At 60.5% G+C, this 57,671-nt stretch carries 12 protein-coding genes and 1 pseudogene (2 of these 13 cut by a window edge); 10 read left to right on the forward strand and 3 right to left on the reverse strand.

Annotation, left to right across the window (positions count from 1 at the left end; translation table 11 throughout):
• The 3 genes from KQP88_RS12090 to KQP88_RS12100 all read left to right on the forward strand — a co-directional run.
• Positions 1-116, forward strand: partial view of an ABC transporter permease gene (locus KQP88_RS12090; RefSeq protein WP_216705820.1) — the end only. 910 nt of this gene lie to the left of the window's left edge; 116 of the gene's 1,026 nt are visible here — the last part of the coding sequence; its start codon lies beyond the left edge, outside the window; its stop codon occupies positions 114-116.
• A gap of 27 nt (positions 117-143) precedes the next feature.
• A complete protein-coding gene (locus KQP88_RS12095) occupies positions 144-1,199 on the forward strand; it encodes a substrate-binding domain-containing protein (protein ID WP_200992282.1) in 1,056 nt (351 codons plus the stop codon).
• A gap of 321 nt (positions 1,200-1,520) precedes the next feature.
• Complete coding sequence (locus KQP88_RS12100; protein ID WP_216705821.1) at positions 1,521-3,908, forward strand: TonB-dependent receptor plug domain-containing protein; 2,388 nt, start codon at positions 1,521-1,523, stop codon at positions 3,906-3,908.
• Positions 3,909-3,953: 45 nt separating this feature from the next.
• Here the strand turns inward: KQP88_RS12100 and KQP88_RS12105 are convergent, their stop codons facing one another.
• Together KQP88_RS12105 and KQP88_RS12110 are read right to left on the reverse strand one after the other, a co-directional pair.
• Positions 3,954-4,415, reverse strand: coding sequence for a DUF3574 domain-containing protein (locus tag KQP88_RS12105; protein WP_216705822.1), 462 nt, complete (start codon positions 4,413-4,415; stop codon positions 3,954-3,956).
• A gap of 198 nt (positions 4,416-4,613) precedes the next feature.
• Positions 4,614-5,930 (reverse strand): diaminobutyrate--2-oxoglutarate transaminase family protein, encoded by a 1,317-nt coding sequence (locus KQP88_RS12110; protein ID WP_216705823.1) that lies wholly within the window; start codon positions 5,928-5,930, stop codon positions 4,614-4,616.
• A 219-nt stretch (positions 5,931-6,149) separates the two neighbouring features.
• Between KQP88_RS12110 and KQP88_RS12115 the strand changes: the two genes are divergently transcribed.
• The 4 genes from KQP88_RS12115 to KQP88_RS12130 all read left to right on the forward strand — a co-directional run bounded on the left by KQP88_RS12115 (position 6,150) and on the right by KQP88_RS12130 (position 12,398).
• Positions 6,150-7,583 carry an efflux transporter outer membrane subunit gene (locus KQP88_RS12115; RefSeq protein WP_216705824.1) on the forward strand — a complete coding sequence of 478 codons (1,434 nt, stop codon included), beginning with the start codon at positions 6,150-6,152 and terminating at the stop codon, positions 7,581-7,583.
• A gap of 68 nt (positions 7,584-7,651) precedes the next feature.
• Positions 7,652-8,692: an efflux RND transporter periplasmic adaptor subunit gene (locus tag KQP88_RS12120; RefSeq protein WP_216705942.1), complete on the forward strand. Its 1,041-nt coding sequence runs from the start codon at positions 7,652-7,654 to the stop codon at positions 8,690-8,692.
• The gene (locus KQP88_RS12125; RefSeq protein ID WP_216705825.1) at positions 8,689-11,739 is read left to right on the forward strand and encodes an efflux RND transporter permease subunit; all 3,051 of its coding nucleotides are present in this window, start codon (positions 8,689-8,691) and stop codon (positions 11,737-11,739) included. Before KQP88_RS12120 ends, KQP88_RS12125 begins: the two co-directional genes overlap by 4 nt.
• Positions 11,740-11,792: 53 nt before the next feature.
• Positions 11,793-12,398 (forward strand): LysE family translocator, encoded by a 606-nt coding sequence (locus KQP88_RS12130; protein ID WP_216705826.1) that lies wholly within the window; start codon positions 11,793-11,795, stop codon positions 12,396-12,398.
• Between the two features lie 173 nt (positions 12,399-12,571).
• Here the strand turns inward: KQP88_RS12130 and KQP88_RS12135 are convergent, their stop codons facing one another.
• Positions 12,572-12,778, reverse strand: coding sequence for a hypothetical protein (locus KQP88_RS12135; protein ID WP_200992276.1), 207 nt, complete (start codon positions 12,776-12,778; stop codon positions 12,572-12,574).
• A 314-nt stretch (positions 12,779-13,092) separates the two neighbouring features.
• Here KQP88_RS12135 and KQP88_RS12140 point away from each other — a divergent pair.
• From KQP88_RS12140 to KQP88_RS12150, 3 genes and pseudogenes are all read left to right on the forward strand, one after another.
• Positions 13,093-42,063: pseudogene (locus KQP88_RS12140) on the forward strand (non-ribosomal peptide synthase/polyketide synthase); the annotation flags it as partial.
• 23 nt (positions 42,064-42,086) lie between these two features.
• Positions 42,087-55,145 carry a non-ribosomal peptide synthetase gene (locus tag KQP88_RS12145; RefSeq protein ID WP_216705828.1) on the forward strand — a complete coding sequence of 4,353 codons (13,059 nt, stop codon included), beginning with the start codon at positions 42,087-42,089 and terminating at the stop codon, positions 55,143-55,145.
• A 223-nt stretch (positions 55,146-55,368) separates the two neighbouring features.
• A protein-coding gene (locus KQP88_RS12150) for a non-ribosomal peptide synthase/polyketide synthase (RefSeq protein WP_216705829.1) crosses the window boundary here: on the forward strand, positions 55,369-57,671 show its start. Its footprint extends 28,552 nt past the window's final position; only the first 2,303 of its 30,855 coding nucleotides appear in the window; its start codon is at positions 55,369-55,371; the stop codon falls past the right edge of the window.

The raw sequence follows: 57,671 nt of genomic DNA on the forward strand, positions 1-57,671 counted from the left end.
TGCTCAACGGCCTGACCATGCTCAATGCACCTTATTACACCCAGGATTTCGTCAAGGGCGCGGTACTGGTCCTGGCGCTGATGTTTACCTTCGGCCTCGCGCAACGGGCGCGCTGAGCCTCACTGTCAGAGAAGGAATACTCGATGCATCGACTCATCACTCGCGGGCTGCGACGCCTGCTTGCGGCCACGCTGGTCGCTTCCCTGGCCACAGGTGCCAGTGCTGCCGGGATTGCCGGTGCGCCTGCGCCGTTCGACAAGGGCGGCGTGAACATCGCGCTGGTGGGTTATCTGTTCTCGGGCGACTTCCCCGAGGCTTACCTGCGCGGTGTGGAAAAACAGTCCGAGGCATTGGGGATCAACCTGCGTCTGTTCGATGCGCGGCAACAGGCGGCGTCGCAGCGGGAGATGCTGGAACAGGCCATCGACCTGGGCGTGGACGGCATCATCGTGCAACTTGGCCTGGCTGAAACCCTCAAGGACACCGTGGCCAAAGCCGTCGCCAAAGGCATCAAGGTGGTCGCCTTCGATATCGATCTGGGCAATCCGCAGGTCACCCAGATCGAACAGGATCACCACCAACTGGCACGTCTGGCTCTGGATCAGGCGCTCAAGGACAACGGCAACGCATTCCAGGCGGGTTATGTGTTCATCGGTGGCTTCACGCCAATGGAGCGCCGCGATGAAATCTGGCGTCAGGTCAAGGCGGACAACCCCGGCATCGTCGAGAAAGCGCGTTTCGGCACGCTCAATCCGCCCATTGCCAACTCGGTGGCGGATCAGGCCAGTGCCGTACTGCGGGCCAACCCTGGTTTGCAGGTGATTTTCGCGCCCTTCGACGAGTTCGCCAAAGGCGCAAAGATTGCGGTCGATGAGGCAGGCCTTGGCAAGCAGATCAAGATCTACAGTGCCGACATTTCCACCGCCGATATCCAGATCATGAAAGAGCCCGGCAGTGCCTGGGCTGCGACGGCTGCGGTAAACCCGGAAGTGGCAGGCGCCATCAGCGTGCGCAGTCTGGCCATGCGTATTGCCGGTGAAGATCCGGGAGCCCGCGTGCTGGTGCCGCCAACCCTGATCACCCGCCAGCAGTTGCTGGACCTGGATGTGAAGAATGTCCGTGATCTGGCGAAGAAAGTGCCAGCGTTCGGTGAAGCGGCAGGTGTTGCGCGTTCGGCCTGGATTCCGTTGGCCAAATAGAATGGATGTTTTTCGCGAATGAATTCGCTCCCACAAGTGTGGGAGCTGGATTTATCCGCGAAAGCCCCATGTAACTGTTGCCTGTCCAACAACTAATGTTGCAAGGGAAACAGTGTTTAAAGCCGATATAACCTAAGTGTTATTGGTTCTTTGGCATTGAATGCCGCCTCGTCTAATGTCCTGTCTTCAAAGGGTTTTATTGGCTCTTTGTGTCTTGTTTGCATTGATCTTGCTACTTGCCCGAATTTAAGAATTACAGCAGAAAGCCGCTGCAACGCTTGCTTGTCGGCAGGTATTTCTGCGCCCCAAAGGAGCCGTTCCATGTATTACCGCTCACGGTCACTGCTGGCTGCCGCTGTGGTGGCGGCAATGACACAACTTCCTGCGCAAGCCGAAGAAACTTCCCCGAGTGCTGATGACGAAACGCGTCTTGGTGCGGTACTGGTGACCGGTACGCGAGGCAAGGCCCGTACCGTACTGGATTCACCCGTGCCGGTGGACGTACTGACCGCCGATGATCTCAAGTCCGCAGGGGCGGGCGGCGGTGAATTGGGGCAGGCATTGCAGACGCTATTGCCGTCATTCAGTTTTCCCCGCCAGTCCAACTCCGGCGGTGCGGACCATGTCAGGGCCGCGCAGTTGCGGGGCATGAGTCCCGATCAGGTGCTGGTTCTGGTGAACGGCAAACGTCGCCATACCTCGGCGCTGGTCAACGACTCCTCCAAGATCGGCCGCGGCACCGCGCCGGTGGACTTCAACTCGATCCCCATCAGTGCCATCAAACGCATCGAAGTGCTGCGTGACGGAGCCGGTGCGCAATATGGCTCTGACGCCATTGCCGGGGTGATCAACATCATCCTCGACGATGCACCCGAGGGGGGCGAGGTTTCGACCACTTATGGCGCCTATCACACGCACCAGGACGCCATCGGCAAGACCACCACGGATGGCCGCAACTCGCTGACGACGGCCAAGATCGGTACACGGCTGGGGGAAGAGGGTGGCTTCATCCGTGGCGGTACCGAATACAAGGATCGTGACCCGACCAACCGGGCCGGTTTCGACGGTTTTGCCGATACACCGGGTCAGCGCAACTATGTGATGGGCGACGGCGTGGCACGGGATATCAATGCCTGGTTCAACAGCGAACTGCCGCTGGGCAACGGCAAGGCCTATTCATTTGGTACTTACAACGAACGGCACACCACGGGGGCGGAGTTTTATCGCTATCCGAGCGAGCAGCCGCAGTTCTATCCCGACGGCTATCTGCCGCAGTCATTGGGTGACAACAAGGATCTTTCGGCCACTGTCGGTTTCAAAGGCCTGATCGGCGAGCAGTGGGACTTCGACAGCAGCCTGACTCACGGCCGCAACCATTTTGAATCCGCGACCCAACGCACCCTCAACGTGGCCCTTGGAGCCGACTCGCCGACCCGCTTCGATACCGGAACCTACGAACTGCGCCAGACCACCGCCAACCTGGATTTCACTCGAGAGCTGCGCCTGGCAGGTCGTCCTTTCGTGCTCGCACTGGGCAGCGAATATCGCTACGAAAATTACCTGACCTATGCAGGTGACGAAGCTTCGTATTTCGGCACCGGAGCCGATGGCGCCAACGGCCTGCGCCCGAGCGAAGAAGTGGACCTGGACCGCAATGTATTCGGCACCTACGCCGAATTGTCCGGCGACCTGACCGACCGGCTGTTTGTCGATGCCGCCACTCGCTGGGAGCGTTATGACGATGCGGGCAGCAAGCTCACTGGCAAACTGAGCGGCCGCTACCGCCTGACCGAACAACTGGCCTTGCGCGGCGCTGTCTCCAACAACTTCCGGGCGCCTTCACTGGCGCAGGTGGGCTTCCAGAACACCACCAGCAATTTCGGCACCGGCGGTACGCTGACCGATATCCGGGTGCTGTCAGTCAACGATCCGATTGCCCGCGCCCTGGGTGCCGAAGATCTGAAACCGGAAACCTCGAAGAACTTCAGCCTCGGCCTGACGGCGCAGTTGAGTGAGCGTTTCGATGCGTCCTTCGATGTGTTCCGCATTGACGTCAAAGACCGTATTACCTTGTCTCAGCGCATCGGCAGTGATGCGCTGGAGCAGTACATCAACGATAACCTCGGTGTCGCCGGGGTTCATGATGTGAACTTCTTTACCAATGCCGCCGACACCCGCACCGACGGCGCCGAACTGGTACTCAACTACCGCCAGCCATGGCTGGACGGGCAACTGGCCCTGACCACGGCTTACACCTGGAACGACACCAAAGTCACCAAGACCAAAGGCACGCCTTCGCAGCTCAGCAACCTGGGCATTGGAAGCGATGCGCTGGTGGGCGTCGAAGAACGCAATACCCTGACCGATGCGGCTCCCAAGGATCGCTTCGTACTTTCCGCCAACTGGGCCAGTCAACACTGGGGCCTGCTCGGTCGCCTGACGCGCCAGGGCAAGACCACCCGGGTATTCGATTTCGGAGATTCCCAACCTGAGCAGACCTATGACGCGGTCTGGCAACTGGATGCCGAGGTGCAATACAAGTTCACGCCAACATTCGATATTGCCCTGGGTGGCAACAACCTGACTGACCAATATCCGGAGCGCTCCAGCTCCGAGATCAACTATGGCGGCAACCTGCCGTATGACGTGTTGTCACCGGTTGGAACCAATGGCGCGTATTACTACGCCAGGGTGACTTACGGATTCTGAAGAGTTGTGACTGGAAACGCCGCCTTCTACGGGCGGCGTTTTTGTTTAAAAGGAAATCTCTGCCGGTTGCGACAAGCGTAAAACCGAAAGATCGCCGGTCACGCGCTTCCAGGCCAGGCGAATGGCCTCGATGTTCTCGCGATTTTTTGCAGTATTTTCGTGGAGAATCACGATCACCCGGGTATTCAGCCGCTCCGGTTGTGTAGCGCCTTTATCCCGCCATTGGCCGTAGGCATCCAGAGTCGTAAAGCCATCGGGGAAACGTGGCGTGACTTCCTTGTCGAGAAACGCCCGCCAGCGCGCCACATTGTCCTGATCCTTCTCGCTGCCCAGCAAACCCAGCGAAAAATACAATTCCGTGCGCAACCATATCGCCTGCGGCGGACGACCGCTATCGCCCTGCAAGGTGGAAGTGCCTGGATCAGTCGTATGAACGGGAAGAGCGGGAGACGCGGAACAACCGACCAGCAGCATAAACAGGCCGGGTAGTAACAGGCGTGGCAACATCAGGTATTCCTGCAGTGGCATCGATAAAGAGGCTCACTATAAGAAGCCGGGCTAATGGTTAGAAATAATAAAAAACCTGTTTCCTGAAGCAAAAAGAATAAGCAGATCCACCCCCCGGTAGGAGCGAATTCATTCGCGAGACGTCATTGAAGGCGATACTTCTTCAACAACAGTTCGCGAATGAATTCGCTCCTACTCTCAATGGGCCTTGATGGCCGACGCAACCGAATCTTCAAAACGCTCCAGAACCATGCCCACTTCCTCTTCGCTGATGGTCAGTGCCGGCAGGAAGCGCAACACGGAGCTGTGGCGTCCTCCGGTTTCGATCATCAGGCCATTCTCGAAGCAATTGAGCTTGATGGCCCTTGCCAGTTGCGAGTGGCCTGGCCCGGTGCGTCCCTTTTCCTTGGGGTGAGTGACTTCGACACCGAGCATCAGACCGCGACCACGCACCTCGGCCAGTGCCGGGTAGCGTTGGGCAATGTCCTTGAGGCCGCTGGCAAGTCTTTCGCCTCGCGCTGCCGCCTGGGCTGCCAGGTTTTGTGATTGCACATGGCGGATAGTTGCAGCACCCGCCACCATTGCAATCTGATTGCCACGGAAAGTACCCGCATGCATGCCGGCGCCCCAGGTATCCAGGTGCTCGGCAAAGACGATCACTGACATCGGATAACCGCCACCAATGGCCTTGGACAGCACCAAAATGTCCGGGACGATTCCGGAGTGTTCAATGGCAAAGGTGCTGCCGGTACGGCCCAGACCAGTCTGTACTTCATCGATGATCAGCAGGATTTCCTGCTCGCGGGTGATCTCGCGCAACTCGCGCAGCCAGTTTGCCGACGCCGCAATGCAGCCGCCTTCGCCCTGAATTACTTCGACGATCACCGCCGCCGGTTTCTGCACGCCACCTTCGGGATCGCTGAGCACCGTGCGGATGTATTCGATAGACAGTTGGTCGGTCTGAGAGCCATCGGTACCGAAGGGGCAGCGCAGTGCATAAGGGAAGGGCAGGAAGTGAGTGCCGGGGTTGACCGCACCCGCGTTGATCTTGGGCTTGAGATTACCCATGGCCGACAGGGCACCTGCGGTCATGCCGTGATAGCCGCCATGAAACGCCATCAGCGGAGTGCGCTGGGTGTAATGACGGGCCAGCTTGATGGCGGCTTCCACAGCGTCCGAGCCGCTGGGGCCGCAGAACAGGATCTTGCTGTTATTGCGCATGGCCGCGGGCAATGTAGAGAACAGCGCCTGCACGAATTCATGCTTGGCCGGTGTGGCCAGGTCCAGGCCCTGTTGCAGTTGATCGGTATCCAGGAATTTCAATACGGCTTCGCGGACAACGGCAGGATTGTGACCCAGTGCAAGAGTGCCGGCATTGGCCAGGCAGTCAAGGTACTCACGTCCCTGGTCATCCTTGAGGCGTGAACCTTTACCGCTGACGAACAGGCGTTGGAATGTGGCCGCGTAAGTCCTTGCGTTGGATTCGACTTTTTTCAGATAGCTCAACTCTTGCATAGTCGGTCACTCGTTTGCCTTGAGAAATGGGATCTCCTGCGAGTCGTCTGGACGCCCGCGTGATGTAGTTGGATTCTGCTGCACAGGTCATGGACCGACAATTTCCCACGGGGCAATGTCCCCGCTTTCCGCGCCAGACAGTCATTGCGTCAAACGCTTCAATAGCGCCGTCAATGCAGCCGAGCGCCTGACCCAACGTCCAGGCATCAAGAGGACGTCATGGATATCTTCAAAACGGCAGCGAAACATTCACTGCCGATACTCATTGCCCTGATCACCAGCGGCTGTGTGATGGGCCCCGATTACCAGCCTCCGGCGGTCAGCATGCCCGCTCAATGGCATGCACCTTTGCCCCATGGTGCCAGCGTCAAGGCGCTGTCCGGCTGGTGGCAGCAATTCAACGACCCGCAACTCGAACGCCTGCTGCAATGGGCCGAGGCCGACAGCCCCACGCTGGATCAGGCCCGGGCGAGCATTCTGCAGGCCCGGGCGACCCTGGCAGTGAGCGATGCCGATGCGTCACCTACGTTGCAAGGCAGCCTGTCGCGCAACCGTACCGGCGAGCGTGAAGGCAGTACGCGACAGTCTTATTCCAGTTCATCGGCGGGTCTTGATGCCGCCTGGGAACTCGACCTCTTCGGCAAATTCCGGCGCAATCGCGAAGCAGCGGCCAATCGTATCCAGGCTCGTGTCGATGACTGGCATGACGCACGGGTATCCCTGGCTGCCGAAGTGGCCGATGACTACGTTCAATATCGAGGTTGTCAGCGCCTGGTCCTGGCCTATCAGGAGCAGCTCGACTCGCAACGCCAGACCGCCGAGCTCACCGGGCTGTCCCTCAGGGCCGGCTTCACTGCACCGGCCGATCTGGTTCTGACCCAGGCGTCGGCAGCCAGCAGCCAGTCGACCCTGATCAATCAGCGCAGCGAATGCGAATTGCTGCTCAAGCAACTGACTCAACTGACCGGCAGTGATGAAAACCGGGTGCGGGAATTGCTGGGCCAGGCCCCGGCAATGTTGCCGTCGCCAGCCCGCCTGGATGTCCATTCCATTCCTGCCGACCTGATCCGCCAACGACCCGACCTGGCTTCGCGAGAGCGCGAACTGGCCGCTGCCAGCGCAGATATCGGCGTTGCCGAAGCACAGCGCTGGCCAAGTCTGAGCCTTTCCGGTTCGTTCGCCGTCGGTACCAGCAATGGTCAATTGCTGCGCAACTGGACGGTCGGACCTTTATTGTCGCTACCGCTGCTCGATGGTGGCCTTGGTCGCGCCACGGTCAAGAGTGCCGAGGCGGCCTATGACTCGGCGCTGGCGGCTTATCGGCAAACCTTGCGCACTTCCGTGGGTGAAGTGGAGCAGGCACTTGTAAGGCTCGATGCCGCACGACGTCGCGAGGCCGATGTGGAGCGGGCGACTCAGGGCTATAGCGAATACTTTCAGGCCGTGGACAAATCCTGGCAGGCCGGTGGCGTGAGCATTCTGGACCGGGAAGTGGCCCGGCGTTCTGCGTTGGATGCCCAGATCGAATTGATCACCTTGCAGCAGGAGCAGGTGCGCTACTGGATTGCACTCTATAAAGCACTGGGTGGCGGATGGCAGGACAGCCCTGAAAACCGGTCAGTTGCGCAGGCTTCGGCAGGAGAGCGATCTTGAGTTCCGGTCGTCGCAAGCTTGTCTGGATAGTGCTGGTACTGGGCATTGTTCTGGCGCTGGTGTGGGTGATGCGCAGTCGCCCGCAAGCCCCGGTCGTCGAGCCGGTGAACAACCTCAGCAGCCTCAGCGTCGAAGTCACCCGTGCGCAGTGGCGTCCCTGGCCTGATGAACTGACGGCAAGCGGCCGTCTCTTGCCGTGGCAGGAGGCGTTGATCAGTGCCGAAACCGGCAGCCTTCGAATCGCGAGTATCAATGCCGATATCGGCGACCGGGTACGCAAGGGGCAGGTGCTGGCCACTCTGGCTCAGGACAGCCTGCTGGCCGAGCAGAGCAGGCAGCAGGCAACCGTCGAGCAGGCCAAGGCCAATCTGCAAAAGGCACAATCCGATGTGCGCCGCGCCGAGGTGGTAGGTGTGACCGGTGTGTTGTCCGCCCAGCAAAGTGAGCAATACCGGATTGCTCTGGCCACTGCCAAGGCCGAGCTTGGCGTTGCGACAGCCGATATGCAGAGCATTCGTATCCGTCTTGGCCAGACCCGGATCGTGGCGGTCGATGATGGCATCATCTCATCGCGTACCGCGTTGCTGGGTAACGTGGTGAATGCCGGGACCGAACTGTTCCGGCTGGTGCGTGAAGGTCGCATCGAGTGGCAGGCCGAGCTGGATGCCCGGCAACTGCTTCAGGTCAAACCTGGGCAGCATGCACAATTGACGCTGCCCGACGGCCAGTCGGTGGCGGGTCAGGTTCGTCTGCTGTCGCCCATTCTCGATAACAACACCGGTCGGGCGTTGGTGTACGTGGCGCTTGAGTCAGGCAGTGCGGCGCGCTCCGGCATGTATGCCAGTGGCCGCATCGAGTTGCCTGCCCGACCTGCGCTGACAGTGCCGGATACTGCCGTGTTTCTGCGCGATGGCCGTTCATGGGTATTCACTGTCGGTGCGGATGAGCGCGTTGCGCAGCGTCAGGTACAGGTCGGGCGTCGCCGGGACAATGCCGTGGAAATCGTCTCCGGGCTGGACGAGCGACAGACTATCGTGCGTTCTGGCGGCGCCTTCCTCAGTGATGGCGTCCATGTAACGCCGGTGACCGCGGGGTCTGTGCAGCCATGACGCTGTCGTCCTTGTCCATCCGCTTTCCGGTCCCGGCACTCATGCTGTTCATTCTGCTGGGTGTGCTGGGGTTCATCGGTCTGCAGAGGCTGGGTATCCAGGATTTTCCTGACCTGGATCTGCCCACGGTCACCATCAGCGCGTCCCTCGAAGGGGCGGCCCCCGAGCAACTGGAAACCGAGGTGGCCCGCAAGCTTGAGGACCGGCTTTCATCGCTGCGCCTGCTCAAGCATGTCACCACGACCATCACTTCCGGCAATGTGCAGATCAATGTCAGCTTCGCCATCGAGAAGGATGGCAACGAAGCCCTCAACGAAGTCCGCAATGTGGTGGACAGCGCCATGGCGGAATTGCCCGCCAGCCTGGAAACTCCCAGCGTCTCGCGGATGACGATTCATGACACGCCGGTTCTGACGTATGTCATCGATGCGCCTGGCATGGACGAAGAGGCGCTGTCCTGGTTTGTCGACAATGAACTGAGCAAGCACCTGCAAGAGGTCAAGGGCGTTGCTCAGGTGTTGCGGGTCGGTGGTGTCGAGCGCGAGGTTCAGGTGGACCTCGATCCGACCATGATGGCCGGGCTGGGGCTGGGTGTCGCCGATGTGGAGACGCAGCTCAAGGCCATGGAGATCGATAACTCCGGCGGGATGGCGGAGCTGGGCGGCGCACGCATGGCGGTGCGCACTCTGGGCGGTATCGAGGACCCGCAGGCACTGGGCGCCGTTGATGTGCCGACGGGCAATGGTCGCTCTTTTGCGCTGCGCCAGTTGGCGACGATTCGCGACCACCATGCCGAGCGCCACTCCCTTGCATTCCTCGACGGCAAGCCGGTGATCGGTGTTCAGGTCATCCGCTCTCTGGGGTTTTCCGATGTCAGCATGGCCAGCGGGATTCGCGAGGCAGTGGCGGACTTCGTGGCCCGACAGCCGGGTATCAGCCTGACTGAAATCAGCGACAGCTCGGCCTCGGTACTGGAGAACTATCACGACTCCATGAATCTGCTGTACGAGGGGATTCTGCTGGCGGTGCTGGTGGTGTGGTGGTTCCTGCGCGATCCACGGGCCATGCTGATCGTTGCAACGGCATTGCCGCTGTCGATCATCCCCACGTTTGGCCTGATGTACTTCGCCGGTTTTACCCTCAATACCGTTTCCTTGCTGGCCCTGGCGTTGATCATCGGGATTCTGGTGGACGATGCGATTGTCGAGGTAGAAAACATCGCCCGGCATCTGCGCATGGGCAAAAGCCCCCGTGAAGCGGCCATGGAGGCGGCGGATGAAATCGGCCTGGCGGTGATCGCCACCACCGTGACTCTGGTGGCGGTGTTTCTGCCGACTGCCTTCATGGGCGGTGTTGCGGGCAAGCTGTTCGTGCAGTTCGGTGTCACGGCTTCGGCGGCGCTGCTGTTTTCGCTGATGGTGGCGCGCCTGCTGACGCCGATGATGGCTGCGGCCTTTCTCAAGCCTGTGGAGCATGTCGAAGAGGATGGCTGGCTGATGCGCCGCTATCTGGTGTGGATTCACCGCAGCCTGGAGTGGCGCAAGACCACCATGGCGCTGGCCGGGTTGTTCTTTGCCGGTTCACTGGCGCTGATCGGCTTCCTGCCCACCAGCTTTCTACCGGCTCAGGACATTGCCCGGTCCACCATTACCCTGGAGCTGCCACCGGGTGCCACTCTTGAACAGACCGCCAGCCTGGCCCGGGATGCCAGCGCCCGACTGAAACCGATCCAGGGTATCCGGCATATCTTTGCCATGGCGGGGACGGCGGGCAGCGATGCGGGAGATGGCGCCACCGTCAACCGGGCGACGCTGACGGTTGAACTGGCTCGACGTCAGGATCGCGAACTCAGCCAGACCGAACTGGAAGCCCGCATGCGCGAGGCCTTGCGTCCGCTGCCGGGGGCTCGTATCAGTGTGGGCGGCGATGGCAATGGCGAAAAACTCGATATCGTCCTGGCCAGTGAAGACGGGGATCTGCTGGAACGGACTGCGCTGGCTCTTGAACCCCAACTGCGTCAACTGAGCGGTGTGGGCAATATTGCTTCCAGTGCCTCGCTGCAGGCTCCGGAAGTCCAGTTCCGGCCCGATTACACAAGGGCTGCGCAACTGGGGGTCACCAGTCAGCAGATTGCCGACACCTTGCGCCTGGCCACCTATGGCAGCTATTCCTCGGCACTGGGCAAGATCAACCTTTCCCAGCGTCAGGTGAATCTCAGGGTGCGTATGAGCCCTGATTTGCGGGGTGATCTCGCACGCATCGGCCAGTTGCGCGTCAATGGCCGGGATGGTCAGGTGGCGCTGGCTTCCCTGGGGGAGCTGAGCACTGGCAGCGGACCGGCACAGATCGATCGGCTGGACCGCCAGCGCTACGTCACGCTGTCGGTCGAACTCAATGGCCGCAGCCTGGGCGAAGTGATGAACCAGGCCCGTCAGTTGCCGGGTCTTGCGCATCTGCCTGCTGGCGTCCGGCTGGTGGAGCAGGGCGAAGTGCAGTTGATGAGCGAGCTGTTTGGCAGCTTCGGCCTGACCATGGCCATCGGTGTGTTCTGCATCTATGCGGTGTTGGTACTGCTGTTTCACGACTTCTTGCAGCCAGCCACCATTCTTTCTGCGCTGCCTCTTTCACTCGGTGGTGCATTGCTGGGGTTGCTGGCGTGCGACCTGAGCTTTTCCCTGTCTTCGGTCATCGGCCTGCTGATGCTCATGGGCATCGTCACCAAGAATTCGATCCTGCTGGTGGACTACGCCATTCTCGCGCGCCGGGATTTCGGCATGAGCCGTTATGACGCGCTGCTCGATGCCTGCCACAAGCGTGCGCGGCCGATTCTGATGACCACCATCGCCATGGGCGCCGGCATGTTGCCGACCGCCATCGGCGTGGGTGCCGATCCGGGATTCAGGCAGCCCATGGCGGTCGTGGTGATCGGCGGACTGCTGACCTCCACCGTGCTCAGCCTGTTGGTGATTCCGGTGATCTTTACCTACGTGGACGACCTGCTGCAGCTCTTCAAGCGGGCAACGAAGGCTTTTCATCATGGCCACTGACCTATCCAGATCCGCTGTTCCAATCAACGCTAAAACCGAATGAGGACCTCAACATGAGTGGTTCAATCTTTCTGACGCTGCTTGCCGTGCTCGCGGTTCCCGGCCCGACCAATTCGCTGTTGTTCCAGACCGGCATGAACCGGGGTTTCAATGCGAAGTCATTGTTGTGGGTGGGGGCGGAGTGGCTGGCCTATATGATCCAGATCACGGCCTGGGGCCTGACCCTGGACCGGGTCGCCCGCGACTATCCCTGGGTGGCGACACTCAGCAAGGCCTTTGCAGTGTGCTTCCTGTTCTATATCGCGATGAAACTCTGGTCCATGGCACGTTCCGGCCAGCACGCCGATGATGCTCCGGGCCTTTCACCGACAGGCCTGTTCGTTGCCACACTGACCAATCCCAAGGGCCTGTTCTTCGCCTCGTTCGTGGCACCTGCCGGTACGTTCCTGAGCAGTGCGGACTACCTGGCATTCATGAGCACCTTTACCGCTGTCGTCCTGCCGGTCGGTTCGTCCTGGGTCATCTTCGGTGCCTGCTTCGGCAGCCGGTTGAGTTCACCGCGTTCGTCGCAACTGTTGAACAAGGGCGTTTCCATGGTGATCGGCCTGTTTGCGACCGGTCTGCTTTACAACCTGGCTTCGCATTCATTTACTGTCTGATTAGTTTTCGCGAACGAATTCGCTCCACGGAATTTCTGTGGGAGCGAATTCATTCGCGAAAAGTGGCCGATATAGTATTCAGGCGTGCAAATAAAAACGATCCTGCAGAAAGAGGATCGGGAAGGTAATAGGAAGTAGGAGTTATTAACTGATTAACGCCAGTAGTGCATTTGTTATTGAATGATATCGCTAGAAGACTGCGGTGTGCGAATCAGTGAGTGGGCGGCGTAGAAACCCAATACTCTTCGGCTTTTGGCGCGGTACTCACAAGCCACCAGGGACGAGGCGGGCAGGGAGTCCGCCGCTCCGGCATTGATTACCTGCATCTTCCTGCCTCCCGAGCGCAGACGTACGTATTCACCGGGTTCGAAGCTGTTCATGTCATCGTCCTTTTTTGCGTGAAACTGCTCAAACATTACTATCACGCTTGTATTCGAGCACCGCCGGGCAAGGTTGTCTGTGGTGAGAAACAGGGACAAGTCCTGCATACTTCTTATTTGTACCTTACGTCCTGTTTCTTGTCCGGGTATCCGGTGACATACATGTACCTGAGCGGCTGATTAAAGTTCCCTCATATCTACCGAAGTCACTGACTATTCGAGACAGAACATATGACGATTTTTGCTGGAAACAAGGCGGTCAAGTGGGTGTTGGATCGGGTGTCCAGTTATTGCGTTATTCAAGGAGTAGCTGCATGAACCAGTCCCTGTCCGTACCCAATACTTACCCACTGACTGCCGCCCAGCGTGATATCTGGCTCGATCAGGCTGTAAACAGTGATATTCCTCTCTACAACCTGGTCGGATATGCCCCGATCAAGGGCAATATCGATGGCGAGCGTCTCCAGCGGGCTGCCACGAAACTGATTCGTCGTCACGATGCGTTGCGAATGGTGCTGTTGCATGGGACAGGTGACGATGGTCTGCCTGTGCAGGCCTTTGTCGATCATCCGTCCTTGCAGATGACGCTGCATGATTTCTCCGGTCATGAAGACCCGGACACTGCGATACGCGAATTCGTGAAAGCACGCGCCCAGGTACCGTTCAAGATGGACGGCTCGCCACTGATACGCATGCAACTGCTGCGGGTCAGCGAGAACTTGAGCTGTTTCTGCCTTGAAGCCCACCACCTGATCATCGATGGCTGGGGTATTTCGCTCCTGCTCACGGATCTGGCCGAACTCTATGAGGCAGACGACGCTTCTGACGACTCGCAGGCGCCGTCCTACGTGCAATTCATTCAGGACGATATCGCCTACCGGGACTCGAAGCGTTATGCCCGTGATCAGGATTACTGGCTGAACAAGTACCAGGATGTACCCGAGCCGCTGCTGGAGCCGCGCCATCGGTCAGGCACCGGCCTGGCACCTTCAGGGCAGGTGTCGCGCAGTTACCCGCCTGCGTTGCTGGAGCGCATCGACCAGGTCGCACAGCCTCTGCAGTGCTCGCGTTTTCAGGTTTTGATGGCTGCGCTTTATGTGTACTTCATCCGTACATCCCGACGCGAAGAAGTGGTCCTCGGCCTGCCGATCCTCAACCGTTCCAATGCGAATTTCCGCAAGACCATGGGGCTGTTTACCCAGGTCAGTGCCGTGCGTCTGCGGTTCGATGCCGAACTGAGTTTTGCTGAGCTGGCGGCTGAAATCGCCGGTGTTCTCAAACAGGATTACCGAAACCAGCGTTTCCCGCTGAGTGAAATGAACCGGTCCCTGGGCCTGTTGCGCGATGGCCGGGGCCAGGTCTTCGATGTGTCGGTTTCCTATGAGTTGACCGATCAGCGCCTGACTTTCGATGGGGCACCTTCATACATCGTCAAATGCAACAGCGGTTATGAGCAGACGCCGCTGGCCATTTATATCCGCTCCAATGCCCATACCGATGAGTTCTTCATGGACTTCATCTACAACGAAGCGTTTTTCCAGGCTGATGAGGTCGAGAGCCTCGCCGAGCGCTTCATGCACATACTGGAGCAGGGGCTGCAAGACCCGAATCTTCAGGTGCGTGCCTTCAACCTGCCAACGCCTGCCGAGGCCCGGTTGCTTGAAGCCTGGAACCAGAACCATGAGCAGCTTGCTGCGCAGGATTATCAGACTATTCATGGCCAGTTCGAGGCGCAGGCACAGGCCCGTCCCGATGCGATGGCGCTGCTGCATGAAGGCCAGCGTGTCACCTACGGCCAGCTCAACGCCCAGGCCAACCAGGTCGCCCATCGCCTGCGCCAGCTGGGTGCAGGCCCCGACAATCGCGTGGGGATCTGTGTCGACCGTGGCCCGCTGATGATCATCGGCCTGCTGGGTATCCTCAAGGCTGGTGCCGGTTATGTACCGCTGGATCCGGCCTATCCTCAGGAGCGTCTGGCATTCATGCTCGACGACAGCATGCCGCTGGCGTTGTTGACCGAGTCCGCACACCTTGAGCATTTGCCAGCCCAGGACATTCCACTGCTGCTTCTGGATCAGCCCGAGGCCGCCGGTATTGCCGGGCAGCCTCAGGAAAATCCGCAGGTCGCCGGGCTTGAAACAGACCATCTGGCCTATGTGATCTATACCTCCGGTTCTACCGGACTGCCCAAGGGCGTCATGGTCGAGCACCGCAACGTCCTGCGCCTGTTCTCGGCAACCCGTGAATGGTTCGACTTTGGGACCGATGATGTCTGGGCGCTGTTTCATTCGTTCGCCTTCGACTTCTCCGTCTGGGAAATCTGGGGTGCGCTGTTGCATGGCGGCAGCCTGCTGCTGGTACCGCAACTTACGACGCGCTCACCCGAAGCCTGTTATGACCTTTTGTGCGAAGCCGGTGTCACGGTCCTCAACCAGACGCCGAGCGCCTTCCGGCAGATCATTGCTGCCCAGGGCGAAAACCCTCGTCCGCATGCATTGCGACAGGTGATTTTCGGTGGCGAGGCGCTGGATACCAGCATTCTCAAGCCCTGGTATGCGCGTCATGCGAATGCTGCTACACAACTGTTCAACATGTACGGCATTACTGAAACCACCGTACACGTCACCTGTTATCCATTGAGCAAGGACGATGTCGAAGGCGGTGTCAGCCCCATCGGCAAGCGTATTCCGGACTTGCGCCTGTACCTGCTCGATGACAACGGCCAGCCGGTTCCACCGGGCGTCGTGGCCGAGCTGTATGTAGGCGGTGCCGGGGTTGCCAGGGGCTACCTGAACCGTCCCGAACTGAACACCGAGCGTTTTCTGGCTGATCCCTTCGATGCCACTCCTCATGCACGGATGTACCGCTCGGGTGACCTGGCACGCTGGACAAGAGACGGCAATCTCGACTACCTCGGTCGTAACGATGATCAGGTGAAAGTCCGCGGATTCCGTATCGAGCTGGGTGAAATCGAAAGCCGCCTGGCAGCTTGCGCCGGTGTTCGCGAAGCGGTGGTGATTGCACGTCAGGACGAGCCGGGCGACAAGCGTCTGGTGGGCTATGTGATACCTGAAGCCGGTCAGTCACCGACAGCGGCCGATCTTCGCTCCGAACTGCTGGAAAACCTGGCTGATTACATGGTGCCCACGGCCTTTGTACTCTTGTCCGAATTCCCCCTGACCACCAACGGCAAGCTGGACCGCAAGGCTTTGCCTGTACCGGACGCCGCAGCCTTCGCACGGCGTGAATACGAAGCGCCGCAAGGCCCGGTCGAAACGCTGCTGGCCGGCCTGTGGAGCGAACTGCTGGGTGTCGAGCGCATCAGCCGTCATGACCAGTTCTTCGAGTTGGGAGGCGACTCGCTGCGGGCGGTCAAGTTGATCGAGCGCATGCGTGAAGTCGGGTTGCACGTCGATGTGCGTGTCCTGTTCGGTCAGCCCACGCTGCGAGTGCTGGCTGCAACGGCAGGTTCGGGGCGTGAAGTGGCGGTACCAGCCAATCTTGTCGAGCCGGGCGTACAGCGTATTACCCCGCAGATGTTGCCGCTGGCTTGCCTGAGCCAGGAACAGATCGATGCGGTCGTGGCCGGAGTGCCAGGCGGTGTCGCCAATGTCCAGGATATCTACGCGCTGGTGCCATTGCAGGAAGGCATTCTCTATCACTACCTGTCGACTCCCGAAGGCGATCCCTATCTGCTCCAGGGCACGCTGCGCATGGACAGCCGTGCTCATGTCGATTCATTCGTTCAGGCGTTGCAAGCCGTGGTTGCGCGACACGATATCCTGCGCACCTCGATTGCCTGGGAAGGGCTGGACGAGCCGGTCCAGGTGGTCTGGCGCGAAGCGCCGCTGCGGGTTCACGAGCATGCACTGCACGTGACCGACGGCGATATTGCCGCTCAGTTGCAGGATCGCCTCGATCCGCGTCACATGCGTTTCGACCTGCGTCAGGCGCCGCTGCTGGAGCTTCACCTGGCCGAAGATGCCGCACGCGGCGGCTGGGTTGCAGTGATTCTCCTGCATCACCTCATCGACGATGCCACCTCGCTGCGCATTCTGGGCATGGAAATCCAGGCTCATATCGATGGACGAAGCGCCGAGCTGGCGGCTTCCGTTCCATATCGCAACTATGTGGCTCAATCCCGTCTCGGCATCAGCCGTGAGGAGCACGAGGCGTTCTTCAGCTCGGCTCTGGGCGATGTGAACGAGCCGACGCTGCCGTTCGGTTTGCAGGACGTGCAGGGTGACGGCATTGCCATCGAGCAGGCCGTCGTAGCGCTGGACGATCAACTCGCTCAGCGCCTGCGTGCCCATGCCCGTGAGCTGGGCGTCAGCAATGCCAGCATTCATCACTTGGCCTGGGGTCAGGTGGTCGGTCGCTTGTCGGGCCGTGATGACGTGGTTTTCGGTACTGTCCTCATGGGCCGCATGCAAGGCGGCCAGGACGCCGATCGCGCCTTGGGTATGTTCATCAATACGCTGCCGCTGCGCGTACCGGCCCAGGGGCCGAGCGTCAGGGCGGCGATTCGCACCACCCATGAGCGTCTGGCGGCCTTGCTCGGCCATGAGCATGCGCCACTGGCCCTGGCGCAACGTTGCAGTGGTGTGGCAGCGCCGACGCCGCTGTTCAGTGCCTTGCTCAACTATCGTCATGCAGCTGTGGGTGCTTCTGCCGGTGAGGCCACAACCGTTCTGAAATGGGCCGGTTTCGAGCTGTCGGGCGGTGAAGAACGTACCAACTTCCCGTTGTCGCTTTCGGTCGACGACCTGGGCGAGGCTTTCAGCCTGACGGTGCAGGTCGTGCCGGGGATCGGTGCCCGCCGCATCGCCGATTACATGCATGCGGTGCTGGGCGACCTGGCCGATGCACTGGATCGCGACAGCGAGGTTGAGCTGCAGAGTCTGGCCTATATGCCAGATGCCGAGCGTCAGCAACTGTTGCATGGCTTCAATGCCTGTGATGAGGCATACGCCCGGGATCTGCTGGTGCATCAATTGTTCGAGGCCCGTGCCGAGCAGCAGCCGGACGCACTGGCGGTGACGTTCGAGTCGCAGCGTGTGAGTTACGGCGAGTTGAATCGCCAGGCCAACCGTATCGCCCATCGTCTGATGGAACTGGGCGTCGGCTTCGATGACCGGGTCGCAATCTGCTGCCGTCGCAGTCCGGAAATGATTGCCGGCCTGCTGGGCATTCTCAAGGCCGGGGCAGGGTATGTGCCGCTGGACCCGGATTACCCGGCAGAACGCCTGGAATACATGCTCAGCGATTCGGCTCCCAAGGCCGTGCTGAGCCAGGCCAGCGTTGCCGAACTGTTCAAGGACTCCGCCGTGCCCGGCGTGCTGCTCGACGGCCTGGCCGAAGGTGCGGAAGAATTCAGCCGCCAGCCTGACCACAACCCGGAACTGGCTGCCCGTGGGCTTGCTCCGCAGCACCTTGCCTACGTCATTTACACCTCAGGTTCCACCGGCCAGCCCAAGGGCGTGGCCATGCCCCATGTGCCACTGGTCAACCTGATGCAGTGGCAGCTCGCTGAAGGCATCAGAAGCGGCAACCCGGCCCCGGCCACCGTGCAATTCGCGGCCCTGGGCTTTGACGTGGCATTCCAGGAAATCTTCAGCACCCTGTGTGCCGGTGCGCCGCTGTCACTGATTCATGCCGACACCCGACTGGACCTGCGCAAGCTGTACCTGCACCTGTGCGAGGCGCGCATCGAGCGTCTGTATCTGCCATGCATCGCCTTGCAGGCTCTGGCCGAAGCGTTGACCGACTATCCGGCCCTGCGCGAGCAAACCTGCGCGTTGCGCGAGGTCGTCACTGCCGGTGAACAGTTGCGTATTACGGCGCCCATCCGCGCTTTGTTCGAGCATTTGTCAGAATGCCGTCTGCATAACCATTACGGCCCGACCGAGTCCCATGTCACCACTTCGCACACCCTGCCGGTGAATGTTGCGGACTGGCCAACCTTGCCAGCCATCGGCGTACCGGTGGCCAATACCCGCATCTATCTGCTCGATGCACAGTTCCAGCCTGTACCGGTGGGCGTTGCGGGTGAGATCTATATTGGCGGCACCTGTGTCGCACGCGGTTACCTGAACCGTGACGACCTGACGGCCGAGCGTTTCCTGGCCGATCCTTTTGTTGAAGCCGGTTCTGGCCGCCTTTACAAGACCGGCGACCTGGGTTGCCGGAACGCCGATGGCGTCATCGAATACCTGGGTCGTAACGATGACCAGATCAAGATTCGTGGTTTCCGGGTCGAGCTGGGGGAAATCGAATCCCGCCTGACCGATCACCTCTCTGTGCGCGATGCTGCGGTTGTCGCCCGTGAAGACACTCCCGGCGACAAGCGCCTGGTTGCCTATTTCACCCAGCAACCTGGCCAGGAGCCGGCGTCGGTCGATGTGCTGCGGGCTCACTTGCAGGCGTGCCTGCCGGACTACATGATCCCGGCCGCCTATGTCGAACTGGAAAAAATGCCGGTATCGGCCAACGGCAAGCTGGATCGCCGTTCCTTGCCCGCGCCGGATGCCTCGGCCTTTGTCAGTCAGGCTTATGAAGCGCCGCGAGGCACTATCGAAACGACTCTGGCCGGCCTCTGGTCGCAGATACTGGGCGTCGCTCAGGTGGGTCGTCACGACCACTTCTTCGAACTGGGCGGCCATTCGCTGCTGGCGGTCAAGCTGATCGAACGCATGCGTCAGCTGGATATGGATGCCGATGTTCGTGTGCTGTTCAGCCAGCCGACCCTGTCGGCACTGGCGGCAGCGGTGGGCGGTGTGGAAGAGGCCCTGCAGATTCCCGATAACGGTATTCCCGAAGGCTGCGAGCACATCACCGCGTCGATGCTGACCTTGCTGGATCTGGAGCAGAACGAGGTTGATCGTATCGTCGCCGCCATGCCGGGCGGTGCGGCCAATATTCAGGACATCTACCCGCTGGCGCCGTTGCAGGAAGGGATTCTCTACCACCACATTTCTGCGGAACAGGGTGATCCCTACCTGCTGCAGGCTGCCTTTGCCATGGACAGCCGGGAGCAGCTCGACAGCTTTATCGCTGCGTTGCAGACCGTTATCGACCGTCACGACATTCTGCGCACCGCGTTGATCTGGGATGGCCTTGAGCAACCGCTGCAAGTGGTGCTGCGCCAGGCTCGCCTGATCGTTGAAACCCTGGAGCTGGATGCATCGGCAGGCGATATCGCCAGCCAGGTGCAGGCGTTGTTCGACCCGCGTGACCTGCGACTCAACCTGGGGCAGGCGCCGCTGATGCGTATGGCCTGCGCCCATGACGAAACAAACCAGCGCTGGGTCGCGATTCTGCTGTTCCACCACATTGCTCTGGACCATACCGCGCTGGAAGTGATGCAGCATGAAATGCAGCTCATCCTGAGTGGCGAAGCGACCGGCCTCGATACGCCAATGCCTTACCGTCGCTATGTGGCACAGGCCCGGATGGCTGTCAGCCAGGCGGCCCACGAAGACTTCTTCCGCGAAATGCTGGGCGACGTCGAAGAGCCGACATTGCCGCTGGGGCTGCAAGAGGTACAAGGTGACGGTAGCGGTGTCGAGGAAAGCCGTTTCAGGCTGGATGCGGCCTTGAGTACGCGCCTGCGTGGCCTGTCCCGCAAACTGGGTGTGAGCCCTGCAAGCCTGCACCATCTGGCCTGGGCTCAGGTGGTCGGTAATCTGTCGGGACGCAGCGATGTGGTCTTCGGCACGGTATTGCTGGGCCGTATGCAAGCGGGCAGCGGTGCCGAGCGCGCCCTGGGTATGTTTATCAATACGCTGCCGGTGCGGGTTGCTCTGGGCGCTGTCAGCGTCAGCCAGGGTGTGCGCCAGACCCATACGCGCCTGACCGCGCTGCTGGGTCACGAACATGCATCCCTGGCCTTGGCCCAGCGTTGCAGCGGCGTGCCGGCATCCATGCCGTTGTTCAGTGCTTTGCTCAACTATCGCCATAGCCCGATCCTGTCTGACGAAGAGGTCGAGCGCTGGGGTGGCGCTGAAGTGCTGGAAGTGATGGAACGGACCAACTATCCGTTCATGCTGTCGGTGGATGATCTGGGCGAAGGTTTCCTGCTCACCGTGCAGACTGTGGCAGCCATTGCTTCACAGCGTGTTGCGGGCTATATGAGCACCGCACTGGAAAGCCTGGCCGATGCCCTGGAATCCGCGCCTGATCTGCCGTTGCATGCGCTGAAAATCCTGCCTGCGCAAGAACGCGATGAAGTGATTTCCGGCTTCAATGCCACTCAGGCCTCGTATCCACTCGATCAGACCGTTCATGGTTTGTTCGAGGCTCAGGTCGAACGCACGCCGGATGCCGTGGCGCTGGTGTTTGGCGGTGAGCAACTGAGCTATTCCGAACTGAATCAGCGGGCCAACCGACTGGCGCATCACTTGCGTAGCCAAGGTGTGGTGTCTGATTCGCGTGTGGCAATTTGTGTCGAGCGCGGTGTCGAGATGGTGGTCGGTTTGCTGGCCATCTTGAAGGCGGGTGGTGGTTATGTGCCGCTTGATCCGGCGTATCCGGCTGAACGTATTGCCTACATGCTGGAAGACAGTGCGCCTGCGGCGGTGCTGGCGCAATCGGTCACGCTTGAGCTGGTATCGGCGGCAGGTGTGCCGGTTATCAATCTCGATCAGCCCGACTGGCAGGACAAATCCGTCTCCAATCCGGTGATCGAGGGGCTGACGCCGGCTCATCTGGCCTATGTCATCTACACTTCGGGTTCGACCGGTCTGCCCAAGGGCGTGATGATCGAACACCGCAACACGGTCAACTTCCTGACCTGGGCACAGCAGGCGTTTGCGCCTGAGGTTCTGGCCAAGACACTGTTCTCGACCTCGTTGAACTTCGACCTGGCGGTTTATGAGTGCTTTGCGCCGTTGATCTCGGGCGGTCGTATCGACGTGGTCAAGAACGTGCTGGCCCTGCAAGAAGGTCAGCATGATGTGACGCTGATCAACACCGTCCCATCGGCGCTGAAAGCGCTGCTGGAATCGGGCGGCCTTCAAGAGGGCGTGCATACCGTCAACGTGGCGGGTGAGGCTCTTAAAGGTTCGCTGGTGGAAAGTCTGTTTGAACAGACCAGCGTCCAGCGTCTGTGCAACCTGTATGGCCCATCGGAAACCACCACGTACTCAAGCTGGGTGGCGATGGATCGTGAAGACGGTTTTGCCGCGCATATCGGCAAGCCAGTCGCCAATACCCAGTTCTACCTGCTGGACGAACACCGTCAGCCAGTGCCGTTTGGCGTGCCGGGTGAAATCTATATCGGTGGTGCGGGTGTGGCGCGGGGTTATCTGAATCGCGATGACCTGACCGCAGAACGCTTCCTGGAAGACCCGTTCAATGCCGGAGCGCGGATGTATCGCACCGGTGACCTGGGTCGCTGGTTGTCAGACGGCAATATCGAATACCTGGGTCGTAACGACGATCAGGTCAAGATCCGTGGTTTCCGTATCGAGCTGGGTGAGATCGAGGCCAAGCTGGCGCGTCATGAAAGCGTTAAAGAAGCCGTGGTCATGGCTCGTGAGGACGTGCCGGGTGATAAACGCTTGGTGGCGTACTTCACCTCAAATGTTACCGAAGTCGATCTGGAAACCCTGAAAGCCCATCTACAAGGCCAGTTGCCTGAATATATGGTCCCTGCGGCCTATGTGCATCTTGAAAAACTGCCGCTGACACCAAACGGCAAGCTGGACCGTAAGGCCTTGCCGGTCCCGGACCTGCAAGCCCTGATCAGCCGTGGCTACGAAGCGCCACAAGGCAACGTAGAAAAAGCTCTCGCACAAATCTGGGCCGAAGTGCTGCAAGTCGAGCGCGTAGGCCGTCACGATCACTTCTTTGAACTGGGCGGCCACTCGCTGCTGGCAGTCAAGCTGATCGAGAAGATGCGTCAGCAAGGCCTGAGTGCCGATGTACGTGTGCTGTTCAGCCAGCCAACTCTGATGGCTCTGGCGGCTGCGGTGGGCAATGGCACGGAAATCCGTGTCCCTGCCAACCTGATCGAGCCGGGCTGCACCCGCATTACGCCGGACATGCTGCCGCTGGTAACCCTCAGCGAAGAGCAGCTGGAACAGGTCATCGCTTCCATCCCCGGCGGCACTGCCAATATCCAGGATATCTACCCGCTGGCGCCGTTGCAGGAAGGGATTCTCTATCATCACCTGGCGGCGAAACAGGGTGATCCTTACGTGTTGCAGGCTGCTTTCGAGTTTGCCGACAAAGACCGGCTGGATGCGTTCGTCAGTGCGCTGCAATCGGTGATCGACCGCCACGATATCCTGCGCACTTCGCTGTACTGGGAAGGGCTGGATGAGCCGGTTCAAGTGGTCTGGCGTCAGGCCACCCTGGGCATGGAGCACCTTGAGCTGGATCTCGAACAAGGCGATATCGCCAGCCAGCTGCAGGCACGTTTCGATACGCGTCAGCACCGCATGGACATTCGTCAGGCACCGCTGATGCAGATCGCCTATGCCCAGGATTCTGCAACCCAACGTTGGGTGGCTTTGCTGCTTTTCCATCACATGGCGCTGGACCATACCGCGCTGGAAGTGGTCCAGCACGAGATGGAAGCCTGGCTGCTGGGCGATACCGGGCATCTGAGCGAGCCGGTGCCGTATCGCAATTATGTGGCACAGGTACGCCTGAGCAATGACAGCGAAGCGCAGGAAGCCTTCTTCCGCGACATGCTGGGTGATATCGACGAGCCCACGCTGCCATTCGGCCTGCATGAAGTGCAGGGTGAGGGGCGTGGTATCGAGGAGCATCGCCTGACGCTGGATCTGCCACTGAGCAAGCGCCTGCGAGCCCTGGCCCGTCAGCTTGGAGTCAGTGTGGCGTCCCTGCATCACCTGGCCTGGGGTCAGGTATTGAGCGCGGCCAGTGGTCGTGACGATGTGGTCTTCGGCACGGTATTGGTGGGCCGCCTCAATGGTGGTGAAGGTGCGGATCGTGCACTGGGCATGTTCATCAATACCTTGCCGCTGCGCCTGCAATTGGGTGCAGGTGAAGTAAAAGCCGGTGTGCGTGAAACTCATGCTCGTCTGAGTGCCTTGCTGGCCCACGAACATGCGCCGTTGGCGCTGGCTCAGCGTTGCAGCGGCGTACCGGCTTCAACGCCTTTGTTCAGCGCCTTGCTCAACTATCGCTACAGCGCGGCACCGGGCGAGTACAGCCTGTCGCCGGCCTGGCAAGGTATCGAACCGCTGAAAAGCGAAGAGCGCACCAACTACCCATTGACCCTGTCTGTGGATGACCAGGGCGAAGGTTTCGAACTGACGGTTCTAGTGCAGGAAGGTATCGGCGCTGCGCGTGTGGCGGCCTATATGAATACGGCACTGACTGAACTGGCGGATGCGCTGGAGAACACGCCGACTGCACCGCTTTATTCGGTTTCGGTATTGCCTGCCGAAGAGCTCACGCAATTGCTCCATGGCTATAACGATACCGTCGCCGAGTATCCGCTTGATCAGACCGTTCATGGTTTGTTCGAGGCCCAGGTGGAGCGCACGCCGGATGCCGTGGCGCTTGTGTCTGGCGATGAGCAACTGAGCTATGCCGAACTGAATAAGCGAGCCAACCGTCTGGCGCATCACTTGCGCAGTCAGGGCGTGGTGCCGGATGCTCGCGTGGCGATCTGTGTCGAGCGCGGTATCGATATGGTGGTTGGCCTGCTGGCCATTCTGAAGGCGGGCGGTGGTTATGTGCCGCTGGATCCGGCGTATCCGGCTGAACGTATTGCCTACATGCTGGAAGACAGCGCGCCGGCAGCGGTACTGGCGCAATCGGCGACGCTGGATCTGGTATCGGCAGCGGGTGTGCCGGTGATCAATCTGGATCAGCCTGACTGGCAGGACAAATCTGTCTCCAATCCGGTGATCGAAGGCCTGACGCCAGCTCATCTGGCTTATGTGATCTACACCTCGGGTTCAACCGGTCTGCCGAAAGGCGTGATGATCGAGCACCGCAATACAGTCAACTTCCTGACCTGGGCGCAGCAGGCGTTTGAGCCTGAAGTTCTGGCCAAAACGCTGTTCTCCACCTCGCTGAACTTCGACCTGGCAGTCTACGAGTGCTTTGCGCCGCTGATCTCGGGCGGCAGCATTGAGGTGGTCAAGAACGTGCTGGCGCTGCAAGAAGGCGAGCATGATGTGACCCTGATCAACACCGTACCTTCGGCGCTGAAAGCGCTGCTGGAATCGGGCGGCCTTCAAGAGGGTGTGCATACCGTCAACGTGGCGGGTGAAGCACTCAAGGGCTCGCTGGTAGAAAGCCTGTTTGAGCAAACCAGCGTCCAGCGTCTGTGCAACCTGTATGGCCCATCGGAAACCACCACCTACTCAAGCTGGGTTTCGATGGATCGTAAGGACGGTTTTGCCGCGCATATCGGCAAGCCGGTGGCCAATACCCAGTTCTACCTGCTGGATGAGCACCGTCAACCTGTACCGTTTGGCGTTCCAGGCGAAATCTATATCGGTGGTGCCGGTGTAGCTCGTGGCTACCTGAACCGCGATGACCTGACGGCTGAACGTTTCCTGGAAGACCCGTTCAACGCCGGAGCACGCATGTACCGCACCGGCGACCTGGGCCGTTGGTTGGCGGACGGCAATATCGAATACCTGGGTCGTAACGACGATCAGGTGAAAATCCGTGGTTTCCGTATCGAACTGGGCGAAATCGAAGCCAAGCTGGCGCGTCATGAGAGCGTGAAAGAAGCGGTGATCATGGCTCGTGAGGACGTGCCGGGCGACAAGCGTCTTGTGGCGTATTTCACCTCGGCCGGTGTTGAAGTTGATCCGGAAACCCTCAAAGCCCATCTGCAAGGTCAATTGCCGGAATACATGGTCCCGGCGGCCTACGTGCATCTGGACAAACTGCCCCTGACCCCGAACGGCAAGCTGGATCGCAAGGCGCTACCAGCCCCGGATCTGCAAGCCCTGATCAGCCGTGGCTATGAAGCGCCGGTTGGCGAAACCGAAATCACGTTGGCGCAGATCTGGGCCGACGTGCTGCAAGTCGAGCGCGTCGGTCGTCATGACCATTTCTTCGAACTGGGTGGCCACTCGCTGTTGGCAGTCAAGCTGATCGAGAAAATGCGTCAGCAAGGCTTGAGTGCCGATGTGCGTGTACTGTTCAGCCAGCCAACCCTGATGGCTCTGGCCGCTGCGGTGGGCAATGGCACGGAAATCCGTGTCCCGGCCAACCTGATCGAGCCGGGCTGTACGCATATCACCCCTGACATGCTGCCATTGCTGGAGATCAGTGCAGGGCAACTGGAGCAGGTCATTGCCTCCATTCCGGGCGGCTCAGCCAATATCCAGGATATCTACCCGCTGGCACCGTTGCAGGAGGGGATTCTCTATCACCACCTGGCAGCCGAGCAGGGCGACCCCTATGTGTTGCAGGCGGTCTTCGGTTTTGCCAATGAAGAACGGCTGAATGCCTTCACCGGCGCGCTGCAATCGGTGATCGACCGCCACGATATCCTGCGCACCTCGCTGTGCTGGGAAGGGCTGGACGAGCCGGTGCAGGTGGTCTGGCGTCAGGCGCAACTGAAAGTGGAACAGGTCGAGGTGGATGCTTCTCTGGATGTCGTCAGCCAGTTGCAGCACCGTTTCGATGCCCGTCAGCACCGGATGGACATTCGTCAGGCACCGCTGATGTGGATTGCCTATGCCCATGATCCGGCCAGTCAGCGCTGGGTCGCCTTCCTGCTGTTCCATCACCTGGCGCTGGACCATACCGCGCTGGAAGTGGTCCAGCACGAGATGGAAGCCTGGCTGCTGGACAATTCGCAGCCTTTGAGCGAGCCGGTGCCGTATCGCAACTATGTGGCTCAGGCGCGCCTTGGGACCGATCGCGAAGCTCAGGAAGTCTTCTTCCGCGACATGCTGGGGGATCTCGACGAGCCGACGCTGCCGTTCGGCCTGCATGAAGTGCAGGGTGAAGGCCGTGATATCGAGGAACACCGTCTGCCTCTGGACCTGGACCTTAGCAAGCGCCTGCGAGCCCAGGCCCGCCAGCTTGGAGTCAGTGTGGCATCTCTGCATCATCTGGCCTGGGCGCAGGTGGTCAGTGCAGCCAGTGGTCGTGATGATGTGGTGTTCGGCACTGTCCTGATGGGTCGTCTCAGTGGTGGCGAAGGGGCCGATCGTGCGCTGGGCATGTTTATCAACACCTTGCCGCTGCGTCTGCAACTCAATGCTCTTGAAGCACGTACCGGCGTGCGTGAAACCCACGCTCGCCTGAGCGCCTTGCTGGCTCACGAACATGCACCGCTGGCTCTGGCACAGCGGTGCAGTGGCGTGCCGGCTTCGACGCCACTGTTCAGCGCCTTGCTCAACTATCGCTACAGCGCGGCTCCGGGCGATTACAGCCTGTCGCCGGCCTGGGCCGGTATCGAAGCGCTCAAAGGTGATGAGCGCACCAACTACCCACTGACCCTGTCCGTGGACGATCATGGCGAAGGTTTCGAGCTGATCGCGCAGGTACAGAGCAGTATCGGTGCCGCGCGCGTATCGGCTTATATGCATACGGCGCTGATCGGTCTGGTGGAGGCACTGGAGCAGCATCCACAGGCTGCGCTCAGCAATGTGTCGGTACTGCCGAAGGATGAACGCGAGCAACTGCTCAAAGGGTTTAACGCTACCGAGGCTGAATACCCGCTTGATCAGACCGTGCATGGTTTGTTCGAGGCTCAGGTCGAACGAACGCCGGGTGCCGTGGCGCTGGTGTCTGGCTCTGAGCATTTGATCTATGCCGAACTGAATCAGCGGGCCAACCGACTGGCGCATCACCTGCGCAGTCAGGGCGTGGTGCCCGATTCCCGTGTGGCAATTTGTGTCGAGCGCGGTGTCGAGATGGTGGTCGGCCTGCTTGCAATTCTGAAGGCAGGCGGTGGTTATGTGCCGCTGGATCCGGCGTATCCAGCCGAGCGTATTGCCTACATGCTGGAAGACAGCGCTCCGGCGGCGGTGTTAGCACAATCGACCACGCTGGACCTGGTATCGGCGGCAGGTGTCACCGTTATCAATCTTGATCAGCCCGACTGGCAGGACAAATCCGTCTCCAATCCGGTGATCGAGGGGCTGACGTCGGCTCATCTGGCTTACGTCATCTACACCTCGGGCTCCACTGGCTTGCCCAAAGGCGTGATGATCGAGCATCGCAATACGGTCAACTTCCTGACCTGGGCGCAGCAGGCGTTTGCGCCTGAGGTGCTGGCCAAGACGCTGTTCTCAACCTCGTTGAACTTCGACCTGGCAGTCTACGAGTGCTTTGCGCCGTTGATCTCGGGAGGTCGTATCGATGTGGTCAAGAACGTACTGGCCCTGCAAGAAGGTCAGCATGATGTGACGCTGATCAACACTGTGCCTTCGGCGCTCAAGGCGCTTCTGGAATCGGGTGGTCTGCAAGAAGGTGTGCATACCGTCAACGTGGCCGGTGAAGCTCTTAAAGGTTCGCTGGTGGAAAGCCTGTTCGCTGAAACCAGCGTCCAGCGCCTGTGCAACCTGTATGGCCCATCGGAAACCACCACGTACTCCAGCTGGGTTTCGATGGATCGTGCAAACGGTTTTGCCGCGCATATCGGCAAGCCGGTAGCCAATACCCAGTTCTACCTGCTGGACGAGCACTGCCAACCAGTCCCACTGGGCGTTCCGGGCGAAATCTATATCGGTGGTGCCGGTGTAGCCCGTGGCTACCTGAACCGCGATGACCTGACTGCCGAACGCTTCCTTGAAGACCCGTTCAACGCCGGAGCCCGCATGTACCGCACCGGCGACCTGGGTCGCTGGTTGGCGGATGGAAATATCGAGTACCTGGGTCGTAACGACGATCAGGTGAAAATCCGTGGTTTCCGGATCGAACTGGGTGAAATCGAAGCCAAGCTGGCCCGTCATGAAAGCGTGAAAGAAGCAGTGGTCATGGCTCGTGAGGACGTGCCGGGCGACAAACGCTTGGTGGCTTACTTCACTTCAAGCGTTGCCGAAATCAACCTGGAAACCCTGAAAGCGCACCTGCAAGGCCAGTTACCTGAATACATGGTGCCTGCAGCTTATGTGTATCTTGAAAAACTGCCCCTGACCCCGAATGGCAAGCTGGACCGCAAGGCCTTGCCGGCCCCGGATCTGCAAGCCCTGATTAGCCGCGGCTACGAAGCGCCAAAAGGCGAAATCGAAACCACTCTGGCGCAGATCTGGGCCGAGGTGCTGCAGGTCGAGCGGGTGGGTCGTCACGATCACTTCTTCGAACTGGGCGGTCACTCGCTGTTGGCAGTCAAGCTGATCGAGAAGATGCGTCAGCAAGGCCTGAGTGCCGATGTGCGCGTGCTGTTCAGTCAGCCAACCCTGATGGCTCTGGCGGCTGCGGTGGGCAATGGCACGGAAATCCATGTTCCGGCCAATCTGATCGAGCCGGGCTGCACACATATCACCCCTGACATGCTGCCGCTGGCAACCACCAGCGCTGAGCAACTTGAACAGGTCATCGCCTCTATCCCCGGCGGCGCAGCCAATATCCAGGATATCTACCCGCTGGCGCCGTTGCAGGAAGGGATTCTTTATCACTATCTGGTTACCGAGGACGATGATCCCTATGCCGTGCAGACGCTTTTCGGCTTTGCCAGCGAAGAGCGACTGAAGGCGTTCTCCGGAGCGCTGCAATCGGTGATCGAGCGTCATGACATCCTGCGCACGTCGTTCTTCTGGGAGGGACTGGATGAGCCGGTGCAGGTGGTCTGGCGTCAGGCCCGTCTGGAAGTCGAAGCCCTTGAACTGGACCCGGCGCAAGGCGATATCGGCGCGCAACTGGAAGCACGCTTCGATGCCCGCCAGTACCGCATGGATATCCGTCAGGCACCGCTGCTGCGGATTGTCTATGCCCATGACCCGGTCAATCAGCGTTGGGTAGGGTTGCTGCTTTCCCATCACCTGATCCTGGACAACACTGCATTGGCCGTTGTGACCCAGGAGATGGAAGCCTGTCTGCTGAATACGACACAGCACCTCAATGAATCGGTGCCGTACCGCAACTATGTGGCTCAGTCGCGCCTCGGCGTCGATCAGGCAGCCCATGAAGCGTTCTTCCGTAGCGTGCTGGGGGATCTCGACGAGCCGACCCTGCCGTTCGGTCTGCATGAAGTACAGGGCGACGGTTACAGTGTCGAAGAGCATCACCTGGCGCTGGACCGTGACCTGAGCCTGCGCCTGCGAGCGCAGGCCCGTCAGCTCGGAGTCAGCGTGGCGTCTCTGCATCACCTGGCCTGGGCGCAGGTACTCAGCGCAGCCAGCGGTCGCGATGACGTGGTATTCGGCACCGTCCTGATGGGGCGCCTCAGTGGTGGCGAAGGGGCCGATCGTGCCCTGGGCATGTTTATCAACACCTTGCCGCTGCGTCTGCAACTCAATGCTCTTGAAGCACGTTCCGGTGTGCGTGAAACCCATGCTCGCCTGAGTGCCTTGCTGGCCCATGAACATGCGCCGCTGGCACTGGCTCAACGCTGCAGCGCAGTGCCAGCCTCGACGTCACTGTTCAGTGCCTTGCTCAACTATCGCTACAGCGCTGCAACGGATGAGCACAACCCTTCGCTTGCGTGGGAAGGTATTGAACCGCTGAAAGGCAGCGAGCGTACTAACTACCCGCTCACGCTGTCGGTGAATGATCAGGGCGAAGGCTTTGAACTGACTGTGCTGGTGCAGGAAGGTATCGGCGCTGCGCGTGTGGCGGCTTATATGAGTGCCGCTCTGGCAGGGCTGGTGACTGCGCTGGAGCACACACCTTCCGCGCCGCTTCATGAAATCAGCGTGTTGCCTGCCGAAGAACTCGCGCAATTGCTCCATGGCTACAACGATACCGTCGCGGAGTATCCGCTCGATCAGACCGTTCATGGCTTGTTCGAGGCTCAGGTCGAACGCACGCCGGATGCGATTGCGCTGGTATTTGGTGATGAGCGTCTGAGCTATGGCGAGCTGAATCAGCGTGCCAACCGACTGGCGCATCACTTGCGCAGTCAGGGCGTAGTGCCCGATTCCCGTGTGGCGATCTGTGTCGAGCGCGGGATCGAGATGGTGGTCGGGTTGCTGGCCATTCTGAAGGCCGGCGGCGGTTATGTGCCGCTGGATCCGGCGTATCCGGCTGAACGTATTGCCTACATGCTGGAAGACAGCGCTCCTGCGGCGGTGCTTGCACAATCGGCCACGCTGGACCTGGTATCGGCGGCAGGTGTCACCGTTATCAATCTTGATCAGCCCGACTGGCAGGACAAATCCGTCTCCAATCCGGTGATCGAGGGGCTGACGTCGGCTCATCTGGCTTACGTCATCTACACCTCGGGCTCCACTGGCTTGCCCAAAGGCGTGATGATCGAGCATCGCAATACGGTCAACTTCCTGACCTGGGCGCAGCAGGCGTTTGCGCCGGAAGTTCTTTCTAAAACCCTGTTCTCGACCTCGCTGAACTTCGACCTGGCAGTTTATGAGTGCTTTGCACCGCTGATCTCGGGTGGCCGTATCGATGTGGTCAAGAACGTGCTGGCCCTGCAAGAAGGTCCGCATGATGTGACGTTGATCAACACCGTTCCTTCGGCGCTCAAGGCGCTTCTGGAATCGGGTGGTCTGCAAGAGGGCGTCCACACCGTCAACGTGGCGGGTGAAGCTCTTAAAGGTTCGCTGGTCGAAAGCCTGTTTGAACAAACCAGCGTCCAGCGCCTGTGCAACCTGTATGGCCCATCTGAAACCACCACGTACTCCAGCTGGGTTTCGATGGATCGTGAGGATGGTTTTGCTGCGCATATCGGTAAACCCGTCGCCAATACCCAGTTCTACCTGCTGGACGAGCACCGTCAGCCAGTACCGCTGGGTGTGCCGGGCGAAATCTATATCGGTGGTGCGGGCGTTGCCCGTGGCTACCTGAACCGTGATGACCTGACTGCCGAACGCTTCCTGGACGATCCATTCAACGCAGGTGCCCGCATGTATCGCACCGGCGACCTGGGTCGCTGGTTGGCGGATGGCAATATCGAATACCTGGGTCGTAACGACGATCAGGTGAAGATCCGCGGTTTCCGTATCGAGCTGGGCGAAATCGAAGCCAAGCTGGCCCGTCATGAAAGCGTGAAAGAAGCGGTGGTCATGGCTCGTGAGGACGTGCCGGGTGACAAGCGTCTGGTGGCGTATTTAACTTCGGTTGGTCAACCCGCTGATCTGGAAACCCTGAAAGCCCATCTGCAAGGCCAGTTGCCGGAATATATGGTCCCGGCGGCCTATGTCCATCTGGACAAGCTGCCACTGACCCCGAACGGCAAGCTGGATCGCAAGGCACTCCCGGCCCCGGATCTGCAAGCCCTGATCAGCCGTGGCTACGAAGCGCCAAAAGGCGAAACCGAAACAACTCTGGCGCAGATCTGGGCCGAAGTGCTGCAAGTCGAGCGCGTAGGCCGTCACGATCACTTCTTCGAACTGGGCGGTCACTCGCTGCTGGCCGTCAAGATGATCGAGAAAATGCGTCAACAAGGCCTGAGTGCCGATGTTCGCGTGCTCTTCAGTCAGCCAACCCTGATGGCACTGGCCGCTGCGGTGGGCAATGGCACGGAAATCCGTGTTCCGGCCAACCTGATCGAACCGGGCTGCACCCGCATTACGCCGGACATGCTGCCACTGGTAACCATCAGCGAAGAGCAGCTTGAGCAGGTTATTGCCTCCATTCCCGGCGGCGCAGCCAATATTCAGGATATCTACCCGCTGGCACCGCTGCAGGAAGGGATTCTCTATCACCACCTGTCAGCCGAACAGGGCGACCCCTATGTGCTGCAAGCGGTTTTCGGTTTTGCCAATCAAGAGCGGTTGAATGCCTTCACCGGTGCATTGCAGAACGTCATCGACCGCCACGATATCCTGCGCACGTCGCTGTACTGGGAAGGTCTGGACGAGCCGGTGCAGGTGGTCTGGCGCGAGGTACAACTGGGCGTTGAAGAGATCGAGGTGGATGCTTCTCTGGATGTCGTCACCCAGTTGCAGCACCGCTTCGATACTCGTTATCACCGGATGGACATTGGCCAGGCACCGCTGATGCAGATTGCCTATGCCCGTGATCCGGCCAATCAGCGCTGGGTCGCCTTCCTGCTGTTCCATCACCTGGTCATGGACCACACCGCGCTGGAAGTGGTCAGCCATGAGATGGAGTCCTGGCTGCTGGGCGATACGCAGCCTCTGAGCGAGCCAGTGCCGTATCGCAATTACGTGGCTCAGGCGCGTCTGGGTGCCGATCGCGACGCTCAGGAAGTCTTCTTCCGTGACATGCTCGGTGATCTGGACGAACCGACCTTGCCGTTTGGTTTGCATGAAGTGCAGGGCGACGGTTATGCCGTCGAGGAACATCGTGAAGCGCTGGGCCGCGATCTGAGTCTGAGACTGCGGGCACAGGCCCGGCAGCTCGGCGTCAGCGTGGCCTCTCTGCATCACCTGGCCTGGGCGCAGGTGCTCAGTGCAGCCAGCGGTCGCGATGACGTGGTGTTCGGCACGGTACTGATGGGCCGTCTGAACGGTGGTGAAGGTGCGGATCGTGCCCTGGGCATGTTTATCAATACCTTGCCGCTGCGCCTGCAACCGGGTGCCCATAAGCCTCAAACAGTCATTCGTGAAACCCACGCTCGCCTGAGCGCCTTGCTGGCCCATGAACATGCACCACTGGCCCTGGCTCAGCGTTGCAGCGGCGTGCCGGCTTCGACGCCTCTGTTCAGCGCCTTGCTCAACTATCGCTACAGCGCAGCGCCGGGTGAGCACAGCCTGTCGCCAGCCTGGGAGGGCATCGAAGCCCTGCAAGGCGAAGAACGCACCAACTACCCACTGACCCTGTCTGTGGATGATCAGGGCGAAGGCTTTGAACTGACCGTGCTGGTGCAGGAAGGTGTCGGGGCTGCGCGGGTAGTGGCTTACATGAGCAATGCACTGGCTCGTCTGGTGGAAGCGCTTGAGCAGTCTTCACAAGCTGCGCTCAACAGTGTGTCGGTACTGCCGGAAGATGAGCGGGAGCAATTGCTGCACCGCTTCAACGACAGTGCCACGGACTATCCACGCGACAGCTCCGTCCATGACCTGTTTGAACAGCAAGTCGCCCAGCGACCTGACGCTCTGGCTGCCGTTCATGGCGAATATTCGCTGACCTATGCCGAACTCAACAGCCGAGCCAACCGTCTGGCCCATTACCTGGCAGGCCAAGGTGTCAATCCAGGCGATGCCGTGGCGATTCTGCTGCCGCGTTCGCTGGACCTGCTGGTGGCGCAACTGGCCGTCAGCAAGTGCGCCGGCATTTATGTGCCGCTGGATATCAATGCACCACAGGAACGTCAGGCGTTTATGGTGCAGGACAGCGGGGCGCGTCAGGTACTGACCCGGAGCGATCTGGAGGTGCCACAAGGCGCTGCCCGGATCGATCTGGATCGTCTGGATCTGGCTCAGCAATCTGCTGCCAACCCTGATCGGGCCTGCACCGGAGAAAGCGCGACCTACATCATGTACACCTCCGGTTCTACCGGGACGCCAAAAGGCGTGCTGGTGCCGCATCGCGCCATTGCCCGTCTGGTGATCAATAACGGCTATGCCGAATTCACTGCGCAAGACCGCGTGGCCTTTGCCTCCAACCCGGCGTTTGACGCCAGTACCCTGGATGTCTGGGCGCCGTTGCTCAATGGCGGTTGCGTGGTGGTTGTGGATCAGGATGTCCTGCTGTCGCTGCCGGAGTTCAAGGCTCTGCTGCTGGAGCAGTCCATCAGCGTGCTATGGATGACCGCTGGCCTGTTCCATCAATACGCTTCTGGCCTGTACGACGCCTTTGCGCAACTGCGTTACCTGATCGTCGGCGGCGATGTACTGGATCCTTCGGTTATCGCCCAAGTCCTGAAAAACGGTGCGCCTGAGCATCTGCTCAATGGCTATGGCCCGACCGAGGCCACCACCTTCTCGGCCACCCATGAAATCAAGGCTGTGGGCGAGGGCAGCATTCCAATCGGCAAGCCACTGGCCAATACCCGCCTGTACGTGCTGGATGCCCGTCAGCAACCGGTGCCATTGGGTGTGACCGGTGAGCTGTATATCGGTGGCGATGGCGTGGCGCTGGGTTATCTGAATCGCGCCGACCTGACCGAGCAGGTGTTTGTAGCGGATCCGTTCAGCACCGACCCGTCGGCCCGTCTGTATCGCACTGGTGACCTGGCCTGCTGGCTGGCCGATGGCACGGTGGAATACCGCGGTCGTAATGACCAGCAGGTGAAGATCCGTGGCTTCCGTATCGAACCGGGCGAGATCGAAACCCGTCTGGCCGGTCATGAAAGCGTGAAAGAGGCCGTGGTGCTGGTACGTGAAGACGTGCCGGGTGACAAGCGTCTTGTGGCGTACTTCACCTCGACGGACGCCGATATCGATCTGGAGGTACTGCGCACCCATCTTCAAGGCCAGCTACCGGACTACATGGTCCCGGCAGCCTACGTGCAGCTGGACAGCCTGCCACTGACCAACAACGGCAAGCTGGACCGCAAGGCCTTGCCCGCGCCGGATCAGCAAGCTTTTATCAATCGCGGCTACGAAGCGCCGCAAGGCCACATCGAAACCACCCTGGCGCAGATCTGGGCCGAGGTGTTGCAGGTCGAGCGTGTCGGTCGTCACGATCACTTCTTCGAACTGGGCGGTCACTCGCTGCTGGCGGTGAAGCTGATCGAGAAGATGCGTCAGGAAGGGCTGAGCGCCGATGTGCGCGTGCTGTTCAGCCAGCCGACCCTGGCAGCTCTGGCGGCTGCGGTGGGCAGTGGCACGGAAATCCGTGTACCGGCCAACCTGATCAAGCCGGGTTGCACCCGGATCACGCCGGACATGCTGCCGCTCCTGAGCATCGGCGAAGAGCAGCTTGAGCAGGTTGTCGCCTCCATTCCCGGCGGCGCGGCCAATATCCAGGACATCTACCCGCTGGCTCCGCTGCAGGAAGGGATTCTCTATCACTACCTGACGGCCGAAGCCGGTGACCCTTATGTGTTGCAGGCGCAGTACGCCTTCGATAGCCGCGAGCATCTGGATGCTTTCGTCCAGGCGCTGCAATCGGTCATCGAACGTCACGATATCCTGCGCACGGCCGTGCTCTGGACGGGTCTGGATGAGCCGGTGCAGGTGGTGTGCCGAAATGTCACGCTGCAACCGCAATGGGTCGAACTGGACCCGGCCGATGGTCCGGTCGCCACGCAATTGTCGGATCGTTTCGATGCCCGCCACTATCGCCTGGACCTCACTCGTGCGCCGTTGCTGCACCTGGCCTGCGCCGAGGATCGGCAAGAGAACCGCTGGGTAGCCACGCTGCTGTTCCATCACCTCATCCTGGACCATACCGCGCTGGAGGTGATTCAACTGGAAATGCAGGCCTTCCTGTTGGGGACTGCCGACCGGTTGGGCGAGCCTGTGCATTATCGCAACTATGTGGCGCAGGCCCGCCTGGGTGTCGAGCCTGCGGTTCATGAAGCGTTCTTCCGCGACATGCTGGGGGATATCGACGAGCCGACGCTGCCGTTTGGCATGCACGATGTCCAGGGTGATGGACGCGGTATCGAAGAGGTCCATCATCTCGTGGATCTGCAACTGTCAAACCGCCTCCGTCAGCAGGCACGGCAACTGGGTATCAGTGCTGCCAGCCTGGTGCATCTGGCCTGGGCGCTGGTACTGGGCAAGGTGTCGGCCACCGACGATGTGGTGTTCGGGACGGTGCTGCTGGGTCGCATGAGTGGCGGTGACGGTGCCGACCGTGCCCTGGGCATGTTTATCAATACCTTGCCGTTGCGGGTATCTCTGGATCTGCATTCCGTTCGCCGCAGCGTCATTGATGTCCATGAGCGGCTCACGGCCTTGCTGGCCCACGAACATGCCTCGCTGGCGCTTGCCCAGCGTTGCAGCGGCGTAGCGGCTCCCGCGCCACTGTTCAGTGCCTTGCTCAACTACCGGCACAGTGCTATTGCAGAGAGCAACGAAAGTCTGCAGGCCTGGGACGGTATGCATGTATTGGGCGGCAGTGAGCGCACCAACTACCCGCTGACCCTGAACGTCGATGACCTGGGCGAAGGCTTCAAGTTGAACGCCCTGGCGGTGGCCTCCATCGGTGCCCAGCGTATCTGCAACTACATGCAGGTTGCGCTGGAGCAACTGACTGAAGCTCTGGAGCAGGCCCCGCAAACCTCGCTGAGCACGTTGTCGATCCTGCCGGACACCGAGCGTGAGCAACTGCTGCATCAGTGGAATGCAAGCGATTCGACCTTTGCCGACGACCATCTGATTCATCGGGCCTTCGAGGCCTGGGCAGCGTCGAATCCTTCGGCTCCGGCGATCCGTTTCGAAGCCCGTCGCCTGACCTATGGCGAACTCAATGCACAGGCCAACCGGGTCGCCCATCGTCTGATCGAACTGGGTATCGGTCCGGACGATCGTGTGGCGATCTGCGTCGAACGTGGTCCTGAAATGATCATCGGCCTGCTGGGTATCCTCAAGGCGGGCGCGGGTTACGTGCCGATGGACCCGGCTTACCCGGCCGAGCGTCTGGCGTACCTGCTTCAGGACAGCGCACCCGTGGCCGTACTGGTCCAGCGTGCGACGGCCAAGGTGTTGGCGCAGGTCAGCGTCCCGGTTATCTGTCTGGATGACGGCAGTTTGCAAGGCATGGGTTTGAACAATCCGCAGGTGGATTCGGCTTCTTCAAACCTGGCCTATGTGATCTACACCTCGGGCTCTACCGGGCTGCCGAAGGGTGTGCAGGTCGAGCACCGCAATGTGGCGCGCCTGTTCTCGGCCACTCAATCGTGGTTCGAGTTCGGCCCGACCGATACCTGGGCGTTGTTCCACTCCTTTGCCTTCGACTTCTCGGTCTGGGAAATCTGGGGCGCGCTGATACACGGTGGCGAGTTGCTGATCGTGCCGCAACTGGTCAGCCGTTCGCCGCAGGAATGCTATGCCTTGCTGTGTGATGCAGGCGTCACCATTCTCAACCAGACCCCAAGCGCCTTCCGGCAGTTGATTGCGGCCCAGGGCGAAAGTCAGCAGTCGCACTCGTTGCGTCAGGTGATCTTTGGTGGTGAAGCCCTGGAAACCGGGATTCTCAAGCCGTGGTATGCACGTGCGGTGAACGCCGGAACCCAGTTGGTCAACATGTACGGCATCACCGAAACCACGGTTCACGTGACGTATCGTGCCCTGGAAGCGGCAGATGCCTTGAAAGCCGGTGTCAGCCCGATTGGTGTGCGAATTCCTGATTTGCAGACCTATGTGCTGGATGCCAATCGTGAGCCGGTCCCTGTTGGCGTGGTCGGTGAGCTGTATGTCGGCGGTGCCGGCGTGGCGCGTGGTTACCTGAACCGTCCTGAATTGAATGAAGAACGCTTTATTGCCGATCCATTCAGCAAAGTTAAAAATGCCCGTCTTTACCGCACTGGCGACCTGGCCCGCTGGACCGCCGAAGGCAGCCTTGATTATCTGGGCCGTAACGACGATCAGGTGAAGATCCGCGGTTTCCGTATCGAACTGGGTGAAGTCGAAGCGCAACTGGCGGCCTGCAATGGCGTGCGCGAAGCGGTGGTGATCGCTCGCGAAGATGTTCCCGGCGACAAGCGTCTGGTGGCTTATGTCATTGCAGAAGAAGGTGTGACCCCATCTGCGGCTGACTTGCGTGACCAACTGTTGCAAAGCCTGGCCGAGCATATGCTGCCAAGTGCCTTTGTGATGCTGGAATCGCTGCCGCTGACTACCAACGGCAAGCTGGACCGCAAGGCACTGCCTGCGCCGGATCAGTCGGCCTTGGCCAGCCGTGCCTATGAAGCGCCGCAAGGCAAGGTCGAAACCGCAATTGCCGAACTCTGGCAGGAATTGCTGGGCGTCGAGCAAGTGGGTCGCCATGACCACTTCTTCGAGCTGGGCGGTCACTCGCTGCTGGCCGTGAAACTGATCGAGCGCATGCGTCAGCAGAATCTCAGTGCCGACGTGCGTGTGCTGTTTGGTCAGCCAACCCTCGAAGCCCTGGCGGCGGCAGTGGGTGGCGGGACTCGCGGTGTGATTGTTCCCGACAACCTGATTCCTGCCGGCTGTGAGCGTATTACGCCGCAGATGTTGCCACTGGCACGTCTGAGTCAGGAGCAGATCGATACGGTCGTGGACTGCGTGCCGGGCGGTGTGGCCAATGTGCAGGATATCTATGCGCTGGCTCCGCTTCAGGAGGGGATCATGTATCACCACCTGGCGGCTTCCGTGGGCGACCCGTACCTGCAATATGTGATGTTCGGTTTCGACAGTGAGAGCCGGATCGAAGCTTTCGCCCAAGCCTTGCAGGCCGTTATCGCCCGTCACGACATCCTGCGCACGGCTGTGCTGTGGGAAGGTCTGGACGAGCCGCTGCAAGTGGTCTGGCGCGAAGCGAAACTGGCTGTCGAAGCCGTGAGCCTGGATCCCGCCGATGGCGATATTGAAACCCGTCTGCATGAGCGTTTCGATCCGCGCCATTACCGGCTGGACATTCGTCAGGCTCCCCTGATGCGCATTGCCTATGCCCAGGATCCGCTCAACGATCGTTGGGTGGCCATTCTGCTGTTCCATCACCTGATAGACGATGCAACCTCGCTGGCCGTGCTGTCCCATGAGATCGAGGCGTTCATGCAAGGCAGCGAGCATACGCTGTCGGCCTCGGTGCCTTACCGCAACTACGTGGCCCAGGCCCGTCTGGGGGCCAGTCGCGAAGAGCACGAAGCGTTCTTCCAGAATATGCTCGGGGATATCGACGAGCCGACACTGCCGTTCGACCTGCAGGATGTGCAGGGCGATGGCAGCGGTATCGAAGAGGTTCGCCAGGCCGTGGATGCCGACCTGACAAAGCGTCTGCGCCATCAGGCGCGCGGGCTTGGCGTCAGCATGGCCAGTCTGTATCACCTTGCCTGGGCGCAGGTCCTGGCCAGGGTCACTGGTAAGGAAGAAGTGGTCTTCGGCACGGTGTTGATGGGACGCATGCAGGGCGGCGAGGGTGCTGACCGTGCGCTGGGGATGTTCATCAACACCTTGCCGTTGCGCGTGAGTGTCGGTGATATCAATGTTCAGGATGCGGTCAGAAGCACTCACCGCCGTCTGAGCGGACTGCTTGTCCACGAATACGCCTCACTGACGCTCGCGCAGCGCTGCAGTGCTGTAAAAGCACCATTGCCTCTGTTCAGTGCCTTGCTCAATTACCGCCATACCGGCGCATCCCGCTCTCGTGACGGCATGGATGGCTGGGCGGGCATAGAACTGCTCAAAGGTGAAGAACGCACCAACTATCCATTGACGCTGTCGGTGGACGACGAAGGTCAGGGCTTTGCCTTCTCGATCATGACGTCTGCCGATGTGGGAGCCGGACGTGTCTGCGGCTTTGTGCAGCAGGCGCTGATGAACCTGGCCGATGCGCTGGAGCGGACAACGCTCTCGAGAATGCGGGATGTCTCCATTCTGCCGGCTCAAGAGCGTGACCGTGTGATCACGGAGTTCAATGCGACCCGCGTGGCGTATCCGCTCGATCAGACCGTCCATGGCCTGTTCGAAGTCCAGGCGGCGCGCACGCCAGAGGCCATTGCGCTGGTGCATGAGGATCGGCAACTGAGCTACGCCGAACTGAGCGAGTGTACCAATCGCCTGGCTCGTCATTTGCGCGAGCAGGGTGTGGTTGCCAATGCCCGGGTGGCGATCTGTGCCGAGCGTGGTATCGAGATGGTGGTCGGCCTGCTGGCAATCATGAAGGCGGGTGGCGCTTATGTGCCGCTTGATCCGGACTATCCGGCCGATCGCTTGAACTACATGCTGGACAGCAGCGCCCCTGTGGCCTTGTTGACCCTAGGCCAGATACCGGAAGGCCTGTCCTGCGGTCGTGTGGCGACCATCGATCTCGGGCCTGAGGCGTCCTGGCGCTCAGGGTCGGCTGTTCCGGTCACTGGCCAGGCCGATTCCCGGCAGTTGGCTTATGTGATCTACACCTCCGGTTCCACCGGCAAGCCCAAGGGAGTGATGGTCGAGCAGCGCGGCGTGGTCAACCTGCTGTGTGCCATGCGCGACATGGTTCAGGCAACGCCGCAAGATCGCATGCTTGCCCTGACTACCATCAGCTTCGACATTGCCGGGCTTGAGCTTTACATGCCGCTGATCTGCGGTGCCCGTACCGTACTGCTGGATCGCCGTCAGAGCCATGACCCGCAATTGCTGGCCGAGGCCATCAGCGATAGCGGTGCAACATTGATGCAGGCAACACCCGCCACCTGGCGCTTGCTGCTGGACTCCGGCTGGTCCGGTGCTGCCGGGCTCAGGGCCTTGTGCGGTGGCGAGGCTCTGCCTCTGGATCTGGCGCAACGTGTCGCGGCCCGGGTGGAAACACTCTGGAACGTGTACGGACCGACAGAAACCACCATCTGGTCGTCGGCGCTGCAATTCGATGCCAATGACAAGGTGTCGACCAGTGTCGGTATCGGGCGTCCGATTGCCAATAACCGTTTCTACCTGCTGGACGAGCAGGGCGAGCCGGTGCCCATGGGCGTTGCTGCCGAGTTGTATATCGGGGGTGACGGCGTGGCCCGTGGCTATCTGAATCGCGATGACCTGACGGCTGAACGCTTTATGGACGACCCGTTCAGCAGCGATACCGGAGCGCGGATATACCGCACCGGCGACCTGGGACGCTGGATGGCAGACGGCAGTATCGAATACCTGGGCCGTAACGATGACCAGGTGAAGATCCGCGGTTTCCGGATCGAGCTGGGCGAGATCGAAGCCAGGCTGGCACGTCATGAAAGCGTGAAGGAAGCGGTGGTCATTGCCCGCGAGGACGTACCGGGTGACAAGCGTCTGGTGGCTTATTTCACTTCGACGGTTGCCGAGGTCGACCTGGAAATACTGAGGACGCATCTGCAAGACCAGTTGCCGGGTTACATGGTGCCTGCGGCCTATGTGCACCTTGAGCATCTGCCGCTGACCCCTAACGGCAAGCTGAATCGCAAGGCGCTGCCGGCGCCGGACCAGCAGGCCGTGATCAGCCGTGGCTACGAAGCACCGCAAGGCGAAACCGAAATCCTCCTGGCACAGATCTGGGCTGAAGTGCTCAAGGTCGATCGGGTAGGACGCCATGACCACTTCTTCGAACTGGGCGGCCATTCGTTGCTGGTAGTCAGCCTGATGGAAAAAGTGCGTCAGGCGGGTATGGAAGCCGACGTCAAAACCCTGTTTGAACAACCCACCCTCGCTAAGTACGCCGCTGCGACGGAAAAAACGGAGATTTTCCTGTGAATTTGATTGAACTGTTGGCAGTACTGGAAGAAAAAGGCGTAGAGCTCTCCGTCGCGGGTGACCAACTGGCTGTACGCGGTCGTAAACAGTCTCTGGCCGAGCCGGCTGTCCTGGCCTTGCTGCGTGAAAACAAGGCGTTGCTGATCGAGTCGATCAAGGACGGTTCTTATGCCACCGCTCTGAAGAGCCTGCAGACAGTGCCCGAAAACGGCATTGTCCAGGGCTGTGAGCGCATCACGCCGGATATGCTGCCGTTGCTTGCCCTGGACCAGGTCGCCATCGACCGGATCGTGGCCCGCATTCCGGGCGGTGCGGCCAATGTGCAGGATATCTACCCGCTGGCACCGTTGCAGGAGGGGATTCTCTACCATCACCTGACGGCCGAGCGGGGCGACCCCTATGTCTTGCAGAACGAATTCACCCTGACCAGTCGCGAGCGTCTGAGTGACTTCATCGGCGCCTTGCAGAGCGTGATCGACCGGCATGACATTCTGCGCACGTCCCTTGTCTGGGAAGGCCTGGAAGAGCCGGTGCAGGTGGTCTGGCGCGAAGCGAAGCTGGGTGTTCAGGATATTTCTGCGGAACTGGAAGAAGGAGAAGTGCTGCCGCAACTCAAGGCGCGCTTCGACCCTCGTGATTACCGTCTGGATATCGGTCAGGCACCGTTGTTGCTGCTGGTGATCAGCGAAGACAAGGCCAATCAGCGCTGGCTGGCCATGCTGCTGTTCCATCACCTGGCCATCGACCATGCAGCCCTGGAAATCGTGCAGCATGAAATGCAGGCCTTTCTGACCGGTCAGTCTAAAACCCTCGAAGCCCCTGTGCCTTACCGCAACTATGTGGCGCAGACGCGCCAGCCAGGCAAGCGTCAGAGCCATGAAACGTTCTTCCGCGACATGCTGGGCGACATGGACGAGCCGACACTGCCGTTCGGTCAGCAGGATGTATTGGGCGACGGTAACGGCATCGAAGACGCGCATCTGGCGCTGCCTGCAGAGCTGGGGCAGCGTCTGCGTGCCCAGACCCGGAAACTCGGCGTCAGTGCGACCAGTCTCTGCCATCTGGCCTGGGCTCGCGTGCTGGGCGTAGTGTCGGGACGCGACGATGTGGTGTTCGGCACCGTCATGCTGGGCCGCATGCAGGCCGGGCAGGGTGCAGGACAGTCTCTGGGTATGTTTATCAATACCTTGCCGCTGCGTGTGCGTCTGGCCGGGCAAAGTGCCCAGGCCGGGGTTGCGAGTACGCATGCTGCCCTGACTCAACTGCTGGGGCACGAGCATGCCTCGCTTGCCCTGGCTCAGCGTTGCAGCTCGGTGGTCGCCCCGACGCCGCTGTTCAGTGCCCTGTTGAACTATCGACACAGTGCCGATGCCGCGCAAACCCTGGATGAGCAGACTCTGAAAGCCTGGCAGGGCATTGAAACCCTGAGCGCCGAAGAGCGGACCAACTATCCGCTGATTCTGTCGGTGGATGACTTCGGTGAGCACTTTGCACTCCACGTCCAGGCTTCCTTGCAGATCGGCGCGCAGCGTGTCGCCACCTATATGGCGTCTGCCCTGACGAATCTGGTCAGCGCTCTGGAAGCGGGTGGGGAAACCGGTCTGACGGATATCGCCGTGGTACCGGAAAGCGAATGCGAGCAATTGCTGCATCATTTCAACGACAGCGCGACGGACTATCCTCGCGACAGCTCCGTCCATGGCCTGTTTGAACAGCAAGTCGCCCAGCGACCTGAAGCCCTGGCTGCCGTTCATGGCGAATATTCGCTGACCTACGCCGAACTCAATAGCCGCGCCAACCGTCTGGCCCATTACCTGACAGGCCAAGGTGTCAATCCAGGCGATGCAGTGGCGATTCTGCTGCCGCGCTCGCTGGACCTTCTGGTGGCGCAACTGGCCGTCAGCAAGTGCGCTGGCATTTACGTGCCACTGGACGTCAATGCACCTCAGGAACGTCAGGCATTTATGGTGCAGGACAGCGGGGCGCGTCAGGTGCTGACTCATCACGCTCTGGATGTGCCACAAGGTGCTGCACGTATTGACCTGGATCGTCTGGATCTGGCTCAGCAATCCGATGCCAACCCTGATCGGATCTGCACCAGCGAAAGCGCGGTGTACATCATGTACACCTCGGGCTCCACCGGGACACCAAAAGGCGTGCTGGTGCCGCATCGCGCCATTGCCCGTCTGGTGATCAATAACGGCTATGCCGAATTCACTTCACAAGACCGCGTGGCCTTTGCCTCCAACCCGGCGTTTGACGCCAGTACCCTGGATGTCTGGGCACCGTTGCTCAATGGCGGTTGCGTGGTGGTTGTGGATCAGGATGTGCTGCTATCGCTGCCGGAGTTCAAGGCTCTGCTGCTGGAGCAGTCGGTCAGCGTGTTGTGGATGACGGCTGGTTTGTTCCATCAATACGCTTCAGGTTTGTACGAAGCCTTTGCGCAACTGCGTTACCTGATTGTGGGCGGCGATGTGCTGGATCCTTCGGTCATCGCTCAGGTCCTGAAAAACGGTGCACCTGAGCATCTGCTCAACGGCTACGGCCCGACCGAGGCCACGACCTTCTCGGCGACCCATGAAATCAAAACCGTGGGCGAGGGCAGTATTCCCATCGGCAAGCCGTTGGCCAATACCCGGCTGTACGTGCTGGATGCCCGTCAGCAACCGGTGCCATTGGGCGTCACCGGCGAGCTGTATATCGGCGGTGATGGCGTGGCGCTGGGATATCTGAACCGTGCCGACCTGACCGAGCAGGTGTTCGTGGCTGATCCATTCAGCACCGACCCGGCAGCCCGTTTGTATCGCACTGGCGACCTGGCCTGCTGGCTGGCCGATGGCACGGTGGAATACCGGGGCCGTAATGACCAGCAGGTGAAGGTTCGTGGCTTCCGTATCGAGCCGGGCGAGATCGAAACCCGTCTGGCCGGTCATGAAGGCGTGAAAGAGGCGGTGGTGCTGGTGCGTGAAGACGTGCCGGGCGACAAGCGTCTGGTGGCGTATTTCACCTCGACAGAAGCCGATATCGATCTGGAGGTCCTGCGCAGTCATCTGCAAGGCCAGTTGCCGGACTATATGGTCCCGGCAGCCTATGTCCAGCTGGACAGCCTGCCACTGACCAACAACGGCAAGCTGGACCGCAAGGCGCTGCCAGCGCCGGATCAGCAGGCGTTTATCAACCGTGGCTACGAAGCGCCAGAAGGCGAAGTCGAAACTACCCTGGCGCAGATCTGGGCCGAGGTGTTGCAGGTCGAGCGTGTGGGGCGTCACGACCACTTCTTCGAACTGGGCGGTCACTCGCTGCTGGCGGTGAAGCTGATCGAGAAGATGCGCCAGGAAGGCCTGAGCGCCGATGTGCGCGTGTTGTTCAGCCAGCCGACCCTGGCGGCTCTGGCGGCTGCGGTGGGCAGCGGCACGGAAATCCGTGTGCCGGCCAACCTGATCGAACCGGGCTGTACCCGGATTACGCCGGATATGTTGCCGCTGGTCGAACTGGACCAGAACACTCTGGATCTTGTTGTGGCAACGGTTCCCGGCGGTGCGGCCAATGTGCAGGATATCTATCCGCTGGCACCGCTTCAGCAAGGCATTCTTTACCATCACATCAGCGCCGAGCAGGGCGACCCCTATGTGTTGCAGGCAACCTTTTCGGTCAAGAGCCGGGAACGTCTCGATGCATTTGCCAATGCACTGCGCCATGTGATCCAGCGTCACGACATTCTGCGCACAGCCGTAGTCTGGCAAGGGCTGAGCGAGCCGCTGCAAGTGGTGTGGCGTGAGGCTGACCTGAGTGTGGAGTTCCTTAAACCGGACCCACGCGACGGCGCCATTGCCGAGCAGTTGAGCGAGCGTTTTGCCAGCAGTCACTATCGTCTCGATCTGGCCGAAGCGCCCTTGATCCGGCTGGCCTGTGCCCGTGATGGCGACAGCTGGGTCATGCTGCTGATCTTCCATCACCTGGCGCTGGACCATACCGCGATGGACGTGGTGCGCGAGGAGATGCAGGCCTTCATGCTGGGCGAAGCCGATTCGCTGCCCGCTGCCGTGCCGTACCGCAACTACGTGGCTCAGGCTCGCCTGGGGCTTGGGCAAGAAGAGCATGAAGCCTTCTTCCGGGACATGCTGGGCGATGTCGATGAGCCGACGCTGGCTTACGGTCAGGCCTCGCTGCCCGGCGATGGCGGCCATATCGAAGAAGCACGCGTGCAACTGGATACCGCGCTGTGCCGTCGGGTACGGGTGCAGGCTCGTCAGCTTGGCGTCAGTGCCGCGAGCCTGATGCACCTGGTCTGGGCGCTGGTGGCCAGCAAGGCCAGCGGTCGTGCCCAAACGGTATTCGGCACGGTGCTCATGGGCCGGATGCAGGGCGGCGACGGTGCCGACCGTGCCCTGGGCATGTTCATCAACACGCTGCCGCTGCGAGTGGACATCGACGGGCGCAGCGTGATCGAGGGCGTGAAGTCCACCCATGCGCGCCTCAGTGCATTGCTGGGTCACGAGCATGCCTCGCTGGCCCTCGCACAACGCAGCAGTGCCGTGGCAGCGCCTTCGCCACTGTTCAACTCACTGCTCAATTATCGTCACAGCGCTGCCGATATGGCCTCCAGTCAGGCCTTGTCGGCCTGGGAAGGTATCGAAAGCCTGAGCAACGCAGAGGGCACCAACTATCCACTGGCCATTTCCGTGGATGACCTGGGTGAGGGCTTTGTCCTCAGCGTGCTGGCGATGCAGGAAATCGGTGCCCGGCGTGTCTGCGACACCTTTGCCTACACGTTGCAGCAACTGGTCGAGGCCCTGGATGGCCATCCGCAGACTGCTCTGCATGATGTGCCGGTCATTGCGCCTCAGGAACGTAAGCGCCTGCTGGAGACATTCAACGCTACGGCTACGGATTACCCAAGGGACCAGACACTGCAGCCTCTGTTCGAAGCTCAGGTTGCCGAGCGGCCTGAAGCCATTGCCGCCGTGCACGGGGAGCAGTCGCTGACCTATGCCGAACTCAACCGTCGCGCCAACCGTCTGGCCCATTACCTGACGGGGCTGGGAGTGAAGGCGGGCGATGCCGTGGCGATTCTGCTGCCGCGTTCGCTGGATCTGCTGGTGGCGCAACTGGCGATCACCAAATGTGCGGCCCTTTACGTACCGCTGGACGTCAATGCACCGCTGGACCGTCAGGCCTTCATGGTCCGTGACAGCGGCGCCCGGCAGTTGCTGACCCTTCATGACCGTGAGATTCCGGAAGGTGCGGAGCGTCTTGATCTGGATCGGCTCGATGTGAGCGGTCAGCCGGACCATGATCCGCAAAACCGCAACACTGCGGAGTCAGCGGCTTACATCATGTACACCTCGGGCTCTACCGGCACCCCAAAAGGGGTCATCGTGGCGCACCGTGGCATTGTCAAACTGGTGCGTAATAACGGTTTTGCCGACTTCAACCAAAACGACCGCCTGGCATTCGCCTCGAACCCGGCATTTGACGCCAGCACCCTGGAAGTCTGGGGCGCGCTGCTCAATGGCGGGCAAGTGGTGGTGATCGAGCATGAGTTGCTGCTGGATCCGCCGCGTCTGGCCGAAGTTCTGGTAGCCAAGGGCATCACGTCATTGTTCGTGACCACTGCGGTATTCAACCAGTATGTGAGCCTGATCGGCGAAACCCTGGCGGGACTGCGCATTCTGATGTGCGGCGGTGAGCGGGCCGACCCGCAAGTCTTCCGGGATTTGCTGGCCATTGCACCGGATCTGCGCTTGATTCACTGCTACGGCCCGACGGAAACCACCACCTACGCGACGACTCTGCATGTGACCGATGTGCCGCTGCAGATGAGCAATGTGCCCATCGGCAAGCCGCTGGCCAATACCCAGGTCTACGTGCTGGATGCCCGTCAGCAGTTGGTACCCACGGGCGTTGCCGGGGAAATATGCATCGGCGGCGACGGTGTTGCGCTGGGTTATCTGAATCGTCCCGAACTGACCGCCCAGGCATTTATCGCTGACCCGTTCAGCTCTGTGAAAGGCGCGCGGCTCTATCGCTCCGGCGACCGCGGTTGCTGGCGTGCAGATGGCAGCCTTGAACATCTGGGGCGTGGTGACGGCCAGGTGAAGATTCGCGGTTTCCGTATCGAGCCGGGCGAGATCGATGCGCGCCTCAAAGCCTGTCCGGGCGTGCATCAGGCCTCGGTGGTGATTCGCGAAGACGTGCCGGGGCAAAAGCAACTGGTGGCGTATTACACCGCCGAATCCGCCGATTCGCTGCTGACTGTCCAGAACGTCCAGGCCTGGCTGCGTGAGGCCTTGCCGGAATACATGGTGCCTTCGGCCTTCGTACGCCTGGAACACTGGCCTTTGAACAACAACGGCAAGCTTGATCAGAAGGCGCTGCCTGTTCCCGACGCGCAGGCACTGACAAGCAGTGTGTATGAGGCCCCGTCAGGTGACGTGGAAGCCTTGCTGGCCAGTATCTGGTCCCAGGTGCTGAAGGTGGAGCGCGTAGGGCGCTTCGATAACTTCTTTTCTCTGGGCGGCCATTCGCTGCTGGCGGTGACGCTGATCGAGCGCATGCGCCAGGAAGGTTTGCGCGCTGATATCAAGGTCTTGTTCAACCAGCCTACCTTGGCGGCACTGGCGGCTTCCCTGACGACCGAGCAGGACATTCAGGTACCGGCCAATCTGATTCCCGCCGACTGCCAGCGGATCGAACCCTGGATGCTGCCTCTGGCCAGTCTGGAGCAGACGTCCATCGATGATATCGTCGCTGCAGTGCCGGGCGGTGTGGCCAATGTGCAGGATATCTATGCACTCGCGCCGCTTCAGGAAGGCATCCTGTATCACCATGTCGCGGCACGTGAAGGCGATTCCTTCATCCTGCAGTCGTTGCTCGAAATTGACACTGAAGCCCGTCTGGAGTCTGCCATCCAGGCTTTGCAAAAAGTGATCGAGCGTCATGACATCCTGCGCACGGCAGTGTTCTGGAAAGGTCTTGAAACGCCTGTGCAGGTGGTGTTGCGCCACGCAACGCTGTCGAGCGAATGCGTGACGCTGGACCCTGAGGATGGCGATATTCTCGGCCAGATGCGTGAACGGTTCGATGCCCGAAATTTTCGCATGGACATCGGCCAGGCGCCTCTGATCTGCATGCCCTACGCCTGGGATTCGGTTAACCAACGCTATGTGGTGGCGCTGGTGTTCCACCACCTGATCATGGATCACGTGGCTTTCGATGTCGTGGTATCCGAAATACAAAGCCTGTTACTGGATGAAGCGACACCGCTGCCCGAGCCGGTTCCTTACCGAAACTACATCGCTCAGGTGCGCCTGGGGGCCGATGATGCGGCACATGAACGCTTCTTTCGCGACATGCTGCAAGACGTCCGCGAACCGACCTTGCCGTTTGGCCAGCAGGTATCCGAAGGCGTGATGCATGAAATCCACGACAGGGTAGATACCGACATCGCTCAACGTGTCCGCAGCCTTGCCCGAAGCCTGGGCGTGAGTGCGGCCAGTCTCTACCACCTGGCATGGGGCCTGGTGGTGGGGCGTGTCTCGGCAAGTGACGATGTGGTATTCGGTACTGTGCTGGTCGGGCGGATGCGCGGCGGGGAAGGCGCAGACCGGGCATTGGGCATGTTCATCAACACCTTGCCGATCCGCGTAGAACTGGGGCAACAGGCTGTGGCCCAGGCCGTCAGGCAGGTGCATGCACGCCTGAGCGGGCTGCTTGAGCATGAACATGCGCCTCTGGCTCTTGCACAGCGTTGCAGTGGTGTTGCAGCACCGGCTCCGCTGTTTGGCGCGCTGCTCAATTTCCGCCACAGCGCGGCGGACGACTCTGCACAGGCTCACACCGCCTGGCAGGGTATCCAGGGGCTTGAAGCCCATGAACATACGGCGTATCCCTTGTCGCTGGCGGTAGACGATACAGGTGCAGGGTATCTTCTGACGGTTCAGGCCAGCGGAGGCATCGATGCCCGGGCGCTGTGCGATTACATGCAGTGCGCCTTGCAGAACATGATTGAAACACTCGAACAGGCACCGTCGACTGCCTTGAATCGCATTTCGATACTGCCTGATGCCGAGCGCCTGCGGTTGCTGACCTCGTTCAACGATACCGATTGCGTTTATCCGGATCAGGCAACCGTTCACGGGCTGTTCGAGGCTCAGGTGCAACGCACGCCCGATGCCGTGGCGGTGGTGCATGGCGAGCAGAGCCTGACTTATCGTCAGCTGGATCAACAGGCCAATCGACTGGCGCACTGCCTGACACCATTGCTTGGCGGACAGAATGCCCCGGTCGCGTTGTGTGTCGAACGTGGCCTGGAAATGCTGGTGGGCTTGTTGGGGATTCTCAAGGCGGGCGGTTGTTATGTGCCGCTGGACCCCGGTTATCCGGCCGATCGCTTGAACTACATGCTTGCCGACAGCTCTCCGGTGGCTTTGCTGACACTGGGCAGTGCGCCTGATGGCCTGGACAGCGGCAGTATTCCGGTCATCGCTCTGGACCGTGATGCCGAATGGCGTTCAGGCCCGACAGCGCCTGTAGAGCGCGAAACCGATGCGCGACAACTGGCCTACGTGATCTACACCTCCGGTTCCACCGGCAGACCCAAAGGGGTCATGCTCGAACAACGGGGCGTGGTCAACCTGCTCTGTGCCATGCGCGACCTGACCCGCACCGGGCCAGAAGACCGCATGCTGGCCCTGACCACCATCAGCTTCGACATTGCCGGCCTGGAACTCTACATGCCGCTGATCTGCGGCGCCTGTACGGTACTGCTCGACCGTCACGGTGCTCAGGACCCTGTATTGCTGGCCGAAGCGATCGCTCAGAGCGGTGCGACCATGATGCAGGCTACGCCAGCCACCTGGCGACTTTTGCTGGATTCCGGCTGGTCGGGAGCGGCCGGGCTCAAGGCGTTGTGTGGTGGCGAGGCGTTGCCTCTGGACCTGGCACAACGAGTGGCCGCAAGAGTCGGCACGCTCTGGAACGTCTATGGCCCCACCGAAACCACCATCTGGTCATCGGCGCTGGAATTCGATGCCAGCGACAGGACTTCGGCCAGCGTCAGTATCGGCCGTCCGATTGCCAATAACCGTTTCTACCTGCTGGACGAGCAGGGCGAGCCGGTGCCCATGGGCGTGGCTGCCGAGTTGTATATCGGTGGCGACGGCGTGGCCCGTGGTTATCTGAACTGGGAGCAACTGACGGCCGAACGCTTTATCAATGACCCGTTTTCCTCGAAGCCCGGAGCGCGTCTTTACCGCACAGGCGACCTTGCCCGCTATCGCCCCGATGGCAGCCTCGAATACCTGGGCCGCAACGATTTCCAGGTGAAGATTCGTGGTTACCGGATCGAACTCGGAGAAATCGAAGCCAGACTGGGCGCTGTCTCCGGTATCCGTGAAGCTGTCGTCGTAGCTGTCAATGACGCCCATGGCGACCTGCGGTTGGCGGGCTATTACACTGGCGAGAACTGTGCGAGCAGCCTGCTGCGTGAATCCTTGCTGGCACACTTGCCGGAGTTCATGGTTCCGACCGTGTTCGTACACCTGGAAAAACTGCCGCTGACCCCCAACGGCAAACTGGACCGCAAGGCGTTGCCGGCTCCCGAAACCGATCTCACGCGTCACTACGAAGCGCCTCGTGGGGAGCAGGAAATCAGTCTTGCCGCGACATGGGCCGAGTTGCTCAAGGTCGAGCGAATCGGACGCGACGACAACTTCTTCGAACTGGGCGGGCACTCGCTGCTGGCCATGCGTCTGGTGTCTCTGGTTCGTCAGCAGTGGGGCGTTGAACTGCAACTGGCCGAGCTGTTTGCCCACCCTCAGTTGAGTGCGGTAGCCGAGCAGATTGCCTTGGCAACACGCAGCACCTGGCCGGACATCACACCGGTTTCTCGTGATGAAGCCTTGCCGCTCTCGTTCGCTCAGCAGCGCCTGTTGTTCCTGGCGAAGATGGAAGGTGCCAGTGCCGCCTATCATCTGCCCGCCGGGCTGCGCCTCAGGGGAGCGCTCGACGTGTCCGCACTGCAACGTGCCCTGGACCGCATCGTGGCGCGTCATGAGGCTCTGCGTACTTGCTTTGTCCAGCCTTCGGGTGGTGCGGCAGTGCAACGTATCCTGCCACCGGACAGCGGTTTTGCGCTGACCCGGGTGGATATCTCGGGGCTCGACGATCCGTCGGCCACCTTGAACGAGATGACCGGGCAGGAGGCGCTGCAAGGCTTCGATCTGCAGCACGGGCCGCTGATCCGCGGACAGTTGATCCGTATCGCGGAGCAAGAGCATGTGCTGCTGGTGACCATGCACCATATCGTTTCCGATGGCTGGTCCATGGGCGTATTGACGGCCGAGCTGGGTGCGCTCTACGCAGCCTTTGTGCGTGGTGAGGCGGACCCTCTGCCGGAGCTGACCTTGCAATACGCCGACTATGCCGCGTGGCAGCGTCGCCTGCTGGAGGGCGAGGCCTTGAAGGCCCAGACCGACTGGTGGCGCAAGACGCTGGCCCAGGCTCCGGCGGTGCTGACACTGCCGACCGACCAGCCTCGTCCGGCACTGCAGGACTATTCGGGCGCCGCGATACCGGTCTGCTTCGATGCGCAGTTGACCGCGCAGCTTCATGACCTGAGCAAACGCCACGGCACCACGCTGTACATGACGGTGCTGGCAGCCTGGGCGGCCACATTGAGTCGTTTGTCCGGTCAGGACCAGGTGGTCATAGGTTCGCCGGTGGCCAACCGCATGAATGCCGAAGTCGAAGGGCTGATCGGCCTGTTCGTCAACACACTGGCTCTGCCGATCGATCTGTCCGGCAAACCCGACTTCGCCGAGTTGCTGCGCAGGGTCAGAACCCTGGCCCTGGAAGCACAGGCCCGTCAGGCATTGCCTTTCGAGCATGTGGTGGAGGTGGTCAAGCCGGTTCGCAGCCTGTCTCACAGCCCGTTGTTCCAGGTCATGCTGTCGTGGCAGAACAACGAAAGTGTCGACCTTCAGTTGGGCAACCTGACGCTGGAAGGCATTGGCGCACCGAGAAACAGCGCCAAGTTCGATCTGTCCCTGGACCTTGGGGAAGTCAACGGCCAGTTGCAGGGCAGCCTTGAGTTCGCCACCGCCTTGTTCTATCCGCAGACCATCGAGCGTTATTGCGGTTATCTGGAGCGTCTGCTGCGTGCCATGGTGGCCGATGCCGGACAGCCCGTGTACGGCGTTGCTTTGCCGGATGAAGCGGAGCGTCTGCATCTGGCCCGTTTCAACGACACGCAACACTACTATCCGCCGGCACAAACCGTTCATGGTCTTTTCGAAGCTCAGGTGCTGCGTACGCCTGATGCTCCGGCACTGATCCATGGCGGGGAACAGTTGAATTACCGGCAGTTGAACGAGCGAGCCAACCGTCTGGCCTGGCATTTGCGCGCACGGGGCGTCGAGCCTGATGCCCGGGTAGCTATCTGCATGGAGCGTAGTACGGAAATGGTGGTCGGTCTGCTGGCCATCCTCAAGGCGGGCGGCGGTTATGTGCCGCTGGACCCGGCGTATCCGGTCGAGCGTATCGCCTACATGCTGGAGGACAGCTCGCCGACCGTGGTGCTGGCCCATGGGCCGACTCTCGGTCTGCTGTCTGCCACCCACGCCCCGGTGATCGATCTGGACAACAGCACCTGGCTCGGACAACCACCGGAAAACCCGGAGGTTCCCGGCCTGAGCGCTGCGCACCTGGCCTATGTGATTTACACCTCCGGGTCCACCGGCATGCCCAAAGGCGTGATGATCGAGCATAGAAACACGGTCAACTTCCTGACCTGGGCAAAACGGGCTTTCGAGCCGGCAGTGCTTGCCAGAACCCTGTTCTCCACCTCGTTGAACTTCGACCTGGCCGTCTACGAATGCTTCGCTCCGCTGACCACCGGCGGCTGTATCGATCTGGTGAAGAATGCCCTTGAACTGCAGCGAAACGAGCGCGATGTCACGCTGATCAATACCGTGCCTTCGGCGCTCAAGGCGTTGCTGGAATCCACCGGGCTGAGCCAGGGCGTGCATACGGTCAACGTGGCGGGCGAAGCACTCAAGCGCAGTCTGGTGGAAAAACTGTTCGAGCAGACTCAGGTCAAGCAGTTGTGCAACCTCTACGGGCCTTCGGAAACCACGACTTACTCCAGTTGGGTCGCCATGGATCGGGAAAGCGGTTTCAGTGCGCATATCGGCAAACCCATTTCCAATACCCGATTCCATGTACTCGATGAGTATCTGAACCCGGTGCCGCTGGGTGTCGCGGGCGAGCTCTTCATCGGTGGAGCGGGTGTGGCGCGTGGGTATCTCAACCGTGACGAACTGACGGTCGAGCGCTTCCTCGATGATCCGTTCAGCGATGTGCCGGGTGCTCGCATGTACCGCACCGGTGACCTGGGTCGCTGGTTGCCGGACGGCAATATCGAGTATCTGGGGCGCAACGACGATCAGGTGAAGATTCGCGGCTTCCGTATCGAACTCGGTGAGATCGAAGCGCGCCTGGCTGGTCATGAAGCGGTCCGGGACGCGGTTGTCCTGGCCCGGGAAGACGAGCCTGGTGATGTGCGGCTGGTGGCGTATTACACGCTGCAGAGCGAGAAGCTGGTGGTCGACAGCGGGTTGTTGCGAGCGCATTTGCAGGCGCAACTGCCTGAGTACATGGTGCCTGCCGCCTATGTGCACCTCGATAACTTGCCGCTGACCCCCAATGGCAAACTGGATCGCAAGCGCCTGCCGTTGCCCGACAGCAACGCTTACGTGACGCATCGTTACGAAGCGCCTCAGGGTGAAAACGAAACCCGGCTGGCCATGCTCTGGGCCGAGTTGCTGAAGGTGGAGCGAGTAGGGCGTCACGACCACTTCTTCGAACTGGGCGGGCATTCGCTGCTGGCGGTCAGTCTCATCGAGCGCATGCGCCAGGAGGGGCTGGAAGCCGATGTTCGTGTCCTGTTCGGGCAGTCGACCCTGGCCGCCGTCGCGGCATCGGTGGTGCCACTGCGCACCGTCGAAGTCTCGGCTTCCCGTGTACCTACCCAGCAACGCAAACGCCGTATCTGATCCGTCTCTCTGCTGACCCTGCGGTGTCCCCATTCAAGGGGACGCCGCTTTCCCAAAGCCCCTGCCGTCCTGCATCCCGCCTGTCCCTACATACCGTGACAGACAGTCCAGAACCGATGCTCTAGTTTTTTCCCACCCTAGAAAGGCGGTCTTTCGCCTTTTCACGAAGCCGTCTTGTGTTTTTCGTCGACTTCTCCAGAACTCATACAGCGCAGGTTATTCGATGCTCTTCAACGAATTGATGGCTATCATTTCCGGTCACCCGATCCGACTCCAGCACGAGGAAGGTGACCTTGTCATTCTGGGCGATGACGAGGGATTCGATGATGCGCTGATAGACAGCATGCGACTGCACAAGCATGCGCTGATCGATCTGGTGAAGAGAAACGGTGGTGACTGGCTGAGCCCGGCCTTCCGCATCACGCCTGACATGCTGCCCCTGGCCGGACTGAGCCAGGACGCGATTGACCGGATCGTCGAAACCGTGCCGGGCGGTGCTGCAAACGTGCAGGATATCTATCCGCTGGCGCCGTTGCAGGAAGGTATTCTCTACCACCATATTTCCGCCACCCAGGGCGATCCGTATGTCCTGCACACTGTTTTCAGTGCAGAGAGTCCACAGAAGCTGGAAGGTTTTGCCCAGGCGCTGCAAGGCGTCATCAATCGTCACGATATCCTGCGTACTGCCATCGTCTGGGAAGGGCTCGACGAGCCCATGCAGGTGGTCTGGCAAGAGGCCCGGCTGGGGTTCGATGAAATCGTTCTGAACCCGGCCGACGGGGACATAGTCCGGCAATTGCAGGAGCACTTCGATCCGCGCCACTACCGTATGGATGTGCGTCAGGCACCGCTGATGCGCCTGGTCTGGGCGGCCGACCCGGTCAACTCTCGCTGGGTGGCCATGCTGCTGTTTCATCACACGGCTCTGGACCACGCTGCACTGGAGCTTGTGCAGCATGAAACCCAGGCATTCCTGCTGGGGACCGAAGGTGCGCTGCCTGAGGCGGTTCCCTATCGCAACTATGTGGCCCAGGCCCGTATGGGAAGCGGGCGCGAGGAGCATGAGGCGTTCTTTCGCGACATGTTGTCGGACGTGGAAGAACCGTCCCTGCCATTTGGTTTCACCGATGCGCTGAATCCCGACGCTATCGTCGAAGAAGTCCACTTGCCCATTGATGAGGCTCTGGGCACGAGTCTGCGCAGCCATGCCCGTCGTCTGGGCGTCAGTGCTGCAAGCCTGGTGCATCTGGCCTGGGCGCAAGTGCTGGGCCGCATATCCGGCCGTGAAGACGTGGTGTTCGGCACCGTGCTGATGGGGCGTATGCAAGGCGGCGAGGGCGCGGATCGTGCCCTTGGCCTGTTTATCAATACCTTGCCGTTGCGGGTCGAACTGGGTTCCCAGAGCGTGGACGCCAGTGTCAAGGCCACTCACCAGCGCCTGACCGGTCTGCTGGGCCATGAGCATGCATCGCTGGCTCTGGCCCAGCGTTGCAGTGGCGTGGCCGCTCCGACGCCGCTGTTCGGTTCGTTGCTCAACTATCGCCACGGCAGCGCGGCGCAGGCAGTGACCACCCAGGCGCGTGAAGCCTGGCATGGTCTGCAGGTATTGGGCGGGGAAGAGCGCAGCAACTACCCGATCACGGTTTCGATAGATGATCTGGGTGATCGTTTCTCGATCAGCGTTCTGGCGCTGGCACAGATCGGCGCCCAACGCATAGGTGATTACCTGCTCGGTGCCTTCGAGCAACTGGCCGAGGCATTGGAGCAGGACCCGCGTCAGGCATTGAGTACGCTGGACTTATTACCACCCACCGAGCGCAATCAGTTGCTGGTGGCATTCAACGACACCACGCGACCCTATCCCCGAGACAGCAGCGTAACGGCACTTTTCGAAGCACATGCCGAACGCCATCCCGACGCGACGGCGGCCGTACATGGCGAGCAGCAGCTCGGTTACGGCCAGTTGAATGCCCGTGCCAACGCAATGGCCGGGCATTTGCGTGCTGCAGGCGTCCAGCCCGGTGATCGAGTCGCAATCGAGCTTGAGCGTTCGTTCGAGCTGCTGATCAGCCAACTGGCCATTCTCAAATGCGGTGCCGTGTATGTGCCGCTGGACGTCAATGCGCCCGCCGAGCGTCAACAATTCATGCTTGAGGACAGCCAGGCACGCGTACTGCTGAGCCTGAGCAGTCGCGAGCCGCTGGCGGACATTCTTCGCCTGGAGCTCGATACCCTGGAGCTGGACGGTGAGACGGATGCAGCCCCGCAGGTGGCAGTGGAAGGCGGTGCGCCGGCCTATGTCATGTACACCTCCGGTTCTACCGGTACACCCAAGGGTGTATTGGTGACCCATCGCGCAATCAGCCGTCTGGTCATCGATAACGGTTATGCCGACTTCAATGCCACGGACCGTGTGGCCTTTGCCTCCAACCCTGCCTTCGATGCCAGCACCCTGGAAGTCTGGGCCGCGCTGCTCAATGGCGGCTGCGTGGTGCTGGTGGATCAGGATGTGTTGTTGTCCCGTGA

Origin of the sequence: Pseudomonas lijiangensis, assembly GCF_018968705.1 — a bacterium.
Taxonomy (GTDB): domain Bacteria; phylum Pseudomonadota; class Gammaproteobacteria; order Pseudomonadales; family Pseudomonadaceae; genus Aquipseudomonas; species Aquipseudomonas lijiangensis.

Excerpts from the sequence above, each read along its gene's own strand:
- KQP88_RS12095 (WP_200992282.1), top strand. The coding sequence starts at position 144 with ATGCATCGACTCATCACTCGCGGGCTGCGACGCCTGCTTGCGGCCACG.
- KQP88_RS12135 (WP_200992276.1), bottom strand. The coding sequence starts at position 12,778 with ATGAACAGCTTCGAACCCGGTGAATACGTACGTCTGCGCTCGGGAGGC.
- KQP88_RS12100 (WP_216705821.1), top strand. The coding sequence starts at position 1,521 with ATGTATTACCGCTCACGGTCACTGCTGGCTGCCGCTGTGGTGGCGGCA.
- KQP88_RS12105 (WP_216705822.1), bottom strand. The coding sequence starts at position 4,415 with ATGTTGCCACGCCTGTTACTACCCGGCCTGTTTATGCTGCTGGTCGGT.
- KQP88_RS12120 (WP_216705942.1), top strand. The coding sequence starts at position 7,652 with ATGCGCAGTCGCCCGCAAGCCCCGGTCGTCGAGCCGGTGAACAACCTC.
- KQP88_RS12130 (WP_216705826.1), top strand. The coding sequence starts at position 11,793 with ATGAGTGGTTCAATCTTTCTGACGCTGCTTGCCGTGCTCGCGGTTCCC.
- KQP88_RS12110 (WP_216705823.1), bottom strand. The coding sequence starts at position 5,930 with ATGCAAGAGTTGAGCTATCTGAAAAAAGTCGAATCCAACGCAAGGACT.
- KQP88_RS12115 (WP_216705824.1), top strand. The coding sequence starts at position 6,150 with ATGGATATCTTCAAAACGGCAGCGAAACATTCACTGCCGATACTCATT.
- KQP88_RS12125 (WP_216705825.1), top strand. The coding sequence starts at position 8,689 with ATGACGCTGTCGTCCTTGTCCATCCGCTTTCCGGTCCCGGCACTCATG.